The organism is Curvibacter sp. EU05-FHT14A10, assembly GCF_058791075.1.
In genome coordinates, this window is sequence record NZ_JBYTDE010000004.1 from 281,009 (window position 1) to 338,200 (window position 57,192).

Here is a 57,192-nt window from a genome sequence, read left to right on the forward strand (position 1 = left end):
ATGGCGCAGCAGGCCGCCGGCCGGTGCGTGGCCGTGGATGCCAATCTGCGCCCCTCCGTGATGCCCGATCTGGCGGCCTACCAGGCCCATGTCCTGCAGGTGCTGGCTCAGGCCGATCTGGTCAAGGTGAGTGACGAGGACCTGGCCCACCTGCAGGTGCCCGGCGCCACACCCATGTTGCAAGCCGAGGCCCTGATGGGGCGCTTGAACACCGCGTGGCTGGCCCTGACGCTGGGCGCACAGGGGGCCTGGCTGCTGGCGCGTGATGGCCGGCGCTGGTTTGCATGCGAAGGCGCAGCGCTCGAAGTGATCGACACCGTGGGGGCCGGGGACAGCTTTTTCGCCGGCCTGTTGAGCAGCCTTTTGCGCCATGGCCCGGGCTGGGCGGATTCAGCAGGCTTGAGCGACAGCGCCGCAGCACAGGCGCTGCAGCACGCGCTGGCCTGCGCCAGTCTTTGTGTGCAGCAGCGCGGCTGCGTGCCCCCGAGTTGGCAACAGGCTCAGGCCTGGGCCCAGTCACATCCCGCTGTGACGGTGCCGCGCTGAACCGGCCTGCCAAAGCGCCGTTCAGCGCAGGTTGTCCAGCGCGTTGGCCGCCCCCTGCAGGGCGGGTGACACCTTGCTGGTGATCACCCAGGTCGGCACCTGGCTCAGATACGCGCTGAAACGGCCCTTGGCCTCGAAGCGGCGGCGGAAATCAGAGGCCGCAAAGAAATCCAGCAGGCGCGGCACGATGCCCCCGCCGATGTAAACCCCCCCACGGGCCCCCAGGGTGAGGGCCAGATCGCCCGCCACATCGCCGAGAAAGCGGCAGAACAGCTGCAGCGTCTGCTCGGCGGCCGAGCCGGGTTCGCGCAGGCCGGCCTCGATGATCTGTGGGGCCCCGGCGCTGTCGTCGGCGGGCAGGCCCTGCACCTGGCGCAGGGCCTGGTACAGCTCGGGCAGGCCTGTGCCCGACACCACGCGTTCGGCCGACACATGACCGTGGCGCTGGCGCAGCACCTCGATCACCGCAAACTCCTGGGCGTTCATGGCGCACACGCTCACGTGGCCCCCTTCGCCCGCCACCGGGGCCCAGGGACCCTGAGGTCCGGCCGGGACCAGCCCCGACACCCCCAGGCCTGTGCCCGGGCCGATCAAGGCCACGGCGGCACCCGTGGCCGCCGTGCCGCCGCCCACGGCGCGCAGGTCGTCGGCTGGCAGGCTGTGCAATGACAAGGCGAGGGCCGTGAAATCGTTCAACAACAGCAGGCGCGACAGACCCAGGCCGGCGCGCAAGGCCTCCACAGAGAACGCCCAGTGGTGGTTGGTCATGCGCACGGCGTCGCCATTGACCGGGTTGGCAATGCCAAAGGCCGCGCGGGCGGGCTGTGCCAGCTGCTGTGTGCTCAGGTAGTGCTGCACTGCGGCCAGCAGGCTGGGGTGTTCGGCACAGGGCACGACTTGCACCTGAGTGATCGGGCTGCCGGCCTGGTGCTGCCAACCGAAACGGGCATTGGTGCCGCCAATGTCGCCCAGCAGGCGTGGAAACTCGGGGGGCGGCGTGGTGGTTTCGGGGGCGCGGGCTTCGTACATGGGGCTTGCAGCTGGGCAGGTAGCGAGAGGGGTTGAAGAATATCCTCAGCGAGGGTTTGTAATTTTATTACGGCTTTGGGGATGCCTGTGTAACTTGTTGGCAGGGCTGGCCTGGCGGTGGCGCCTTGCCGGCGAAGTCCCTGAGCCTGCCGCCCGTACATCGTGCGTGATAGAGTCCGGCCAAACAACAAAGATCCGGTCCCCGGCAGATCAACCCGCGGCCAACAGGCGTTTCGCTCGGCGCCTGCCGCATTGGAGACAAAAAGATGCAAAAACGTCAATTTTTTCAGCGTGTCGCGCTGTCAGCACTGGCCCTGGCGGCTGCCCAGGCCGGCACGGCGCTGGCGCAGGACGCCGGCAAATTCAAGATCGGCCTGATCCTGCCCATGACGGGCCAGTCGGCTTCCACCGGGCGTCAGATCGAGGCGGCAGCCCGGCTTTACATGGCGCAGAACGGCGACACCGTGGCCGGCCGCAAGGTCGAGCTGATCGTGAAGGACGACACCGGCCTGCCCGACGTGACCAAGCGCATCGCCCAGGAGTTGGTCGTCAATGAAAAGGTCAATGTGCTGGGCGGCTTCGGTCTGACCCCGCTGGCCCTGGCCACGGCCCCGATTGCCAGCCAATCCAAGACCCCGATGGTGGTCATGGCGGCGGCCACCTCCAGCATCACCCAAGCCTCGCCCTTCATCGTGCGCTCCAGCTTCACGCTGCCGCAGGTGACGGTGTCGATGGCCGACTGGGCGCCCAAGAACGGCATCAAGAAGGTGGTCACCCTGGTGTCCGACTACGGTCCGGGCATCGATGCCGAGAAGTTCTTCAAAGAGCGCTTCACCTTCAACGGTGGCCAGGTGGTGGATGCGCTGCGCGTGCCCCTGCGCAACCCCGACTTCGCGCCCTTCCTGCAGAAAGTGCGTGATGAAAAGCCCGATGCGCTGTTTGTCTTCGTGCCCTCGGGCGCTGGTGCTGCGGTGATGAAGCAGTTTCTGGAGCGCGGCATGGACAAGGCCGGCATCCGCCTGATTGCCACCGGCGACGTGACCGATGACGATCAGCTCAACGACATGGGTGACGGCGCCCTGGGCGTGGTCACCTCGCACCACTATTCGACCGATCACAACTCGCCGGTCAACAAGAAGTTTGTCGAGGCCTTCCAGAAAGCCAATCCCTCGATGCGCCCCAACTTCATGGCGGTGGGGGGCTACGACGGCATGCGTGTGATCTACGAGGCCCTCAAGGCCACTCAGGGCAAGGGCGATGGCACGGCGCTGCTGGGCGCCATGAAAGGCCAGATCTTCGAAAGCCCGCGCGGCCAGGTCTTCATCGACGCGCAGACGCGCGACATCGTGCAGAACGTGTACCTGCGCAAGGTCGAGAAAAAGAACGGCCAGCTCTACAACGTCGAGTTCGATGTGATCAAGGACGTGAAAGACCCGGGCAAGGCGCGCTGAGCGCCCGCCTCGGCACCATGGCCCCGTCCTGCGGACAGGCGGGGCTTTTGACTGACCACTGACGACCAATTGGGGGAAGCGCCGCCGTGTTGACGATTCTTTTTGACGGCGTGGCCTACGGCATGCTGCTGTTTGTGCTGGCCGTGGGCCTGGCCGTGACGCTGGGTCTGATGAACTTCATCAACCTGGCCCATGGGGCCTTCGCCATGGCCGGCGGCTACATCACGGTGATGGCCATGCAGCGCCTGGGCCTGCCGTTTCTGGCCTGCCTGCCGCTGGCCTTTGTGGGCGCCGGGTTGATGGGGGCCTTGCTGGAACGCACGCTGTACCGGCCCATGTACAGCAAGCCCCACCTGGACCAGGTGTTGTTCTCCATTGGCCTGGCCTTCATGGCGGTGGCCGGGGTGGACTACTTTGCCGGCTCCAGCCAGCAGAACGTCCAACTGCCCGAGTGGCTGCGTGGCCGCACCGAATGGGGCGATGGCCTGCTGCAACTGGGCATGGGCCATTACCGCCTGTTCATCATTGCCGTGTGTGCGGCGCTCACGGTGGTGTTGCAGTTGGTGCTCACGCGCACCCGCTTTGGCAGCCGGCTGCGCGCTGCGGTGGACGACCCACGCGTGGCCGCCGGCCTGGGCATCAATGTGAACCAGATCTTTCTGCTCACCTTTGCCGTGGGTTCGGGCCTGGCGGGCCTCGGCGGCGCGCTGGGGGCTGAGGTGCTGGGGCTGGACCCGACCTTCCCGCTCAAGTACATGATCTATTTTCTGATCGTGGTCTCGGTGGGGGGCACCTCGTCGATCACTGGCCCCTTGCTGGCCGCGCTGCTGCTGGGCGTGGCCGATGTGGCGGGCAAGTACTTCATTCCCAAACTGGGCGCCTTCATCGTCTACACGCTCATGATCATGATTCTTCTGTGGCGCCCGCAGGGGCTGTTCACCCGCCGGGGGGGCCGCTGATGCACCGCCCGAACACGGCTTCTGACATGCAGGCGGCCCTGCTGCGCCGCTCGCGACCCCGGGCCTGGGAGTTCGTGGTCTGGGCCGCCGCCCTGGCCGCGCCAGCCGTGCTGCCCTCGCACGCGTTGATGATCAACGAGATCGCCATCGTGGCCTTGTTTGCCATGTCGCTGGACCTGATCCTGGGCTACACCGGCATTGTTTCGCTGGGCCATGCGGCTTTCTTCGGCTTTGGCGCCTATTCGGCCGCTTTGTTTGCCAAGCTGGTCATGCCCGACCCCACGCTGGGCCTGCTGGTGGCCGCCGTGCTGTGCACGGCGCTGGGGGCGCTGTGCAGTGTCACCATTCTGCGTGGCACCGACCTGACCCGGCTGATGGTGACCCTGGGCACCGCGCTGATTCTGCTGGAGTTGGCCAACAAGCTTGATTGGTTGACCGGTGGCGCGGATGGCTTGCAGGGCGTGATCATGGGCCCGGTGCTGGGCTACTTCGAGTTTGACCTGATGGGGCAGGTGGCGGCCTGGTACTCGCTGGGCGTGGCCTTGCTCTTGTTCGTGCTGATGCGCCGCCTGGTGCATTCCCCCTTTGGGGCCACGCTGATGGCGATCCGTGACAACCGCCTGCGCGCCATGGCCATCGGCATCCCGGTGGTGCAGCGCCTGGTGCTGGTCTATGCCGTGGCGGCCGGCGTGGCCGGCGTGGCCGGGGCCCTGCTGGCGCAGACCACGGGCTTTGCCTCGCTCGATGTGCTGGCTTTTGACCGATCGGCCGATGTGCTGTTGATGCTGGTCATTGGCGGGGTGGGGTGGTTGTACGGCGGGGTCGTCGGGGCCATCGTCTTCAAACTGCTGCAGGACAGCCTCTCGGCCATCACGCCGCAGTACTGGATGTTCTGGATCGGCCTGCTGCTGGTCTTGCTGGTGCTGGTGGGGCGTGAGCGGCTGCTGCGCCCCTGGACCTGGTTCGGCCGTGGCCGTGCGCAAGGGGGCCCGCGATGAGCGCTGCCTACTACGAAGCCATTGCCGAGACCACTCGGCCAGAGGCCCCGGTGGTGCTGGAGACGCGCTCTCTGGTGATGCGTTTTGGTGGCATCACCGCCACCAACCAGGTGTCGCTGCAACTGCGCCAGGGGGCCCGTCATGCGCTGATCGGCCCCAATGGGGCCGGCAAGACCACCTTGATCAACCAGCTCACCGGCGTGCTGGCCCCTTCTGAGGGCAGTGTGTGGCTGGATGGCCAGGACATCACCACCCTGGCGCCGCACCTTCGGGTGCAGCGCGGCCTGGTGCGCACCTTCCAGATCAACCAGTTGTTCGACAGCATGAGCCCGCTGCAGACGCTGAGCCTGGTGGTGTCACAGCACCGCGGCCAGGGCGGCCGCTGGTGGCAGGCCCTGGGCCGCGACCGTGGTGTGGTGGAGCGCGCCGAGCAGTTGCTGGTGCAGTTCCACCTGGCCGATGTGGCGCATCAACCCACGCGGGTGCTGGCCTACGGCAAACGCCGCCTGCTGGAGATGGCGATTGCCCTGGCCTGCGAGCCCCGCGTGCTGCTGCTGGACGAGCCCGTGGCCGGCGTGCCGGCGGGTGAACGTGACGAACTGCTGCAGACCCTGGCAGCGCTGCCGGCCGATGTGTCGGTGCTGCTGATCGAGCACGACATGGACCTGGTGTTCAGCTTTGCCCGCCGCATGACGGTGCTGGTCAACGGCACGGTGCTGACCGAGGGTGAGCCCGAGGTGATTGCAAACGATCCCCAGGTCAAGGCGGTGTACCTGGGCCACGGAGACACCCATGGCTGAGTTGCTGAACGTCGAGAACCTGAGCGCTGGTTACGGCGAGGCCGTGGTGTTGCACGAGGTGTCGCTGCGCCTGGACGAGGGCCAGACCCTGGCCCTGCTGGGGCGCAACGGCACCGGCAAGACCACCTTCATGAACACCCTGGCAGGCGCCACGCGTCAGCATGCGGGCCGCATCAGCCTGGGCGGCCAGGCCCTGAACCGCCTCAAGCCCCACGAACGGGCCGCCGCTGGCATCGGCTGGGTGCCGCAAGAGCGCAACATCTTCAAGTCGCTCACGGTGCATGAGAACCTCACGGCCGTGGCCCGGCCCGGCCCCTGGACGCCCGAGCGGGCCTACCAGATGTTTCCGCGTCTGGCCGAGCGTCAGGGCAACCTGGGTACCCAGCTCTCGGGTGGCGAGCAGCAGATGCTGGCCGTGGCCCGTGCCCTGGTGCTGAACCCGCGGCTGCTGTTGCTTGACGAGCCGCTGGAGGGCCTGGCCCCCATCATCGTGGAAGAGTTGTTGCGGGCCCTCCGGGCCATCACCCGCGACGAAGGGCTGAGCGCCATCATCGTCGAGCAGCACCCGCAGGCCATCCTGGCGATCTCCGATGTGGCGGTGGTGCTGGACCACGGCACGGTGGTGCACCGGGACAGCGCCCAGGCCTTGAGCGAGCGGCCCGATTTGCTGGATCAACTGCTGGGTGTGGCGCGTCGCTGACATGGGGGGCGTTGAAAGCGGCCGTTTTCCACACTTGACGGCCGACAGTCGGTGCTTTTCGGCTGACGGGTCGTATCATCGCCGCAGCGTTTCAACCGAGGGTTTTCCCGTGTCCGATTGCATTGCGCGCCGTCAGGCGCTGGCTTCGCTGTGGGGGGCTGCGCTGCTCGGCAGTGGCTCAGTCCTGGCCCAGGCCCCAACATCCGCCCTGCGCTTTTCCGGTGCCTATGGCGACGCGGTCTTCCATACCCAGAACCTGCGTCAGTTTGCTCGCCGTGTGGCCGAGATCGCAGGCTCGCCTGTCGAGCTGGGGGTGAATTCGCAGCTCAAGCCCATGGCCGAGGTGTTGCCGGCGCTGGCGCAGGGGGAGTTGGCCTTTGGTGAGGTGCTGATGTCCTCCTACGGTGCCAAGTACCCGCTGCTGGCCATCGACTCCTTGCCTTTCATGGTTCGGGGCTTTGAAGATGCGGCCCACATGTGGGAGGCCTCGCGCAAGGCGGTGAGCGACGAGATGCTCAGCCACGGTGTGCGTGTGCTGTATGCCGTGCCCTGGCCGGGCCAGGGCCTTTACAGCCGCAGCGCGGTCAATCAGCTGGGTGACCTCAAGGGCCTGCGCTTTCGCGTCTACAACGACGCCACCAAACGCCTGGCCGAATTGTCGGGCGCCACGGCCACCACCATTGCGGCGCAAGACCTCTCCAAGGCCATCGAGACCGGGCAGGTGGACGCCATGCTCACCTCCAGCACCACCGGGGTCGACAGCCAGGCCTGGAAGGCCATGAAGTTCTTTGTGGACCTGCGCGCCTGGATTCCCAAGAACATGGTCTGTGTCAGCGATAAGGTCTGGAATGGCTTCAGCCCGGCGGTGCGTCAGAGCCTCCTGGAGGCCGCCAAACAAGCCGAAACCCAGGGCTGGCAACTGGCCCGCAGCGCCGATGAGGCGGCCAAGAAACAATTGGCTGAACAGCGTGTGCAGGTGGTGCCCCCCACCGCCGAACTGCGCCGCACCCTGGACCAATTGGGTGAACGCTTCGGCCGCGAGTGGGCGCAGAAGGCCGGCATCACCGGCACCCAGGCCTTGTTGGGCTACTACGCCCGGCGCGGCGGGTGATACCGGCGCAGCCGGGGTTGTCGTTCAGTCCAGCTGCACGTTGGCCGTCTGAACCACTTTCGACCACTTGGCGGCTTCGGCCTGGATGAAGCTGCTGAATTGCTGGGGGGTGCCGGGGGCGGCTTCGGCGCCTTGCTCCAGCATCTGCTGGCGCACCTCGGCCTGGTTCAGTATCTGGTTGATCTCGGCATTGAGGCGGGCCACCAGTTCTGACGGGGTGGCGGCGGGCGCCCACAGACCGAACCACGAGGTGGCGTCGTAACCGGGCAGGCCGCTTTCGGCGATGGTGGGCAACTGGGGCAGGCTCGGAAAGCGGGCCGAGCCGGTGACAGCGATGGCACGCAAGGCGCCCGACTTGATGTGTGGCAGGGCCGAGGGCAGGTTGTCGAAGCTGCACGAGGTCTGGCCTGCCAGCAGGTCGGCAATCGCCGGTGCGCTGCCCTTGTAGGGCACGTGCACCATGTCCACCTGGGCCATCTGCTCGAACAAGGCCCCCGCCAGGTGGATGGAGGTGCCATTGCCGGCCGAGGCATAGGTCACCTTGCCCGGGTGGGCCTTGGCGTAGGCGATCAGCTCTTTCACGGTCTTGTAGGGCTGGCTGGGGTGCACCACCAGCACGTTGGGCACCTTGGCCACCAGGCCCAGGGGGGCGAAGTCGCGTGCCGGGTCGTAGGCCAGCTTCTTGTAAAGGAACTGGTTGATGGCGTGGGTGCCGATGGTGCCCATCAGCAGGGTGTAGGCGTCAGGGGCGGCCTTGGCCACCACCGCGGCTCCGATGCCACCGCCAGCGCCGGCCTTGTTGTCCACGATCACGGTGCCGCCCAGGCGGTTGCCGAGGTGGCGGGCCATCAGCCTGCCCAGGATGTCGGTGGTGCCGCCAGCGGCAAAGGGCACGACCACGGTCACCGGCTTGCCGCCTGGGTATTTGCTTTGGGCCAGCGCTGGCAGGGGGCTGCCCACGCTGGCAGCGCTGGCCAGGGCCAGCAACTGCCGGCGGTTCAGGGTCGGGTGGCTTGTCGTCATGCTTGTCTCTCGAAGGGGGAAGGCACCCCGCAAAGACCGGCAGACGTCTGGTGGGCCCCGGGGCCGGCCGATTGTTGGTCAATAAACTGTGTTTGACAATCGGAGGAAAAATTGACGGTCTGTCTTATGAAATTTGACAATTCCAGGGTTTGACTCGGGTCAAGCGGTGCTTGGGGCCGCGAGAGACCTTCTGGCCTCAGCAACAGGCCGCCTGGCCGTAATTGGGCTAGCGGTGCATTTGGGCTGTGCGGTGCACTTGGGCGGGGCGCGTTTGACGTTCAGCCCCTTGCAGTTCAAGCGGGTGTCGGATTGACGGGTCTGAATATGGATCGTATTCTGGCCGGCCAGGATTTCCAGGAGCTGCCATGTCCCTTGCCACCCAGATCAGGCCCATCACCTACTTGAAGTCGAATGCGGCGGACATTGTCAAAGGGTTTTCTGTCAATCCCGAGCCCATCATCATCACCCAGAACGGCGAGGCCAAGATGGTGGTGATGGACATTGCCGAGTATGAAAAGCAGCAGGAGGCGATGGCCTTGCTCAAGCTGCTGGCGCTGGGCAGGACAGAGTTCCAGGCGGGGCACTTCAGCGAGGCGAAAGACTTCCTCGACGAAATGGGTGACGGGGCGTGACGCGCCGAATCGTCGTTCTGGACAGCGCCAAAGAAGACTTCAAAGACATCCAGCGATACGTCAAGCAGAACTTCGGTGACGCCGTCTGGCGCACCGTTCACGCTGAGTATCAAGACGCTTTCAGGCGTATCCAGCAAGCACCGCAAACCGGAACCCCCATTGAATTGCTGGCGGATCTGGGCCTGTCCCATGTGCGCTACGCGCTGGTGCGACAAACCCGGCTGGTCTACGAGTTCGATGACAGTCTGATCATCGTTCACCTCCTCATCGGGACCCGGCAAGATTTCAGAGCCCATTTGCTCAAGCGGCTGCTGAGGTGTTGATTTTTCGCCGCTGCAGGTCGATGCTGGGTCATGTTGGGGCCCCGGTCGCCTGGGCATGCGCCCGCACCAGGCAGTCATGAAACAGCTGTGCGGCCCGCCCGGGCTGGGGCGAGCGGCGCAGCAGGCTGACGAACTGGCATTCGTAGTGCAGGGCTTCTGGCTGCACGGCCTGCATCAGGCCCTGGCGTTCGAAGGGCTCGGCATAGTGATCGGGCAGAAAGCCCAGAAAGCGGCCCGACAGGATCAGCGTGGCGATGGCCTCCTGGTCAAAGCCGGTGGCCCGGCGCGACAGGCGGGCCTGGTGGCTCAGCTCCATGTTGGGCGAGTGGTAGCCCAAGCCGGCAAAGTGCCAGCGGCGCAGGCTGTCCCAGTCCAGATCGCTGTGCTCGGCCCCGAACAGGGGGTGGCGGGCGCCGCAGTACAGCAGCATTTTTTCGTTGAACAGGTCGGCGTACATCAGGCTGGGCGAGCTGCGGTGAGCCGGGATCACGCCCACCTGCAGGCTGCCGTCAATGATGCCGCGCTCGATGGTGTTGATCGAGGCCACGCGCAGCACCAGGTTCACATCGGGGGCCTGCTCGGTGAACAGCGCGATGGCCTGATGGATGCGCGAGGCCGGGTTGCTGGCGGTCTTGTCGAACAGGGCCAGCTCCAATTGCCCGCCCATGCGGTGGTGGATGTCGTCGACGCTGCTGCGAAAGCCGTCCACGGCGGCCAGCAGGCGCAGGGTTTCGTCATACACCCGCTGGCCCTCCTGGGTGAGGGCAAAGCCGGCCCGGCCGCGCCGGCACAGCACCAGACCGAGGCGGGTTTCGAGGTCTTTCACATGGCGGCTCACGGTGGAGGTGCCGATGTTCAGCTCGAGTTCGGCGGCCGACATGCCGCCGCATTCGACCACGGTCTTGAACACCTGCAGCAGGCGCAGGTCCATGTCGCTGAGCTGGCCCAGGATGGCGCGGTTCTTGGTGGCGCGTTCGGCTGCAGGGGGGGGTGGGGGCGGGTTGTTTTTTACTTGCATAAATTGCGAAGTAAGTATTGATATTGATCCATTTTCAAGAATAACGGCGGCATGAAGAATGGGCAACTTGTTTCACCCACACTGCCACGTTCGCCGCGTGGCCCGACCGCCATGACCCAGCTCGCCGCCGAACCCTCTGCCACCCCGGCACCGGACACCTCTTTTGCCGGTCGCACCGATGCCGCGTGGCTTGAAGCCCACTGGATGCCCTACACGGCCAACCGCAGCTTCAAGAAAGACCCGCGCATCATCGTCGAGGCCAAGGGGGCCTACTTCACCGACGCTGATGGCCGCAAGATCTTCGACGGCCTGTCGGGCCTGTGGTGCAGCGGCCTGGGCCATGGCCGTCCCGAAATCACCGAAGCCGTGAGCCGCCAGATCGCCAAGCTCGACTACGCGCCGGCCTTCCAGTTCGGTCACCCCGGCTCGTTCGCCCTGGCCAACCGCCTCAAGGAGCTGACCCCGGCCGGCCTCGACTATGTGTTCTTCACCGGTTCGGGTTCTGAGTCGGCCGACACGTCGCTCAAGCTGGCCCGTGCCTACTGGCGTGCCAAGGGGCAGGGCAGCAAGACCCGCCTGATCGGTCGCGAAAAGGGCTACCACGGCGTGAACTATGGCGGCATCTCGGTGGGCGGCATCGGCGCCAACCGCAAGATCTTCGGCCAGGGCGTCGAAGCCGACCACCTGCCGCACACCCAGCCGGCCGCCGGCTCGTTCTACAAGGGCATGCCGCCCACGGGTGCCGAGTTGGCCGACCGCCTGCTCGACATGATTGCCCTGCACGATGCGTCGAACATCGCTGCCGTCATCGTCGAGCCCTTCTCGGGTTCGGCCGGCGTGGTGATCCCGCCCGTGGGGTATCTGAAGCGCCTGCGTGACATCTGCACCGCCCACAACATCCTGTTGATCTTTGATGAAGTGATCACCGGTTTTGGCCGCACCGGCGCCTTCACCGGGGCCGAGGCCTTTGGCGTCACCCCCGACATCCTGAACTGCGCCAAGCAGATCACCAATGGGGCCCAGCCCCTGGGGGCCGTGCTGGCCACCCAGGAGATCTACGACACCTTCATGGCGGTGGGCGGCCCCGACTACATGCTGGAGTTCCCGCACGGCTACACCTACTCGGCCCACCCGGTGGCCTGTGCCGCTGGCCTGGCCGCGCTCGATGTGCTGCAAAAGGAAGACATGCTGGGCCGCGTGCGCACCCTGGCCCCGTACTTCGAGACCGCCGTGCACAGCCTCAAGGGCAGCAAGCACGTGGCCGACATCCGCAACTATGGCCTGGCCGCCGGCATCACGCTGCAGGCCTTGCCCGGTGAGCCGGCCCGCCGCCCCTACGAGGTGGCCATGGCCTGCTGGAAGAAGGGCTTCTATGTGCGCTACGGTGGCGACACCATCCAGTTGGCACCCCCCTTCATCACCGAAAAGGCCGAGATCGACCGCCTGATCAACGCCCTGGGCGACGCCCTGGCCGAAACCGCCTGATCCAAGGCGCAAGCTCGCGCCTGCGCACGACATCGAGCCCGGGCCTGCCCTGTCGAAAGACGGGCAGGCCCGGGCTTTTTGGGTTTTGCGAGGGATGCCAGGTTTTGAGCGCGAGGTATCTGTGGCGGGGGGCGGAAATTTCCTGACGCTGGTTCACGGTGTGCACTGACTCCACGGTGTTTGATAGAGTACCGTTTTGGGACTATTCTGCGGCATGCACATCGTCGCTTTGCGCAACCTGGAGTCCTTCTGGCAGCAAACTCATTGCCGCGATGCGAAGGGGCCGTTGAAGGCGTGGCTCGCAGAAGCCCGTGCCGCGCATTGGAGCAGTCCTCAGGACGTGAAGCGCCAGTATGCGAATGCCAGCATCATTGCGAACAACCGTATCGTCTTCAACATCAAAGGGAATGACTACCGCCTGATTGTGGCGATCGCCTACAAAATGCAGTACGTCTACGTGAAGTTCGTCGGAACCCACGCTGAATACGACCGTGTTGACGCTACCGTTGTGGACCAGTTCAAAGGAGTCTGATCTTGGAAATCAAAGCCATCCGCACCGAAGCCGATTACCTCGCGGCGCTGCAGGAAGTGTCGGCCTTGATCGACCTGGACCCCTCGCCCGACGGACCCGACGGGGAGAGATTGGAGGTGCTGGGGGCACTGGTACAAGCCTACGAGGCCAGGCAGCATCCGATCGATCTTCCCGACCCCGTCGAGGCCATCAAGTTCCGCATGGAGCAGTCGGGCATGACGGTCAAAGATCTGGTGCCCTACATCGGCTCACTCAACCGTGTCTATGAAGTTTTGTCCTACAAGCGCTCGTTGTCCCTCAACATGATTCGTCGGCTGAGTGAGGGGCTGCACATTCCGGCCGAGGTCCTGATCCGCAAACCAGAGGCTGTTGAGGCATGATTGGACTGGCTGCGCTGGCTGCACCCGGCTAAGCTCCCAGCCCATGCCCTCTGAAATCACCCCCCAAGCCTCCACCGACGCCCAAGTGGCCCTGCCGGCCCCTCTGGCCCTCGATGCGGTAGCCCTGTCGCAGGCCATCCACCGGCGTGAACTGTCGTGTGTCGAGCTGATGCAGGCCACGCTAGGCCACATCGAGCGCCTCAACCCCCAGGTCAATGCCATCGTCGCCGCGTTGGAGCCCGAAGGCCTGCTGGCCCAGGCCCGCGAGCGTGACGAGCAACTGGGCCGGGGGCAGAGCCTGGGCGTGCTGCACGGCTTTCCACAAGCCCCCAAGGACATCGCCCCGGCCGCAGGCCTGATCACCACCCGGGGCTCTCCCCTGTTCAAGGGCCAGCTCACGCGCACCGATGCCCAGGTGTTCGCCCGCATGCGCGAGGCGGGCGCTGTCTTCATCGGGCGCACCAATTCGCCCGAGTTCGGCCTGGGTGGCCACACCTACAACAGCGTGTATGGCGCCACCGGTGGCGCGTACGACCCGACCCGATCGGCCGGTGGCAGCAGCGGCGGTGCTGGCGCGGCGGTGGCCTTGCACCTGTTGCCGGTGGCCGATGGCTCCGACATGATGGGCTCGCTGCGCACGCCGGCGGCCTTCAACCATGTGTTTGGTTTCCGGCCGTCTTTCGGGTGCGTGCCGCAGGGGCCGGCCGACGAGGTGTTCTTCCAGCAGTTTGGCGTCAGCGGCCCGATGGCGCGCAACGTGCCCGACCTGGGGTTGCTGCTGTCGGTGCAGGCAGGCTTTGATGCGCGCCAGCCTTTGACGCGGCAGCAGGACGCTTCGGTCTACGCCGGCTCGCTGGCCCGTGATTTCCAGGGCACGCGCATTGGCTGGCTGGGCGACCTGGGCGGGCATCTGGCCACCGAGCCCGGGGTGCTGCCACTGTGCGAGCAGGCGCTGCACCATTTCGAGGCGGTGGGCTGCGTGGTCGAGCCGGTCTTGCCGCAGGCCGATTTCGAGCGTGTCTGGCAGGCCTGGCTGGACCTGCGCAGCTTCACCGTGTCCGGCAATTACGCGCCCTTGTATGAGGACCCCAAGCGCCGTGCCCAGCTCAAGCCCGAGGCGGTGTGGGAGATCGAGCGGGGGCTGGCCTTGAGCGGGCCGCAGCTGTTCCGCGCCAGTGCGGTGCGCAGTGCCTGGTACCAGGCGCTGCGGGCCTTGTTCGAGCGTTTTGATTACCTGGTGCTGCCCTCGGCCCAGGTGTTTCCGTTCGAGCTGGCCCAGCATTGGCCGGTGCAAGTCGGTGGGCGCACGATGGACACCTACCACCGCTGGATGGAGGTGGTGATCGCGGCCACGATGGGTGGGCTGCCGGCCCTCAGCGTGCCGGCCGGCCTGGGCGGGCCGCAAGGGCGCTGGCCCGTGGGCCTGCAGATCATTGGCCCGGCCCAGGCCGATTGGGCCGTGCTGCAGATGGGCTACGCCTACGACCAGGCGGGCGGCTTCTCGAAGGTGCGCAGCCCCTTGCTGGCGGACTGAAGGACGGCCTTAGCCGGTGGCGCCCAGGCGCCGGCTCAGATCCAGGGCGCAGGCCTTGAGGGCCAGGGCCACCGGCCCGTCCAGAGCCGTGTCCAGTGTGGCGCTGGGGCCGATGCAGGCCAACACCAGCACCAGCTGACCAAAGCCATTGAACACCGGGCTGGCCAGGGCGCTGATGCCCGTGATCAGGTGGTTGTTCACCACGCCCAGCCGGGTTTGCCGCACGCGCTCCAGTTCGGCGGCAAAGGTGGGGTCGTCCAGGGCGCCGGCGTCGCCGTCGCTGGCCAGGGCCATGGCCACGTCGTGGCGCGGCCGGTAGGCCGCAAACACCTGGCCCGAGGCCGTGTGGCGCACCGAGGCCGTGGTGCCGTGCCGCATGGCCACATACACCGCGGTCGGCCCTTCTTCGACCCGGATGATGGTGGGCCCGCGCGCGCCCCACACCGAAGCCGACACCGTGTGACCCAGGCGCTGCGCCAGGGCGGGCAACTCGGCATTGGCCAGTTGCACCGGGTCGACCTGCTGCAGGCTGATCAGGCCCAGTTGCAAGGCCAGAGGCCCCAGGCCGTAGTGGCCACTCACGCCGTCTTGTTCGATCAGCCCCAGCTTGCCGAAGCTCACCAGATAGGGGTGGGCCTTGGCCGGGCTCATGTCGGCCTCGCGGGCCAGGTCTTTCAGGGGCATGCGGCGGCCCGTGTGGGCCAGCACCTTGAGCAACTGGCCGCCCACTTCCACGCTTTGGATGCCGCGCGGCGCGCGGGGGCCGGATTCGGGCTCCAGGCCTTGTTCTTCTTCGCTTGTGCTTCTCATGACCCGATTGTGCTTGCTCGCAGGCCCCCTGAAAGGGCTAGGGTTTTCACTTAAACGAATGGCTTAGACATGAACGAATTTTTTGCTTAGGATCAACGAATTCCGTTTAGGCGAACAAATTTGCCTATGTTGAATTTCAACCTACCCACGAGACCGACATGACGACCAAGACTTTTGCCTCTGCCGCCGACCTTGAAGTGAAGAAGGTGAGCTTCGACAAGCTGTCCGAGCACGCTTACGCCTACACCGCCGAGGGCGACCCCAACACCGGCATCATCATTGGCGACGACGCCGTGATGGTGATCGACACCCAGGCCACGCCGGTGATGGCGCAGGACGTGATCCGCCGCATCCGCGAAGTGACCGACAAGCCCATCAAGTACGTGCTGCTGAGCCACTACCACGCGGTGCGCGTGCTGGGGGCCAGCGCCTATGGCGCCGAGCACATCATCGCCAGCGAAGACACCCGTGACCTGATCGTCGAGCGGGGCCAGTTCGACAAGGACAGCGAGATCGGCCGCTTTCCGCGCCTGTTCCAGAACGTCGAAAGCGTGCCCGAAGGCCTGACCTGGCCCACCCTGACCTTCAACAAGAAGATGACCCTGTGGCTGGGCAGCGTCGAGGTGCAGATCCTGCAACTGGGCCGCGGCCACACCAAGGGCGACACCGTGGCCTGGCTGCCGCAAGAGAAGATCTTGTTCTCGGGTGACCTGGTCGAGTTCGACGCCACCCCCTACGCTGGCGACGCCTATTTCAAGGACTGGCCACAGACCCTGGACAACATCGCCGCGCTGAAGCCCGAGAAGCTGGTGCCTGGCCGTGGCGCTGCGCTGCAGACGCCTGAGCAGGTGCAGGCTGGCCTGGCCGGCACCCGGGCCTTCATCAGCGATCTGTACGAGAGCGTCAAGGCCGGTGCTGCCGCAGGCCAGGACCTGCGCAAGGTCTATGAAGCCACCTTTACCAAGCTGCAGCCCAAGTACGGCCAGTGGGTGATCTTCAACCACTGCATGCCTTTTGACGTGACCCGTGCCTACGACGAAGCCACCCAGTTTCCCGACCCCCGCATCTGGACTGCCGAGCGCGATGTGCAGATGTGGAAGTCGCTGGAAGGCTGAACCCCCAATCCGCAAGAGTCCAGGTGTGAGGAGACAAGCCGCATGAACCCCCAAGATATTCCTTTCGAAGCCCTGCGTGGCACCGGGCCTGAGGTGCAGGCCATCGAGTTCCCGTACCGGCGCAGTGCCGATCAGGACGCTGCCACGCCGGCGCGCCACCCGGTGGTGGTGGTGGGCGCCGGCCCGGCCGGGCTGAGCCTGGCCATCGACCTGGCCCAGCGCGGCCAGCCGGTGGTGGTGCTCGACAACGACTACCGCCTGTCCATCGGCTCGCGCGCCATCTGCTTTTCCAAGCGGGCGCTCGAGATCTGGGACCGCCTGGGCGTGGCCCCGCGCATGGTCGAGAAGGGCGTGTCCTGGAACGTGGGCAAGGTTTTCTTCCACGATCAGCAGGTCTACCAGTTCAACCTGCTGCCCGAAGACGGGCACCTGCAGCCCGCCTTCATCAACCTGCAGCAGTACTACGCCGAGGCCTACCTGGTCGAGCGTGCGCTGCAGCTGCCGTTGATCGACATCCGCTGGCACAACAAGGTCACGGCCGTGGCGCCGCGTGCCGACGGTGCACGGGTCAGCATCGACACGCCCGAGGGCGCCTACCAGCTCGATGCCGACTGGCTGGTGGCCTGCGATGGCTCGCGTTCGCCGGTGCGCGCCATGCTGGGCCTGGAGAGCAAGGGCCGTATCTTCCAGGACCGCTTCCTGATCGCCGACGTCAAGATGCAGGCCGACTTTCCGACCGAACGCTGGTTCTGGTTCGATCCGCCCTTTCACCCGCACCAGAGCGTGCTGCTGCACCGTCAGCCCGACAACGTCTGGCGCATCGACTTCCAGCTCGGCTGGGACGCCGACCCCGAAGAAGAGAAAAAGCCCGAGAACATCCTGCCGCGCGTGCGTGCCCTGCTGGGGCATGACGCGCAGTTCGAACTCGAATGGGCCAGTGTCTACACCTTTGCCTGCCTGCGCATGGACCGCTTCGTGCACGGCCGGGTGATCTTTGCCGGTGACAGCGCGCACGGCGTTTCACCGTTTGGCGCACGCGGTGCCAACAGCGGCGTGCAAGACACCGAGAACCTGGCCTGGAAGCTCGACTGGCTGCTCAAGGGCCGCGCCGGCGAGGCCTTGCTGGCCACCTACGGCCCCGAGCGCGAGTACGCGGCCGACGAGAACATCCTCAACTCCACCCGGGCGACCGACTTCATCACGCCCAAGAGCGAGATCAGCCGGCTGTTCCGCGACGCCACCCTGGACCTGGCGCGCGAGCATGAATTTGCCCGCCGCCTGGTCAACAGCGGCCGGCTGTCGGTGCCGGCCACGCTGCAGGGCTCGGTGCTCAACACCCCGGATGGGGATGCGTTTGCCGCACCGCGCCAGGTGCCCGGCGCCGTGCTGCTCGATGCCCCGGTGCGCCGCCCCGAAGGTCAGAACAGTTGGCTGTTGCGCGAGCTGGGCGCTGACTTCACGCTGCTGTGCTTCGGCCCCGTGCCCGCCTGGGCCGCCGGCCTGCCGCATGTGCAGGCCATCGGCATCGGCCACGAGCTGCTCGACCCGCAAGGCCTGGTGGCCCAGCGCCTGGATGCCCAGCCCGGTACCGCTTACCTGATCCGCCCTGACCAGCACGTGAGCGCCCGCTGGCGTGCCCCCACCGAAGCCGCCGTGCGCGCCGCCCTGGCCACCGCGACCGCGACGGCCACCGCCGCCTGAGACCCTGGAGACACCGACATGCTCAACACCCAAGCCAACCTCGGCGCCTGCGACGACTTCTACGACGCGCTGATCCAGTCCCACCAGGGCCTCAGCACCGAGCAAAGCCATGCCATGAACGCCCGCCTGGTGCTGCTGCTGGCCAACCACATCGGCGATGCCGACACCTTGCAGCATGCTTTGCAGCTGGCCCGCGGCAGCGCGCCGGCCCAGGCGCCGGTGGCGCCCGAGCGCGCCGCCATCACCCCGGTGGCCCCGGTGCACGCCGCGGCCTGAGGCCCGGCCCAGCCTCGCCCCAGCGGCGCTCAGCAACGCCTCTGTTCTCTGGCCTGCCTTCCGTGGCGGGGCAGGGGGCATTGCGCCCTCATCAAAACAACAAGCCATTCCAAAAACCACACCCGAATCGGAGACAACACCATGCAACGCAACACTTTTCTGACCGCCCTGGCCACGTCCTGGCTGGGCCTGGCCCTGGGCAGCGCCGCCCTGGCCGCTGCCAATGACAAACCCCTGGAATGGGTGGTGGGCTACGCCGCCGGTGGGGGCTCGGATGTGGTGGCCCGCACCATTGCCGAATCCATGGGCACCAGCCTGGGTCGCACCATCATCATCAACAACAAGCCTGGCGCGGGCACCAACATCGCTGCTGAGTACGCGGCCCGTTCCAAGGACTACGGCAATCTGGTGTTCTCGGCCGACTTTGCCACCCTGGCGGCCAATCCCTTCCTGTTCAGCAAGCTCAGCTACAGCGCTGAAAAAGACTTCCAGCCCGTGGGCCTGTTGGTGCGCTTCCCGATGTTCCTGGTGGTGTCCAACCAGGTGCCGGTCAGCAACTACAAAGAGTTTGTCGCCTGGGCCAAGGCACAGACCGATGGCGTGAACTGGGCGTCGGCCGGCCCGGGCAGCCCGCACCACCTGGTGGGCGAATTGTTCCGCGAGCAAAGCGGCCTCAAGCTCACCCATGTGCCTTACCGCGGCGCGGCCCCGGCCATCACCGATGTGGTGGGCGGTCAGGTGCCTGCCATGTGGGTGGACAGCGCCACCGCCTACCCCTTTCTGAATGGCGGCAAGCTCAAGGCCATCGGCGTGGCCAGCCCGCAGCGCGTGGCCACCATGCCCGACGTTCCCACCCTCAACGAACAAGGCCTGAAAGGCTTCGAGGGCTATGCCTGGCAGGGGTTGGTGGTGCCCACCGGCACCCCGCCGGAGGTGGTGAACAGCCTCAGCAAGGCCTTGCAGACCGCGCTCAACTCGACCACCGTCAAGGCTCGCCTGCAGGCCCTGGGCGTCGAGCCGCTGCCCGGCACGCCGGCCCAGATGGCCAGCTACGCCAAGACCGAGCGCGAAAAGTGGGGCCGCGTGATCAAGCAGGTGGGGGTGAAACTGGATTGATCCACGCCAGTGGCGGCCCGGCCTGAGGCCGCCACGCGGTCATCAACCCGGTGACCTGTCTTTGATGGGCCGCTCCTGCTCCGCCAGCCACTGCCAGGCCGGGGCGGGGCGGGCGAACAGGTAGCCCTGCAAGGCGTCGCAGTGGCTTTGGCGCAGAAAGTCGGCCTGCTCGGCGGTTTCCACGCCTTCGGCCACCACACGCAGGCCCAGGTGCTTGGCCATGGACAGGATCATGCGCACGATGGCCGTGTCATTGGGGTCTTCCGGCGTGTCCTTGACAAAGCTGCGGTCGATCTTCAACTCATACAGCGGCAGGCGCTTGAGGTAGGCCAGGCTGGAGTAGCCGGTGCCAAAGTCGTCGATCGAGAAGCGGATGCCGAGTTGGGCCAGGGCCAGCATGCGGGCCACGGTCTCCTCGAAGTCGTCGATCAGCAGGCCTTCGGTCACCTCGAAGATCAGGCTGTGCGCGGGGGCGCCGGTGCGTTGCAGCACCTCTTTCACCCGGCCCACCAAATCGGGCTGGCGGAACTGGCGCGGGCTCACGTTGATCGACAGCGGGATGTCGTGGCCGCGCGCCTGCAGCAACACCAGCAGTTCGCAGGCCTGCTGCAGCACCCAGTCACCCAGGGCGATGATCTGGCCCGACTTTTCGGCGGCAGCAATGAAGCGGTCGGGCGGCACCAGGCCGCGCTCGGGGTGCTGCCAGCGCAGCAGCAATTCGGCCCCATCGATCTGGCCACGGGCGTCGAACTGGGGTTGCAGGTAGACCACCATCTGTTGCTGGGCCAGGGCTTTTTCCAGGTCGTTCTCGAGCGCCAGGCGTTGCTCGATGTCGGCCTGCATGCTGGTCTCGAAAAACGCGATGCGGTTGCGCCCGGCACCCTTGGCGCGGTACATGGCGGTGTCGGCCTCGCGCAGCAGGTCGGCCGGGGTCTGCTGACCGAAGGGGAACAGGGACACGCCGATGCTGGCGCCCAGGCTGTAGCGCTGCTGCTCCAGCTCGAAGGGCTGAGCCAGCCGCTGGCGGATGCGCTCGGCCAAGGCCATGGCCTCGCTGGCACCGGCGGTCAGGGTGTTGCTCAGGATCGGGGCCAGCACCACGAACTCGTCCCCCCCCAGCCGTGCCACCAGGTGGCCTTCGCGCAGCAGGCTCACCAGCACGGCCGCGGCATGGCACAGCACGGCATCGCCCACGGCGTGGCCACGGGCATCGTTCACGTCCTTGAAGTGGTCCAGGTCGATGAACAGCAGGGCGCCCACCTGGAACCCGCTCTGCGCCTGGCTCAGGGTCTGGCTCAGGCGGTCCATGAACTGGCGCCGGTTGGGCAGGCCGGTCAGGGGGTCGAAATAGGCCAGAACATGGATGGCCTGCTCGGCCGATTTGCGCTCGGAGATGTCGCGCATGATGTTCGAGACCCCGGTGATGCGGCCGCCTTCGTCGGTCAGCGGTGACAGCGTGAGCTCGATGTCCAGGCGCGTGCCGTCCCGGTGCAGACGCTGCGTTTCGATGCGCTCGGCGCGCTCACCCTGGCGCACCCGCTCCAGGATCTGGCGCTCCTCAAGTTGGCGCTCCTGCGGCACGATGATCTGGCTGGACTGGCCCAGGGCCTCGGCCTCGGTGTAGCCCAGCAGTCGGCTGGCCCCGGGGTTCCAGGACGCGAGGCGTCCATCCAGGTCATGGCTGATGATGGCGTCGTCCGAGCTTTCCACGATGGCCGCCAGCCGGGCCCTGGCCTGCTGCATCATCTCCTGCTGGCGCAGCAGTTCGTGCCGGCGGCGTTGCGCGCTGCGCTGCACCAGCAACAGCCCGACCAGCAGCAGGCTGATCAGGAAATAGGGCACCTGCATGTTGCTCCACCACACGGCCCGCATCTCCTGCATGGGCAGGGTCACGAACAGGGTGGCCGGGTAGTGGCTCATGCGGCGGTAGACATTGAGGTTGTCCTGGCCTCCGATCTCATTGCGGCCCTGCAGCGTGCCCTGGGCTGGGAAATGGCGGGCCTGCAGTTCGCGGAACAGGGCGCCCCGGCGCTGCTGGCCGTAGATCTGCTGCATGCTCGCGCTGGCCGGGTTGGGGTAGCGGCTGCGCAGGTAGCCGTCATCGCCCAGGATGCCGATCGAGGCCCGCTTCACGATGGGGGCGTTCTGCCAGAAGGTCTGCAGCAGTTCGGCCGGCAGGTAGGCCGTCACCATGGCCTGCAGGCGGCCTTGGCGATCGCGCAGCGCATGGCGCAGCGGGATCATCCAGCGCTGTGTCAGGGTGCCCAGGGCAGGGCGTCCGAACACAAAGTTCTGCCCTCGGATCATGGCGGCGCGTGCTTCCATGAAGGTGTCCCGCGTGGCCAGCGAGGGCATGACGGTGCCCGCATCGGCCTGGGTCGAGAGCAGCATCTGCCCGTCCTGGCGGATCAGGCTCACGTCCAGCAGTTCGGGGTGCCGGCGACTGTAACGGCGGACCCGTTCCAGATCGTACTGGCCCTCGGGGGTGGGGGACTCTTGCAGTTCCTCGGCCAGCCCGCTCAGGCTGACATGCAGCAGTTGAAAGTAATGATCGGTTGATTTTTCGCCGAGCTCCGTCACCGTGCTCAGCTCAGCGATCAGGCTATGGCTGACCTGCTGCCAGGTGGTCCAGGTGTAGAGACCGGTGAAGCCCAGCACCAGCAGAATCATCAGTGCCATGCTGCGCCAGGGCGCGGGGCTGAAAGCTGGGCTGAAGATCCGTTCAAGCATCAGGCGCAAGACGAGGGTGGGCGGGTTGAGGGGGCTGGGGTCGGTTCAAGGTGGTCGGCTGGTTGGAGACGATACGTCAGTCACAACTTTTAACAAGAGGTGAACCCAGGCTTTTCTCCTCCGGTCTGCGCTGGATCAGCCCATCAAGGCCTGTCAGGGCCGCATGCAGCAGCAGCATGATGGTCTTGCCGTCCTGGATGCGGCCGTCATAGACCCTGTCCAGGGCTTCTTGCAGGGGCATTTCCAGCACCTCGATGTCTTCGCCCTCCTCGGCCAGGCCGCCCTGGGTGGCGGCGCTGCCGGGCGTGTATTCGGCGCAGAACAGATGCAGCCGCTGGCTCACCGAGCCCGGGCTCATGTAGGCCTGGAACACCGGCTGCAGGTGTTCCACACGCAGCCCCATCTCCTCTTCGATTTCGCGGCGGGCGCACGACTCGGGGCTGTCGGCCGGGTCGATCAGGCCGGCGCAGGTCTCGATCAACTGTCCTTCGCCCCCTTCTTTGAGCCACACCGGCAGGCGGAACTGGCGCGTCAGCAGCACCGTGGCCTGGGCCCGGTTGTACAGCAGCACCGAGGCCCCGTCGCCCAGGTGGTAGACCTCGCGGGCGGTGTTCAGGGTGCGGCCGTCGCGGGTCTGCAGCTCAAATCGGGTCTTGCTCAGCCGAGTCCAGTCGTTGGCCAGCTCCTGGGTGCCGAGCAGGCGCACACCGGGCGGCCCGCTGTCGGTGCTGCTGTCGGTGCGCTTGTCGGGGGAGCTCATTGGCAGCTGAACTTCACCGCGCTGCCGTTGGTGGTCTGGCTGCCGCTGCCAGTGCCGGTCGGACTGATGGCGCAACTGCCCGAGGCTGGCTGGGCCGTGATGCCGTAGCTGTAGCTGGCCCCCACTGGCAGGTAGTAGGTGAGGGTGCCGTTCGAGGCAGTGAAGGTCTGGGTCATGGTGTCACTCTGGTCGGGCGAGCTGCCCGTGGGGTAGCTGAAGGTCATGCTCAGGCCCAGCGAGGTGCCGCTGGTCAGTCCGCTGACGGTCAGCGTGTGAGCGTATTGGGTGAAGCAGCTCAACACCAGCGACACCCCGCCCGGCGGCAGGGTGCCGTCCGCCGCGTTGCAGGCGTAGGCGCGCAGGGCCGGGAACTGCGAATAAACCCGGTAGCGCGTGCCCACCGGGATCAGCGTGGCAAAGCTGAAGCCGGGCTTGGCCACGGTCAGTGCGGCGGTGTCTCCGGTGCTGCTGACCACCAAGGTCAGGGGGCCCAGCAGACCATTGGCCGTGCCGCTGAGGGCAAACGAGCCAGGGCCGCAATTGAGTTGCACATTGCTCACGTTCAAGCCGGCCATGGTGCCCTTGCCATTGCCCACGCTGCAGTACTGGTTGGTGGGCTGGGTGGGCACTGTCACGTCGTAGGGCGTACCGTAGGCCAGTGCCTGCGGGAAGATGAAGGTGGTGCTGGTGCCCGTGGCAGGCACGGGGATCGGCAGGGTCTGGCCATTGCTGGCCACCACCAGGCCACTGCCCGTGAGGCCGCTGACGCTGCCACCCAGGGTGGTGGCGCTGCTGCTGCAGCTGATCTGGACGTTGCTCACAGCGCTGCCGGTGATGCTGCCGCTGCCGTTGCTCACGCTGCAGGTCTGGCCCGAGGGCTGGGTCTGCACCTGCACGTTGTAGGCGGTGCCTGCGGCCACGGGCGTGGCGAAGGTGAACTGGGTGGCATTGGCGGCCACGGCGAGGCTCTGGCCCAGGGCGCTCAACACCAGGCCGCTGCCCGTGAGGCCGCTGATGCTGCCACCCAGGCTGTAGCTGGCGCTGCTGCAGCTGACGGTCACCGAGTTGACCGCGCTGGCTCCCATGGTGCCGCTGCCATTGGCCACCGAGCAGGTGGCGCCCACGGGCTGCGCCCGAACCACCACGTTGTAATTGACGCCCACGGCCACGCCCGCCGGAAAGCTCCAGCTCACCGCATTGGCTGGCACGTTGACGCTTTGTGCCGTGATGCCCAGCACCAGCCCGCTGGTGCTCAGGCCGCTCACGCTGCCGCTCAAGGGGTAGGTGTTGAGCACGCACTGCACCTGCACCGAGGTGATGGGGGCGACGCTGGTGACGGTGCCACCTCCGTTGTTGACGGCGCAGGTGGCACCATTGGGCTGGGTCTGCACGGTCACCCAGTAGCTGGCACCCAGGGTCAGGTTGCTGGGGAAGGTGAAGCTGCTGGCATTGGCCGGCACGCTCACGGTCTGGCTGCCATTGGCCAGCACCAGGCCGCTGGCGGTGCCCAGGCCGCTGACACTGCCACCCAGGCTGGCCACGCTGGTGCCGCACACCACGGCCACATTGGTCAGGGCGGCTGCGCCCATGGTGCCGCTGCCGTTGTTCACGCTGCAGCTCAGGCCGCTGGGCTGGCTGGCCACGCTCACGCTGTAGTTGGCCCCGGGGGCGATCAGGCGGCTGAAGGCGAAGTTGGCGGCGCCTGCACTCACAAACACCGTGTCGTTGCCGTTTTTCAGGCTCAGGCCCGTGGCCGAGCCCAGGCCGCTGATGCTGCCGCCCAGGCTGTAGCGGGTACCGATCACCGTCGGGGTGGTGGCGGTGTTGCTGATGGCCAGGCCGTTGAGCAACTGGTCGTAGCCGGTGTTGGTGTTGGTCAGCAAGGTGCTGACCGGGTCGAAGGTGCTGGTGCTCAGCCCGGCGGCGGTGATCTGGCTGCCGAGGTTGCTGTTCAGGTTGGCCTTGGCCTGGGCCAACGCGGTGCTGTTGGCGGCCAGCAGGGTCGGGGTGAGGCGCGACGAGCCCGACTGGCCGGCGGCGCTCACCACGTCCGAGGCCAGCTTGTCGGTCAGGCCGGTCAGGTTCAGCACGATGAAGCTGCGCGCCACCGGGGCGGTGGTGCCGGGGGCAAACCAGCGTGAGCCATCCGGCTTGGTCACCACCCCGACCATGGGGGGCACAAAGCCGTCGATGCGGGCATGGTAGATGCCGTTGCTGTTGGTGGTGGCACTCACGCTGTGGCCGGCGCTGTCGGTGATGGTGACGGGCGCATTGGCCAGCACGGTGCCATCGGCGGCGGCCCCGTTGATGCCGGCGGCGCTGGTCACACCCCCATCAAAGCTGCTGGACTGGGTGACGCCATAGCTGTCCACCATGGGCGTGCTGGTGCTGCCGCCGCCACCCCCCCCTCCGCAAGCCACCAGGGCCAGGGAACTCCACATGAGGCCCAGGAGGCTGATGGCGCGTGTCGTCTTGTTCATGCTTCTGTCTTGTTCGGTTGATGGGACGTCGGTCTGAGGTCTATCACCCACTGTTTGTAACACGCCGAAACACCGCCGCAAGGGCCTCAGGTGTGGGCTTGGTCACGGTGGGCCGCGATACCCGAACCCAGAGACCCCTGGGTGGACTGTGCTGTTGCCGTGTGATGGTTAAAATACTGTATAAATAAACAGCTCAAAGTCACGTCACCCCCTCGATTCACCATGTCTGCCCTTCTTCTGGATGCGATTCCCAGCCTTTGGCGCGCCAGCGACCTGGGGCGCAGCGCAGCACCGGTGTGCCCCAGCGGTTTTGCCGCGCTGGATGCCGAACTGCCTGGCGGGGGCTGGCCCTGCGGCCAGCTCACGGAGGTGCTGCAGCCCGAGGCGGGCTGGCGTGAGTGGCGCTTGCTGGCCCCCAGCCTGGCGCGGCTGTCTCAGCAAGGCTCGGTGGTGCTGGTGGGGCCACCGCTGGTGCCGCATTTGCCGGCGTTGGCCTGGCAGGGGCTGGCGCTGAGCTCCCTGATCTGGGTGCAGGCGAGCAGTCCGGCCGAGCGCCTGTGGGCCGCCGAGCAGGCCCTGCGCTGTCAGGCGCTGGCAGCCTTGCTGGTCTGGCTGCCACAGGGCCTGTCATCAGGCCTGTCGCAGGGCCTGCGGCGCCTGCAGCTGGCGGCCCAGGCCGGGCGCCAGGCCTGCCCGCCTGGCCTGTGGGCCTTGCGCCCCTGGGCGGCTCGGCAGCAGGCCTCGCCCGCACCGCTGCGCCTGGGCCTGCGCGCCGGCCCGACCGACGCACTGGAGGTGCAGGTGCTCAAGCGCCGTGGCCGGGTGCTCGAGCAGGCCTTGCTGTTGCCTGCGGCCCGGCCTTCGCCCTTGCGGGCCGGGCCGGCCTCTTCGCCACCGCACCCGCCACCGCACACACCTTCGCAGACCCCGGTGGCCCCATCCCCCAACCCTTTCAAACCGGATCGCCATGTGGTGGATCGCGCTCTTGCCCGACCCCTTGGCTGAGCCCGGACCGGCGCTGGCGTGGTGGGCCCTGGGCTACACGCCGCGCGTGGCCCGGTTGCAGGGCGCCGTGGTGCTGGAGGTGCAGGCCAGCCTGCGCCTGTTCGGGGGGGCGCCGGCCTTGCTGCGCCGTCTGATGGCCGAGGCCGGTGCCCTGGGCGTGCAGCGCATCGGTGTGGCCCCCACGGCCTGGGCAGCCCTGGCCCTGGCGCGTTCGCTGCCCCCTGGGCAACGGCGCCTGCGCCGCTGTCATGCGGCCCGGCTGGCGGCCGCGCTGGATGCCTTGCCATTGCAGGCGCTGCCCGAGGTGGCGCAGCATGCCGAGCTGCTCCAGCAGCTGGGTTGCCAGACCCTGGGCCAGGTGCGGGCCTTGCCCCGCGCCGGCCTGGCGCGCCGTTTCGGGGCCGATCTGTCCGGCGCCCTGGACCGCGCCCACGGTCAACGGCCCGAGGTGTTTGACTGGCAGGTGCTGCCCGAGCAGTTCGAGCAGCATCTGGCCTGCCCCAGTCTGGTGGAGCAGGCGGCAGGCCTGATGTGGGGGGCGCGCCAGTTGCTGCAGGCTCTGGCCGTGTGGCTGGCGGCACGCCACAGCGGCGTGACCGGGGTGCGTCTGGCCTGGCGGCATGACCCGCGCCGGGGGTGCGAGCCGGGGGCCGAGCTGGTGGTGCACACGGCCCAAGCCACGCGTGAAGTGGCCCACCTGGAGCGCCTGCTGGCTGAACACCTGGCCCGGCTCACGCTGGCCGCGCCGGTGCAGGCCCTGAGCCTGCAGGCGCTGGGGGTGCAGCACTGGGGGCCCGACAGTGCCAGCCTGTTGCCCCAGGACCTGGCCGGGGGCGAGCCCCTGCCGATCTGCCTGGAGCGGCTGAGTGCGCGCCTGGGCCCAGGGCGGGTGCTGGCGGGCCGATTGCAGGCCGACCACCGGCCTCAGCACATGCAGCACTGGCAGCCTGCCATCGAGCGGCCGGCCTCTCCGGCCACGATTCGGCCAGCGCCTGCCACCGCCTGGCAGCCCCCCTGGTTGCTGCCCGAACCCGAGCCGCTGCGCCTGGTCGGCGAGCGTCCGCAGTATGGCGGCCCGCTGACCCTGTTGGCCGGCCCTGAACGGCTGGAGGCCGGCTGGTGGGATGGGCCCGGCGCGACCGACCCCGACCTGACCCTGCGCGACTACTTCATTGCCCGCAGTGCCCGGGCCGGCTTGCTGTGGGTGTTTCGCGTGCGCCCCTTGAACGCTCACCAGGGCAGCCCGACGCGCTGGTTTCTGCACGGGGTGTTCGGATGACCCCGCCCGCACACCCTGCCTCGCCCCTGCCGGCCTATGCCGAGCTGCAATGCGTGTCGAACTTCAGTTTTCTGCGCGGCGCGGCCTGGCCGCAAGACTTGGTGGCGCGCGCCCAAGCCCTGGACTACGAGGCATTGGCCCTGACCGACGAGTGCTCGGTGGCCGGCGTCGTGCGCGCCCATGGCGAGGCCAAGCGCCTGGGTTTCAAGCTGATCATCGGGGCCCAGTTTGGCCTGCCGCCCGAGCCGGCGCTGGGTGATCCGGGCGGGCAACTGGTGCTGCTGGCCTGCAACCGACGCGGTTATGGCCAACTGTGCCAGTTGATCACCCAGGTGCGGGCGGGCCAGCCCAAGGGCGAATACCAGCTGGGCTGGGCCGATCTGCAGGCCAGCCCGGCGCGGCTGGCCGATTGCCTGGCCTTGTGGAGCCCCGATCGTGATCAGCCCCCTGAGACCGAGGCTCTGGCCCAGGTGGCCCAGGGGTTGGCGGCCAGCTTTCCGGGGCGGGCCTGGCTGGCCGTGCGCCGCTGGCTGCGCATGGACGATGCCCGCTGGCTGGAGGCCCTGCAGGCCGTGGGCCACGCCTGCGGCCTGCCCCTGGTGGCGGTGGGCGATGTGCACCTGCACCGGCGTTCGGACAAGCCGCTGCACGACGTGCTCAGCGCGATCCGCCAGCGTCGCCCGGTGGCCGAGTGCGGCCTGGAACTGCAGGCCAATGCCGAGGCGCATCTGCGCTCCCGGCTGCGCCTGGCCAGCTTGTTTCCGCCCGAGCTGCTGGCCGAGAGCGTGCGCGTGGCCGCCCGCTGCCGCTTCAGCCTGGATGAGCTGCGTTACGAATACCCGCCGGCCCTGGTACCAACCGGCCTGAGCCCGGCCCAGCACCTGCGCCAGGCGGTCGAGGCCGGGGTGCAGCGCCGCTACCCCCAGGGGGCGCCCGAGGCGGTGCGGGCTCAACTGGCGCACGAACTGGCTTTGATCAACGAGCTGGGCTATGAGAAGTACTTCCTCACCGTGCACGATGTGGTGTGCTTTGCCCGTCAGCGCCACATCCTGTGCCAGGGCCGGGGCTCGGCCGCCAATTCGGCGGTGTGCTTCTGCCTGGGCATCACCGAGATCGATCCGAGCCGCCACAGCCTGTTGTTCGAGCGTTTCATCAGCCGCGCCCGCAAGGAGCCCCCCGACATCGATGTCGACTTCGAGCACCAGCGCCGAGAAGAGGTCATCCAGTACCTGTACGGCAAGTATGGCCGGGGGCATGCTGCTCTGGTGGCGGTGGTGATCTGTTACCGAGCGCGCAGCGCCATCCGAGATGTGGGCTTTGCCTTGGGGGTGCCCGCGGCGGTGGTGGAGGTGCTGGCGCGCCACCAGCAGTGGTGGGATGCGCCGGCCGACCTGGAGCCGCGTTTGCAGAGCCTGGGGTTGCCCCTGGACGCCGCTTTGTTGCAGCGCTGGCTGGCCTTGACGCAGCAGGTGCTGGGCTTTCCGCGCCACCTGTCGCAGCACCCGGGCGGCTTTGTGCTGAGTGGCGAGCGCCTGGATGCCACCGTGCCCGTGGTGCATGCCCGCATGGCGGGGCGCACCTGCATCGAGTGGGACAAGGACGACATCGACGACGTGGGCCTGCTCAAGGTCGATGTGCTGGCCCTGGGCATGCTCAGCGCGCTGCAGCGCAGCTTTCAGTTCATGGGGCAGTGGCATGGCCGGCCCTTCGGCCTGGCCGATGTGCCCGGCGAAGACGGGCCCACCTACGACATGCTGTGCCGGGCCGACACGGTGGGGGTGTTCCAGGTCGAGTCGCGGGCCCAGCAAAGCATGTTGCCCAGGTTGAGGCCGCGTGAGTTCTATGACCTGGTGGTGCAGGTGGCCATCGTGCGGCCCGGGCCCATTCAGGGCGGCATGGTGCATCCCTACCTGCGCCGGCGCCAGGGCCTGGAGCCTGAAGTTTGTCCGCCTGGCCTGGAGGTGGCTTTGAGCCGCACCAAGGGCGTGCCCATCTTCCAGGAGCAGGTCATGCAGATCGCCATGATCGCGGCCGGTTTCAGCGCCGAGGAGGCCGACCACCTGCGCCGCAGCATGGCGGCCTGGAAGCGCAAGGGCGGCATCGGCCACCTGCGTGAGCGCCTGTTCGAGGGCATGCGTGCGCGTGGCTACACGCCCGAGTTTGCCGAAGCGATCTTCAAGCAGATGGAGGGTTTTGGTGAGTACGGCTTTCCGGAAAGCCATGCGGCCAGCTTTGCCTTGCTGGCCTATGCCAGCGCCTGGATCAAGTGTCACGAGCCGGCCTGTTTTCTGGCCGCCTTGCTGAACTCGCAGCCCATGGGCTTTTATGGCCCCTCTCAATTGGTGCAGGACGCACGCCGCCATGGTGTGGAGGTGCGGCCGGTGGATGTGTTGCACAGCGACTGGCTGAGCACCCTGGAGCCCCCAGGCTGGGCTGGGGCGCACCAGCCCGCGGTGCGCTTGGGCCTGCAGCAGGTCAAGGGCCTGAGCGAGGCCGCCGCCCGGCGTGTGCTGCAGTTGCGCCGCCGCGGCCAGCCCCTGAGCGTGGAGCGCCTGGCCCGTGAGGCCGGGCTGGACGCGGGCGACCTGGCCGCGCTGGCGGCCGCCAATGCCCTGGAGGGCCTGGCCGGGCACCGCCGCCAGCAGGTGTGGCAGAGCGCTGCGTTGCACCGCGCGCCCCGCCTGTTGCAGCACGCGCCGGTGCATGAAGCCCCGCTGGCCCTGCCCGTGGCCAGCGAGGCCGAAGCCCTGGCCCTGGACTACCAGGCCCTGGGTTTGAGCCTGGGGCGTCATCCGCTGGCCTTGCTGCGCTCCGAACTGGCACGGCGCCACATCTTCAGTGCCGAGCAGTTGCAGGCGGTGCCTGGGCGACGGCGCGTGCAGGCCTGCGGCCTGGTCACGGTGCGCCAACGCCCGGGCACGGCCAAGGGCACGGTGTTTGTCACGCTCGAAGATGAGACGGGTGTGGTCAACGTGATCGTGTGGGCCCCGGTGGTGGCCGAGCAACGCGAGGCCTTGCTGGGCTCGCGCCTGATGGCGGTGGACGGACTGTGGCAGCGCGAGGGCGATGTCTGCCACCTGGTGGCACGTCGCCTGCACAACCTCAATGCGATGCTGGACCAGACCCTGGGGACGATGCGCCCACGCAGTCGCGACTTTCACTGACCTTGTCGCCGGTCGTGCGGCGCTGGCGCCGAGCGATGAGGGGGGCGGCCCAGGCGCCCCAGCCCAGCAGGCACGATGCCTGGGCCTGCGGCGTCTTGTGATCCCGCATTCCTTCCTCCAGCGTCTGCCATCGTCGGCATCCGCATAAGGCGCGGCGATCCTCAGTCCACGGAATTCTTCGGCAACCTGTTTTTGTTGCCAACAAGCAGGCGGTTTGCCGCGATGCAAGGCTTGTCAGCAGGTACTTTGGACAGGGGCCGGCAGCCCTGCTGCGCCAAGAGGGCGCACCTGGTGTTGCCCAGCAAAAAGCCCCTGGCCGCAAGGCTCAGGGGCTGCACAGATCGGGGGCGCCGAAGAGGCGCCGGTCGATCAGGGGGCTGGGATCACAGCGAGTCGATGAAGCTGCGCAGCTTGTCGCTGCGGCTCGGGTGCTTGAGCTTGCGCAAGGCCTTGGCTTCGATCTGACGGATGCGTTCGCGGGTCACGTCAAACTGCTTGCCCACTTCTTCGAGGGTGTGGTCGGTGGACATTTCGATGCCGAAGCGCATGCGCAACACTTTGGCTTCGCGCGGGGTCAGGCCGTCGAGGATGTCCTTGACCACATCGCGCAGACCGGCCTGCATGGCGGCGTCGATCGGGGCGGTGTTGGAGCCGTCCTCGATGAAGTCGCCCAGGTGGCTGTCGTCGTCGTCGCCGATCGGCGTTTCCATGGAGATCGGCTCTTTGGCGATCTTCATGATCTTGCGGATCTTGTCCTCAGGGATCTCCATCTTGGCGGCCAGGATGGAGGCATCAGGCTCGAAGCCGAACTCCTGCAAGTGCTGGCGGCTGATGCGGTTCATCTTGTTGATGGTCTCGATCATGTGCACCGGGATGCGGATCGTGCGGGCCTGGTCCGCGATCGAACGCGTGATGGCCTGACGGATCCACCAGGTGGCGTAGGTCGAGAACTTGTAGCCGCGGCGGTATTCGAACTTGTCGACCGCTTTCATCAGGCCGATGTTGCCCTCCTGGATCAGATCCAGGAACTGCAGACCCCGGTTGGTGTACTTCTTTGCAATCGAGATCACCAGACGCAGGTTGGCCTCGATCATTTCCTTCTTGGCATCGCGCGAGGCGGCTTCGCCTTCGTTCATGCGCTTGTTGATGTCCTTGAGCTCGGACAGCGGCACCACCACGCGAGACTGCACGTCCATCAGCTTTTGCTGCAGTTCCTGGATCGGGGGGATGTTGCGGGCCATCACGGTGGACCAGGGCTTGCCGGCGGCCGCCTGCTTCTCGACCCACTTCAGATTGAGCAGGTTGGGCGGGAAGTCCTTGATGAAGGTTTCCTGGGGCATGCCGCACTTGTCGACGATGATGCGGCGCAGTTCGCGTTCCTTCTTGCGCACGTCATCGACCTGGGCACGCACCAGATCGCACAGCTTCTCGATGGTCTTGGCGGTGAAGCGGATGGTCATGAGCTCGGCAGACAGCTGCTGCTGAGTCTTCATGTAAACGGCGCCGCCGTAACCTTCCTTGTCGTAGATCTTGTGCATCTTCTCGAACAGCTCGCGCAGCTTGTCGAAACGCGACAGGGCTTCGCGCTTGAGTTCTTCGAGTTTCTTGGTCAGGGCCTTGGAGCCGCCCTTGCCGTCGTCGTCGTCGGCTTCGTCGAATTCGTCGAAGTCTTCTTCGGCCACGTAGTCGTCAGCCTCGTTGGCGTTGGAGAAGCCGTCGACGATGGTCGAGATGACGATCTTGCCTTCGCGGATTTCCTCACCCATGTTGAGGATTTCGGCGATGGTGGCGGGGGAGGCCGAGATGGCCTCCATCATGGCCATCAGGCCGCCTTCGATGCGCTTGGCGATTTCGATTTCGCCTTCACGGGTCAGCAGCTCGACCGTGCCCATTTCGCGCATGTACATGCGCACCGGGTCGGTGGTGCGGCCGAATTCGGAGTCCACGGTGGACAGCGCGGCTTCGGCTTCTTCTTCGGCTTCTTCGACCGTGGCAGCGGTCGGGGTCACGTTGTTCTGGAACAGGGTTTCGGCGTCGGGGGTCTGCTCGTACACCGCCACACCCATGTCGTTCAACATGGTGACCACGACTTCCATGGTCTCGGCATCCACCAGCTTGTCGGGCAAGTGGTCGGAGATTTCAACCTGGGTCAGGTAGCCGCGGGTCTTGCCCAGGGTGATCAGGGTCTTCAGGCGCGAGCGGCGCTTGGCCATGTCTTCTTCGGACAGGACAGTCTCGTCCAGGCCGAATTCCTTCATCAGCGCGCGTTCCTTGGCCTTGCTGATCTTCATGCGCAGGGGCTTGACCTTTTCGGTCGTGGCCGCGGCGGGGGTGGCTTCGACTTCACCTTCGAGGTCGGCTTCGATGTCGGACAGGTCCAGATCGTCTTCGCTGGATTCCTTGACCGCATCGGCCTTGGGCTTGCGGCCGCGCTTGGCACCGGTCTTGGGGGTCGCGTCCTTGTCGGCGGCAGCCTTGGGCGGGCGGCCCGGCTTTTTCTTGACCGGAGCGTCTTCGCCAGCGGCCGCGGTGGCCTTGGCAGTCTTTTTCAGTTCGTCGGAGGTGGCTTCAGCCTTGGGTTTCGATGCGGGCACTGTGGTGGCTTTCTTGGCAGACGGGGTCGCCGCCTTGGCACTGGCAGCCGTCTTGGCTGCCGGGGTCTTGGCGGTGGCTTTCGGAGCAACCTGGGCCGGGGCGGTGGACTCGGACTTGACTGGCTTCGCGGACTTTTGAGCGGGCATGGACAACCTCAGGATCAAACAGGGACACAAAGAAACGAGCAAGCGCCACATATCCCGGCGCGGGTGGCACGGCAAAGGGAGGCTTGGCGCAATTTCTTGCAGCTTGTTGCAGCCCTTCGCAGTTGAGAAGCAGGTAGCCGGGCAAGGCCTGGCAACGCGGTTCTCAGGGGCAAGATGTCTGGGCGAACATTTGGTGTGCAGTCCTTGCGGATGGTGGGCGCGTGCCCCGTCTAGGGGTGTGGTGCGGGCCCGGACCGGAGGTGCTGCTGTCGCTCTTGCCGATGCAAACCTTACATTATACCGATGTGGCCGCTTTTCAAGGGCCAGGCGGTACAAGAGTGCTTATTGGATGGCCACGCGCTGCAGATTCAGCTCGAGCTCGGTGCGGCGTTTGAACAGGGCACGGTAGCGTTCCAGGGCGGCCGGATCGTGTCGCACCGCCTCGATGGCCTCTTTTTCTTGCAGTTTGAGCTGCTCAACCAGCATGCGGTTGAGCACCCCGCGCAGCTCGGCACGCAATTCCTTGATTTCACCCTCGGTCTGAGCGTGTGAGCCGGTCATGAGCTTCACCGCCAGCGCTTCGAAGACCTGCCCGCGCAGGCTCTCGCGCAGCACCGCCCAGGGCACGGGCCCGTGTTCGTGGAACTGACTCTCCAGCCAGACGAACAGGGCCCCATGGGGGGGCGGCAACTGGCACAGCATGTCGTGGTCATCGTGGCCGAGGCTTTCCAGCGCGCTCATGTGCGACAGCAGCAGACGGGCCGCATGGTCAGGTCGCGTCACGGGCGGGGTGCGCGGGCCGTCGTCGTTTTCCTCGGGCTTGGCATTCCATTTGCCGCCCTTCCAGCCGTCGCGCGAGCCTTTGAACCCGTCTTTTCCGCCCTTGAAGCCGCCCTTGTCGAAGCGCTTGCCGGGGCCGGCCGAGGGGTGGCCGGTGCTGCCGCCGCCGGCATCGGGCCAGGCCCCCTGGCCGCCATCGCCATGCCAGTGGGGGGCGTCATCCGGGCTCGCCTGGCGTTGACCATGGCGCGGAACGGCGCCGGCATCGGGGCTGCCCTGCCACAAGGCTGCCAGGTCGGCGGTGGGCAACTGGGTCAGTTCGGCCAACTCGCCCAGCAACTGGCGCTTGAGCACGCCTTCGGGCAGGGCGCTCCACAGCGGGCGCGCGTTGGCGGCCATGTGGGCGCGGCCCTCGGCCGTGCCCAGGTCGCATTGCTCGCGGGCGGCCTCGATCAGGAAGCGGCTCAGCGGCAGGGCGTCGCCCACATGGCGCGAAAAGGCGTCGGGGCCATATTCACGGATGAAGCTGTCGGGGTCGTGTTCTGCCGGCAGGAACAGAAATTTCACGCTGCGCGTGTCGGTGGCATAGGGGATGGCTCCGTCCAGCGCCTTGCGCGCGGCGCGCCGGCCGGCGGCATCGCCATCGAAGCTGAACACCACCGAGTCGGTGAAGCGGAACAGCTTGTGCACGTGGTCGGCGGTGCAGGCCGTGCCCAGGGTGGCCACCGCGTTGGGGAAACCCAGTTGGGCCAGCGCCACCACGTCCATGTAGCCTTCGGTGACCAGGGCGTAACCCTGCTCGCGCAGCGCCGTGCGGGCCTCGTAAAGGCCATACAGCTCGCGCCCCTTGCTGAACACCGGGGTTTCGGGCGAGTTCAGGTACTTGGGCTTCTCGTCCCCCAGCACACGCCCGCCAAAACCGATGCATTCCCCTTTCACGTTGCGGATCGGGAACATGATCCGGTCACGGAAGCGGTCGTAGCGCCGGCCGTCCTCGTCGCTCACGATCACCAGGCCGCATTCGGCCAGCAGGGGGCTGTCGTACTCGGCAAACACGCTGGCCAGGCTGCGCCAGCCCTCCGGGGCGTAGCCCAGGCCGAAACGCTTGGCCACCTCGCCCGACAGGCCCCGTCCTTTGAGGTAGTTCACGGCCCGGGGTGACACTTTGAGCTGCTTGCGATAGGCGTCGCCTGCTTTTTCAAGCACCTCGCTGAGGCTGAGTTGCTTTTGCCGCTGTTCGGCCGCGCGGGCCTTGTCGTGCGGCGAGACATCGTCATCGGGCACCTGCAAGCCGTATTGCTGGGCCAGGTCTTCCACGGCCTCGCGAAAGCCCATGCCCGCGTGCTCCATCAGGAAGCCGATGGCGTTTCCATTCTTGCCGCAGCCAAAACAATGGAAAAACTGCTTGGACGGGCTGACTGAAAAGGAGGGCGACTTTTCGCCATGGAAGGGGCAAAGGCCCATGAAGTTGGCCCCGGCTTTCTTCAGGGGCACGTAGCGACCCACGATGTCCACCACATCGGTGCGGGCAAGAAGTTCCTGGATGAAAGACTGGGGGATCGTCACCCGCCTATTGTCCCCTTAAACTGTCAGGCGGACGGAACACCTTATATGACAAGCGGCATGCGACCCTCGGCTGGAAGGCGCGCCTTCTGGCGTGCGGGACTGGCGCAGACTGTCGTCTGGGCCAGCGGAGGTGCCTGCGCCCAGGGCTCGGGCGAGGGTGGGGTGGCTGACACCAGTCGCGTCTTGCGGGTGCTGGCCTGGCCAGGCTACGCAGATGCTGACATCGTCAAGGCCTTTGAGCGTCACTTTGAGGTCCGGGTTGAGCTCACCATCGTGGGGTCTGATGATGTGCTGCGTGAACGCCTGGCCCGGCGCGACCCCGACACTGGTGGGCCACCTTTTGACGTGCTGGCGGCCAACACGGTCGAGTTGCAGCGCTTGCGCGCCCTGAATCAGTTGTCGCCTTTGCCGCTGGCCTGGATTCCCCAGGCGGCCGCCCAACTGCCCCGTTTTCTGAAGCGTGAATCGATTCCGGGCCTGATGCAGGGGTCTCAGCTGTTCGGCATGCCTTTCACCTATGCCGAGATGGGGCTGATCTTCGATCGCCGTCAGATGACCCGTCCGCCGGATTCGATCCAGGCGCTGTGGGACGAGCGCTGGCGTGGCAAGGTGTTGGCATTTGACGGCAGTGCGCACAATTTCTCCATTGCCGCGCAGTCGTCCGGCCTGCCGCCGTTTCGCATCCCTGCCAGCCAGTTTGGCCCTCTGGCCCGGCATCTGGTGGCCCTGCGCCGCAATGTGCGGGCCTTCTACACCCAGCCGGACGAGTCGGCCGATCTGTTCCGTCGTCATCAGGTGGCCCTGATGTTTGCCAACTACGGTCGCCAGCAACTCAAGCTGTTGCGTGATCAGGGCCTGGATGTGGGCTATACCCTGCCGCGCGAGGGCGCCCTGGCATGGCTGGACTGCTGGGCCATCACCCGCCAGGCCCGCAGCCTGACCTTGGCCGCGCGCTGGATCGACACCATGTTGTCGGCTGAGGTCAGCCGTACATTCAGTCAGCGTCAGGGACTGGCCAACACGCTGGAAGAGCCGCCTGAGGTGGCTTCCGGCGCCTCGCTGCTGTGGTTGGAGCCCGTCGAGGACGAAGCCCGCCGGGCGGCGCTCTGGCAGCGCATCCGGGACGGCGAGCGGCCCGAGAGGCTGGCAGCATGAAGCCCGGCGGCATTGCCCTGCGGCTGAGCCTGCTGTTGGTGGCCTTCAGCGCGTTTGCTGCCGGCCTGGCCAGCCACTACACCTTTGTGAGCAGTCGCGCCATGATGACCGAGCGCGCCGAGCGCTACCTGTTGAGCACGACCGAGGTGCTGGCGCGTCACCTGCATTCCAGCCTGCAAAGCGTCTCGCGAGACGCCCTGGGGCTGGCGGCTCATGCGGCCGCCCGGTCCTTGCTGGAAGAGGGGGCAGGGGCTCATGGCCGTGCGCCGCAAGCCGACCGTGAGGTCATGGCTCAAGCTTTCGAGGCCCTGCTGGCCTCCCATCCCGCCTACCTGCAACTGCGGCTGATCACTGCGCGGGAGCATGGCCTGGAGCGGGTGCGGGTGCTGCGCGAGGGCGAGGCGCTGCAGCGTGCGCCGGAGCGTGACATGCGGGAGAAGGGGCATTTCCCCTATGTTTTCGAGGCCCTGGCCCAGCCGGCCGGGCAGGTGTATCTGTCTGAGTTCGCGGTCAACCATGACGAGTCTCCGGGGGCCAACGACATGCCCTCATTCACGGTGTCGGCACCTGTGGTGTTTCAGGGGCGTACCCTGGGTGTGGTGGCCTTGCAAGTGGCGGCCCGGCCTTTTCTGCAGGACGTGATGTCCAATCTGCCGGGCGGCTTCCAGCTTTACATGAGCAACCGCTGGGGGGATTGGCTGATGCACCCGGATGCCAGCCAGACCTTCGGGTTTGACCGTGGGCAGCGCGTGTTCATCCAGGACACCTTTCCCGAGGCCCAGGGCTTGATCAATGGGCGGGTCCAGTCGCTGGTCACCCGGGCCAGCGATGCCTATGGCGAACCCCTGGCGGCGGCGTTTGTGCGTTTGCCGGTCGGCGCCGAGGTGGATCAGCGTTTCCTGGTGCTCGGGCTGGCCCAGACGCTCAGCGTCATCGAGGGCGATACACCGCTCCTGGGCCGCAGCATCGTCCAGGTGCTGCTGCTGGTGTGTCTGGCGGCCCTGTTGATGGCGGTGCTGGTGTCGCGGGTGGTCACGGAGCCCCTGAAGGCGATGGTGGCGGCCACCCGCAGCATGGGCAAGGGGCAGCGTGTGATGGGGCTGCCAGTCGAGCGTCATGATGAGATCGGTGAGCTGGCGCGTGGCTTCCAGCACATGGAGGAGCAGGTCTGGCTGCAGATGTCGCAACTGCGCAGTCGCCACAACGCCATGGACCACCTGGCCCACCATGACCCGCTGACCAGCCTGCCCAATCGGCGCATGGTGGAAGCGCGCCTGGCCGAGGCCCTGGACCGGGCCGACCGTTCGGGCCTGGTCTGTGCGGTGCTTTTCGTGGACCTGGACCACTTCAAGAACATCAATGATGGCCTGGGCCATGAGGTGGGCGATGCCGTGCTGCGTGCTGTGGCCCAGCGCCTGAGCGATGACCTGCGCGCCGGAGATCTGGTGGGCCGCATGGGCGGCGATGAATTCGTGGTGGTGTGCGAAGGGCTGCAGGGCGAGGCGGATGCCGACCCGATCGCGGCCAAGCTGCAGGCCCAGTTTCTGCAGCCCGTGCTGCACCAGGGGCTGCCGATCCAGGTGCACGCCAGTGTGGGCATCAGCCTGTATCCGCGTGACGGGCACGATGTGCGCAGCCTGCTGTCCGACGCCGATGCGGCCATGTACCGAGCCAAGCAAAGCGGGCGCCTCAGTCGGCCGGCGGCCTGAGTGGCTCAGGCCCTTGTGGGTTGAAACGCCCGCGTAAGGCTGTCGCCGCAAAATGAAACCAGCGCAGCCCGCACTGTCTTATTTCGCACTTCAGGAGACCTCATGACCGCCTTTTATGACCAGGATCTGCCTCGCACCGAAGCCAATCACGCCAGTCTCACCCCCTTGAGCTTCATCGAGCGCACAGCCCAGGTCTACCCCGACCGCCTGGCCATCGTGCACGGGCGTGGTGAGCAGGTTTTGCGCCAGACCTGGGCTCAGACCTACGCACGCTGCCGCCAGCTGGCCAGCGCCCTGAGCCGTGCCGGCATCGGCAAGAACGACACCGTGGCCGTGATGTTGCCCAACACCCCGCCCATGGTCGAAGCCCATTTCGGGGTTCCCATGGCCGGGGCCGTGCTCAACTCGCTCAACACCCGGCTTGACCCGGAAACCATTGCCTTCATGCTGGACCATGGCGAGGCCAAGGCGCTGATCGTCGACCCCGAGTTTGCCCTGGTGGTGCAAAAGGCTCTGGCGCTGCGCCAGGCCCAGACCCCGCTGCTGCTGATCGATGTGGAGGATGCCCTCTATGGCGAGGCCCCGCTGCGGCTCGGGCAAACCACCTATGACCAGTTTGTGGCCAGTGGTGACCCTGAATATGCCTGGCCGTTGCCCGCAGACGAGTGGGATGCGATCGCCTTGAACTACACCAGCGGCACCACAGGCAACCCCAAGGGGGTGGTTTACCACCACCGTGGTGCCGCGGTGAATGCCATCTCCAATGTGCTGGAGTGGGACATGCCCAAGTTCTCGGTCTACCTCTGGACCCTGCCCATGTTCCATTGCAACGGCTGGTGTTTCCCGTGGACAGTGGCCGCGCGGGCCGGTGTCAACGTGTGCCTGCGCCGGGTCGACCCCGAGGCCATCTTTGCCATGATGCGCGAGCACGGTGTCACCCATTACTGTGGTGCACCCATCGTGCACGGCCTGCTGGTGAATGCACCGGCCGCCCTGAAGGCCGGTGTGCCGGCCGGCATCCGGGCGATGGTGGCGGGCGCCGCGCCGCCGGCCTCGATGATCGAGGGCATGGAGCAGATGGGGTTTGACCTGACCCATGTCTATGGGCTGACCGAGGTGTATGGACCGGCCACGGTGTGCGCCAAGCACGAAGCCTGGGACGCGCTGGACATCGGCGATCGCGCCCGACTCAACGCTCGCCAGGGCGTGCGCTACCACCTGCAGCGCGATGTGCGCGTGCTTGACCCCGAGACGATGCAGCCGGTGCCGCAGGACGGTGAGACCATGGGCGAGATCATGTTCCGCGGCAACATCGCCATGAAGGGCTACCTGAAGAACCCCAAGGCCACGCAAGAGGCGTTTGCCGGGGGCTGGTTCCACAGCGGCGACCTGGCGGTTCAATACCCGGACGGCTACATCAAGATCAAGGATCGCAGCAAGGACATCATCATCTCGGGTGGCGAGAACATCTCTTCGATCGAAGTCGAAGACGTGCTTTATCGCCACCCCGACGTGCTGGCCGCCGCGGTGGTGGCCAAGCCCGATGCACGCTGGGGCGAAACCCCTTGCGCCTTTGTCGAGCTGAAGGCGGGTGCTGAGACCACGCCCGAAGACATCGTGGCGCATTGCAAGAAGCACCTGGCCGGCTTCAAGGTGCCGCGTGCGGTGGTGTTTGGCGAACTGCCCAAGACCAGTACCGGCAAGATCCAGAAGTTCGAACTGCGCAAGCAGGCGGGCTCGGCCGGCGCGATCGACGTCTGAGGCTTGAGCTAAACCGTGTCGGGCTGAGGCCCGGCGCGGCCATCTTCGACCACAAAGCGGGCCAGAGGGCGCACGGGGCTGTCGGCGCGGCCCGGGTCATCCACCGCCATCAGTGTGGTCTGCCAGCGTTGCGGGCTCAGCTCTACCCAGGCGTAGCCGCGCTGGTCTGGCCGGGCCAGCAGGATGTGCGGGTTGTCGCGCCGCAGGGCGGCGGCGCGCTCCAGCGTGGCGCTGGAGTGTGAGCTGATCGAGGTGCCGCAGAACTCGCTGGCCAGCACCGGTGAATCGGGCCGATCGGGGTCGGCCTGCACCCGGCACACGTAGTTCTGATGCACATCGCCACCGATCAGCACGGTGTTGCGCGGCGGCGTGGCCTGCAGGTCGGCCAACAGGCGCTGACGGGCCGCCGGGTAGCCGTCCCAGGGGTCGGTGGGGGTGGGTTCATCGGCCCGGGCGGCCGCGCTGGCGCCGCCATAGTGGCGCGGCGAGAACAGGGTTTGCTGCGCAATCACGCTCCAGCGCGGCCCCAGCGGGCCGGCATCCTGAGCCAGGCCCTGGGCCAGCCACTGCTCCTGGGCCGGGCCCAGCAGGCTGCGGGTCGGATCGTTCAGCTCGGCACAGCGGCCCGCGCGCACAGTGCCGGCACCACTGCTGGCGGCTTCGCGGCAGGCCTGCACGGCACGGTACTGGCGGTCGTCCAGCAGGTGAAAACGCGCCAGGCGCCCGAAGTCGCTGCGCTGGTAGAGGCGCAAGGCGTCAGGCCGGGTCAGGCCTTGCAGACCGTGCAGCAGCACCGAGGCGCGCAGGGGCTGGTTTTCATAGAAGGCCTGGTAGGCCGCGCTGCGCTGGCGCAGGAAGTCGGCGCCGCTGCTGTCGCGACCCCGATCGCCGGCGTAGTCGTTCTCGACCTCGTGGTCGTCCCAGGTCAGCAGCCAGGGGCAGGCTGCGTGGGCCGCCTGCAGGGCCAGGTCGCTTTTGTGCAACGCATAGCGGTCGCGGTAGTCGGCCAGGGTCTGAGCCCGGCGCAGCGCGTGCACGCGGTGGATCGGCGTCTTGGCCTGGGGGGTGGGGCCGCCCGGGGGCGAGGCGTATTCGTAGATGTAGTCGCCCACAAACACCACCAGGTCGGGGCTGCGGGTGGCCACGTCACGCCAGGCCGCATAGTGGCCGTGCTCCCAGCGCTGGCAAGAGGCAAATGCCAGCCGCAGCCGCGGGGCCAGTGCGTCTGGGGCCGGAAAAGTGCGCGTGCGGCCCACCGCGCTGACCGCGTCGCCGACCATGAAGCGGTAGTGGTACCAGCGCTCGGCCTGCAGGCCTTTGACCTCGACATGCACGCTGTGGCCCAACTCGGCCTGGGCTGAGGCCTGCCCACGTTGCAGCACCCGGGCAAATCGATCGTCCTCGGCCAGTTCCCATGACACAGTGACTTGGTTCGGACCCAGGCCGTCAGTGCACAAGCGGGTCCAGAGCACCACGCTGTCATGGCTGGGTGAGCCGCTGGCCACGCCCAGGCCAAATGGATCGGCGGCCAGGCCCGCCGGGGTGTTGCGCTGGGCCCAGGCCTGCCAGGGCTGAGCCGCGCTGCCCAGCAGCAGGGCTTGCAGCCACGCGCGCCGAGGCAGCTCAGGCCGCAACCACACGGTTCTTCCCGGACCGTTTGGCCAGGTACATGGCTTGGTCGGCACGCTTGATGGCTTCGGTGGTTTCCTCGTCGGCCCCCACCTGCGCGACGCCCGCGCTGAAGGTGATCAGTACCTTTTCGTTGTCTTTCAGGAAGAACTGCTTGGTCAGCTCGCGCTGAAGGCGCTTCATCACCTCAACGCCTTTGGCCTGCTCGGTGTCGGGTAGCACCACCAGGAATTCTTCACCGCCGTAGCGGGCCAGGCTGTCTTGCGGGCGCATGGTACTGCGCGCCACCTGGGCCAAGTGCACCAGGGCGGCGTCGCCCGTGTCGTGGCCCAGGTTGTCGTTGAGGCGCTTGAAGTTGTCCAGATCCAGCAGCGACACACACATGGCCGTGCCCTGGCGGCGGGCCCGGGCGATCTCGCGCTGCAGGGCCTCGTCCAGGCCCTTGCGGTTGAGTGCGCCAGTCAGCGGGTCGTGGCGCGCCTGCGAGCTGGCGCGGTCCAACTCTTCTTGCAGCCGGCGCAGGGCTTCGTCAGCCTGCTGGGTGCGCTCACGCATCTCGCGCAGTTCGTCGCGCATGTGCAAGGTGTCGATGGACATGGCGCGCGTGGCCTGAATGGCCTCTTGCAGCACGGGGGCGATGTCGACCAGGGTCTGGGCCGATTCCAGCTGGCGCGAGCAGTTCTCGATCGTGCCCTGGTAGGCGCTGCTGTGTTCTGTCATGCGACCCAGGCGCTCGATGAAGGCCGCGAGCATCTGCTTCATCTGCTCTTGCGCTTCCAGCGTGCGGGCCTTGGCTTCGCTTTGCTTGAAAATCACATCTTTCAGGCGGGCCTGCACGTCGTCCAGGCGCCTGAGTGTGAGCGGCGGCGTGGTGGCGCTGACCAGCGCGTCGATCTGGCCTTTGACCCAGCTGTCCTCCACCGTCAGCTCGCCGATGTTCACAAACAGCAGGTGCAACAGCTCCAGCAGGGAGCTCTTGATGGCCATCTGGTCTTCGGCCGCAAAGGACACCTTGAAGCTGAGGTTGCCCAGCATCAGTTTGAGGGTGCTCACGTCGGCCGTTGGTTGGCGGGCGAAGGTCAGCAGTTGTTCGGCCTGCTCTTTGAGGCGCGGGTCATCCTGGCCCAGCATGGGCAGGGTGTTTTCGATCAGGCGCGCGATCTGTTCGCGCAACTCGGCCATCAGATCGTCCGTGACGGCGGGTTTGTCCGGCAGGTGCGCTGGCGTGCTCACCAGGGGCTGGGTGGCCAGGCCCACCAGGGCGGCCTGCAGGCCCACCCAGTTGCGGGTTTGGATGGACTGGTCCAATTGGCCCAGCAGGCGTTGCTGGGCTGGTGTCTGGCCCGGCATCACCCGGGCGATGCTGCGCAACTGCTCTTCGGGAAAGTTGGGCACATGCCGGGTGCCGGCTACTTCGTGATACAGCGCCAGGTAGTTCTCGGGCGAGGGCAGCAGCTTGCGCACGGAAAGCAGCTTGAGCGTTTCCTTGGCAATCTCGTAGGGCGATCGTTCAGCCATGGATGAGGTTCAGGAGGGGGCGAGCACGCCGGGCACTGACAAAGGTGTCAAAGGCGAAAGCATAACCCTGTCAGTCTTGAAAAATCATGACGCAGATGAATAAGCGGCCTTGTCTGTCGGCTCGGGCAGTTCGCGCTGCGCCAGTCCATCGGCGGCCAGCAGGGCCAGCGCAGCCGGGGTGAGCGAGTCGGCTTGGAGGGACTCCCGCTCGGGCCAGTGACGGAAGTGCAGCGCTTGCGAGCGGGCGTACTGAGGGTCGTAGTGCAGCGTGACCAGGCTTTCGAACAGGGGCGCGAGTTGGCCTTGTCGGGCCCAGGCCTGCCACTGGTTCAGCACCTCATGGCCGTGCAGGGTGCGCAGGGGTTCCAACTGCTGCGCCAGCTGCTCGGGGGCGTCTCCCAGGTAGGCGTAGTCGTTCAGAAGAAAACGGAGTCGCTCTGACAAAGAGGCCTGAAGCTCCAGGCAGGGGGCACTGCGCATGCGGTCCACCAGGGCCTGGGGCAGGGCAATGCGTCCGATTTTTCGACTTTCGGCCTCGACCCACACGGGGCGGCTCAGGTCGAAGTGGCGGATCGCCGCGTCGAGGGCGGTCTCAAACGCCTTTTGCGAGGGCTGAGCTTGCCCCGGCACGGCGCCCAGCAAAGACCCCTTGTGGCGGGCCAGCCCTTCCAGGTCAAGCACTTGGGCGCCCTGGTCGGCCAGCGCGTGCAGCAGTCGCGTCTTGGCACTGCCGGTGGGGCCGCACAGCACCTGCAGCCGCAACCTGGGCGCCAACTCGGCCAGGTTTGACACCACTTGCTGGCGAAAACGCTTGTAGCCGCCGGCCAGTTGCTGGGCATCCCAACCCACCAGACGCCACCAGGCCACCATCGAGCCGCTGCGCAGACCGCCACGCCAGCAATACACCAGCGGCTTCCAGTCGGCGGGCTGATCAGCAAATCGTTCGTTCAGGTGGCGGGCCAGGTTGGCGGCCACCATGGCCCCGCCCACGCGACGTGCCTCGAAGGCGCCTTGCTGCTTGTAGATCGTGCCCACAATGCGGCGCTCCTCGTCATCGAGCACCGGGCAATTGATGGCCCCCGGGATGTGATCCAGTGCAAACTCGGAGGGCGAGCGGGCATCGATCACGACGTCGAATTGGTCAATCTCGCTGACCTGCACGGGGGCTCGGCGGCTCATGAGCGTCCCTGTCGCCAAAAAACGTGAAAATAAGACATGACTACTTCGACTCCTGCATTGACCCAGTTTTCCCACGGAGGCGGTTGCGGCTGCAAGATTGCCCCCGGCTTGCTGAGCGAGATTTTGTCACGCGCACCGCGTGGCCTGATGCCGCCCGAGTTGATGGTGGGGCTGGAGACCAGCGATGACGCGGCGGTTTACCGCCTCAATGACCATCAGGCCCTGGTGGCCACCACCGATTTCTTCACACCCATCGTTGACAACCCGCGAGATTTCGGTCGCATTGCGGCCACCAATGCCTTGTCTGATATCTATGCCATGGGCGGCACGCCCATCCTGGCGCTGGCCCTGGTGGGCATGCCGATCGCGAAGCTGTCGCCCGAGACCATCGGCGAAGTCTTGGCCGGTGGGGCCGAGATCTGCCGTGAGGCCGGCATCCCCGTGGCCGGAGGGCATTCGATCGATCTGCTGGAGCCCATCTATGGGCTGGTGGCCCTGGGCCTGGTGCACCCTGATCGCGTGCGGCGCAATGCCGACGCACAGGCCGGTGACGTGCTGGTCCTGGGCAAGCCGCTGGGGGTGGGCATCTTGTCGGCCGCACTCAAAAAAGGCCTGCTCGATGAGGCCGGCTATGCCGAGATGTTGGCTCACACTACGCGCTTGAACCGCGTGGGCAGCACCCTGGGCGGGCTGGCCGGCGTTCACGCCATGACCGATGTGACCGGGTTTGGTCTGGCCGGGCACCTGCTGGAGGTGTGCCGCGGTTCTTCTCTGCAGGCCGAGGTCAGCCTGGCTGATTTGCCCCTGATCGAGGCTGCCCAGCGCTTTGCCCATGATGGGGTGGTGACCGGCGCTTCGGCCCGCAACTGGGCCTCTTATGGGGGCGACATCACCTGGCCCGGCAGCGCAGAGGCCTGGCAGCAGGCCCTGGTGTCCGATCCGCAGACCAGCGGCGGCTTGTTGGTGAGTTGTGCGCCTGAGGCCGCTGACGCTGTGCTGAGCGCCTTCCATGAGGCCGGATTTGCCGAGGCCGTTGTCGTGGGCCGCATGCAGGCCTTGCCGGCCGGGGCACGTGCCGGGGTGCGTTTCGAGTGAGCGAGCCCGCGTCCGAGGCACTGGCGCCGCTTTCGGGGTGGCTGGCCCTGGAGGGTTTGCCCTTGCAGGCGCAGTTCTGGCTGCTGCGTCTGTCGGCCTATGCCTTGCTGAACCTGGCCGACGATGCGGCCTTGCTGGCCCTGATGTTCTGCTGAGGTGGCGGTCAGTCGGGGGGGCCTGGTTTCAATGTCGTATGCCCTCGCCGCGCAGCACCAGCACGGCGGTCCGGAACAAAATGCGCAGGTCCAGCGCCAGGCAGTGCGTGCGCAGGTACTCGGCGTCGTAGGCGGCCTTTTCGGTGTCGTCCAGGTCATCGCGCCCATGCACCTGGGCCCATCCGGTGAGGCCTGGGGCCAGGGTATGGACACCTGCCGTCTCGCGCATCGCATGCAGTGTCTGTTGGTTGCACAGGGCAGGGCGCGGGCCTACCAGGCTCATGTCACCGCGCACGATGCACCACAGCTGGGGCAGTTCGTCCAGGCTGGTGCGGCGCAGCCAACGGCCCAAAGGCGTCAGATGGCTGTCTGGATCGGGCAACAGGTGCGTGGCGACCGTGGGCGTGCCCACCCGCATGCTGCGGAACTTGGGCATCAGAAAAGGCTTGCCCTGTCGACCGACCCGGAGTGACCAGTAAAGCGCTGGCCCGGGTGAATTGAGTCGCACCGCCAGTCCGATCAGCAACATGGGCACCCCCAGCAGGATCGAGGCCAGGCTGGCCAGGGTGAAATCGAACAGTCTTTTACTCATCAGTGCGGGAAGTGCGCGGGCGTGGGGGCAAGCCTTCGGAGTGTGCCTGAGACTTTACACATTTGACACAATCTCAGAAACAGGTACCCCTGCGGGGCAGGGCTGGAGCCACCTCAGTCTCGCCTTGCTATGACGTGGAAGACGGGGATCGTAGTGGCCGGTCTGGCGGGGCGTTGTTTTTATTTGTTGGAGGCCAGTAGCAGCCCGGCCGCCCCCATGAAGAAGCCCCCAGTGGCCTTGTTCAGTCGCACGACGGCCCGCTGGGTGGTAATGAGGCGGCGCAATTGCAGGCCGCCAGCGGCATAAACCAGGCTGGCCACGAACTCGGCGGCCAGGTAGGTGGGGCCCAAAATCGCAAATTGAGGTACAGCCGCTTGGCTGGGGTCAATGAATTGCGGAAAGATCGCAGCGAACAAAATGATGGCTTTGGGGTTGGTGATGCCCAGCAGGAATTCCTGCCGTATCAAGGCCCGCCAGCTGCGCGCTTGCACCGCCGCAGCGGGCGCGTCCTGTACGTCGGCGGTGTCCGACGTCTGGGCCAGTCCGCTGAACTCGCGACTGCGCCAGGCCCGCCAGCCCAGGTAGAAAAGGTAGGCTGCGCCCACCCATTTGATGGTGCTGAAAGCAGCCTCAGAGGCCAGCAGCATGGCGCCCAGGCCCACGGCCGACACCGTCAGGAACACCGAAAATGCCAGAACCCGGCCGCAGGTGCCTACCAAGGCCGGGACCACGCCTTGGCGAATGCCGTTGTTCAGGGCGCAGAAATTATTCGGACCGGGTGTCAGGGCGATCGCCACGGCCACGGGAAAAAAGAAAATAGCGTTCATGAAGCCACACTCTGGTGCCAAAGCATCACTGCAGCAGCATTCATGCCTGCACAGGCCCTGTCACGGCAGGGGCTTTGGCTATTTCTGGTTTCTAACACGGCTTGCATGAACCCTTCTCGTTCCATTCCGATTCCGGTGATCAATTCCACACGTTGCACGGGCTGTGGCTGGTGTGTGCCAACGTGCCATCTGCACCTTCTGAGTTTGCAGGCTCAGGGCTGGCGCAAATTCTCTGCCTTGCAAGACGCCGATCGTTGTGTGGGGTGCCGCAAATGTGAACTGCGTTGTCCTTTTGGGGCCATCACCATGGCCCCGCCCATAGACGGGGTTTGAACTCTGGACGCGGCTGTCAGAGCCCGACCGAGCCCTGCCGCACCAGTTGCTTGGCCTGTTCGCGACCCGCCAGCATGGCGTGGGGCATCGATTCGAAGATCACGTCGGACTCATGTCGGATCGCGGTGGCGATGCCGTGGTCATCATCCAGGTCACTCAGGCGCTGGAAAACGGAATGAACCTTCCATTGCCCGGGCTGTACCTCGCTGGCGTACACCTCGATGAGGTAGCCGCCATCTTCAAATGAAAAGTCTGCTGTCACGTTGTCGTTCTCCCTGCGGTTCGCGCGAGTTTGGCAAACCTGAACAGGGCGCGCATCGCCCAATTTTGGTAAGTGGTTGAGCAGATACGTTTCAAGGTGACTTCGGTCTGAGGGGGGAGTCCCCTTACCCCTGGCCCTTTCGCAGAAATTCTTGGGCTTGTCACGGTGGAGGCGTAACATGTTGCAACGCAGCAATCGCATGCGGCGGCGTGTCTGTTCGACATGACCGAGGTCGGTAAGGAGGTCGTTCATGAGCACAGTTTCATCCAACACAGCGCTCAGGCATGAAAGCAGGCCGCGTTGCAGCCGCTGTCACGAGCCCTTGTTTCGCGTGGCCCGCGACCTGTGGATGCGGTTTCTCCCGGGGAGTCGGCACCTTGAATGCCATGGCTGTGAGAAGCGCTACCTCGTCTTTCTGGGCTTGAGATTGGGCCCCTTCTGAGAAACTGAGGCCTGCCCGAACCTGCCACCACGTGCCCTCGCTGAGGTGGGCCGATCGCCGAGATGAGGGCCAACAAGCGATTTACGGGGTGGTCGCAACAGCGTTGACGTGACGCCTGCTGAAGGCTTCGCTATCCTTGGGTGTCTGCCACAACGCCAGCCTCAACCGCCCTGTTAACGCCATGAAACAACCCGACGCCATGCTCAGAATCCTGGAGACCGAAGCCAGCGGTGGGGCCGCGGACCCGGACGTGGCCATTGCCAACATCGCCTCACTGCTGGAACGGCTGGATCCCAAGGCAGAAGGTTATGACAGGGATGTGGCTGATCTTCTGGCTGTGGGGGCCTGCATCTGGGCCTTGAGTAAGCGCGTCGGGTGAAGGGCTTGTTCGCCCAGTTCTGTATAGCAGGCCCTGGCATGCACGGCACCTCTTTGAGGCCCTGAGCACCACCGGAAAACAAAAAGCCCCAGGCTCTTGCGAACCTGGGGCTTCCATTTGGTGCCGGAGAGATGAATCGAACACCCGACCTTCTCATTACGAATCAATTCGAAGGTTAAACGGATGACATCTGACGACAACTGAGGGCTAATGAAATCAACTGCCTCTGATGCCCGACGTCGTTTCAATTGTCGCAGGTTTTCACTGACGATCAGTGTCACTGTGCCGCAAGTGTGCCATGGACCTGAGATTAGGATCAGCTAATACTGAAAGCGGTCCGAAGCGGCGGTTCTACATTCGCAACGTGACCTAAGTCAGCCTCCAATTCCACAATGAGGTTGGGAATTTCGGACTTCGCAGATTCCCGCCGCTTTACACGTGAATCTCTCGCAGCTGATGAGTAGAAACGTTCGATAAACTCGTCCCTTGAATTTGAATCTGTTGCAACGAGATCGAAAAAGTCACCATCAAAAAAAGGCATAGGTTCCGGGTCGTTTGTCCGATAGGCACAAGCCTTGAGGGGGTACAAATCCATTATCTCAATGAATCTTTTGTCAAATGTGAGCAGGGCCGGGAAAAAGTAGCGTGCGTTCTCATCGGGTTTGAGGGTCATCGCTATTTCCAACTGTTGAACGTGCCACAAGTCCCACGCCATCCCATCTAGCGTGCCGAACAAGTCTTTGCCTTTCTTTTGAATTTTGCCGAAAAATTCCAACTGCTGGCCACGTTCAAAATACGCTCGTGCGATTGCAGTTTCTCGGCCACTCATAGTTGCGAGTCGGGAGTCGCAGAATTCGGCATAACTTGCCATTTTCTTATTGATACTCTGGCTTGGCGACTTCAATTGAATGCAAGCCATTTTTAATAGTTGGATATACATAAACTGGTGACGGAAAGAAATTTCTGTCATCAGTGAGCTATCCGCCCTATTTTGTTGCATTCGTGAGAGTAATTCATTCGCGCGCTTAGTCAGTTCGATTGACGAAAGTGTCGACCGAGCCTCGCCTCGGCTACTCAGCCAATTCAAGTCAATGGTTCGCAGCACCTCGTACGCCTTTAGCTTCTCAAGAATTTTTGCAGCAGCACCCTCACTTTCAAGGTTATGAAGATTTTCGAGCATGTAGGGGATTGGGTCGACATGCACATCATCACGCGCAATGAATTCAAAGACCTCCTTGAAATCCAGAGGTATGCCTGCGATCTTGCCGGCAAGGTGCGGGGCCAGGTAGCTCAACGCTTGTGTATCTAGCGAAATCGAAAAGTCAATGGGGTAGGTTGCTGTTCCCTTGTCCATTTCGGCAACTGTGGTGTCGTCCAAAACGAGCACGTTATTAGTCTTGAAGAGACTTCGGACTGATGCCCCGTTGGAGAATGTCCTATTTACCGCAAACCCTGGCGTAGCACCACTTTTTGATGCGAGCACGAATCTGCAGTCCTTTAGGAAGGGGGCCGCCGCGCGGTACACGGACAGAGCTTCCGATGGATTGTCAGAGTTGCAGACTCGCGCCATCAAACTGCGACATGTATTGTCAAAATCGGTGTTCAAAATTCTCACTCCCTAAATGTTTGTGTGAATTATGGTCCAGCGGAGTTGTCATCGCCACGAGCGAAATCCTTTTGGCTTGGATGCGTATGTCCCGGCAGAGGTTCTGGAACGTTCGGTGGTCGCTCGGAGTGCTGGGGACTGTCACGAACCCATTGCCAGACGGGGTGCGCAGCTTGCCGTGTTTGCCTCGGCTGAACTGCCAACCCTCGCGCACAAGGTCTGCGACCAACTTGTTGATCTGTTTGTCCCGACAGTAGCGCATGAAAGTCCCCCCGTTGATGCAACAACAGGAGGATCTGATTTCGGCACTGCAAAGTCCCGACACGGCGCCGAACCGAATTCTGGAAAAGTCGGTGCGCTACTCAGCCGCTCCTTGAACCACTTGCGCGCTTCACAAGAAAATCCACGATGGCATGGCGCCCGTGGTCCACTGCAACCCACAGGGCGTCATAACGTTCCAGCGCGGACGACTGCATCAACTGCAAGTCCGGGTTCCCGCCATGCTCGATCAAAGACTTGAACATGTCGATGTCTCCGACCTGCGCAGCAAACAGGGTTGGCGTCCATTCGGCCAGATCGTGAGGTTCGACCTTGTAGCGTCGGTTGGCGTCGGCGCCACATTTCAGCAGCGTGAGAACCACCTTGCGACGTGGCGCGGCGGGCCGGATGTAGTGCTCCATCACAGCATCGAAGATGGCGCGATTTCTCGGCGACGCGTCACGGAGAGCTGCTTGCCTCTGACGTCGCGTGGCCAGTTCGATGTCCAGTGCGGCGCCGTCCTTGGCGTCGTGGACGTCGGCCCTGGTCTTTCCCGCCAGGTACGCTGTTTCTTGGGTCGTGTCGGTACGGTGAATGCTGCCGTGCAAGAGCAGCATCGCGTAACAGAGCGCCGACGGCACATAGTCGCTGGCCTGTTCGACATCGGCCCCCAACATAATCAGCCGCTCGACGGCTGCCGCGTCGGCCATCTCGATGGCAATCTTCAGTGGCGTTTCGCGGCTGGTAGACGCCTGGCGGTTGACCGTTTCCTTCGACAAGTCGAGCTGCAATAAGTAGTTCATGATGACCGGATCACCCCGGTCGCACGCCCGGCGCATGGCATAGGTGAGTGGCCCCTCCCCGGATTCCTTGATGAAGTCGTTCGGATCACCACCGGCTGCAACAGCGCGCTTGACCTCAGCGAGTGAGCCCTCGCGTGCGGCGTCCATCAATGGTGTTCGCCGAGTTCGCCCTTCGGCGTGTTTCACCTTACGGTTCGGATTCTTCAACTGTTCCTGGCTGAGTTCAAAGGGTGTCTCCCTCAAGATGAATTCGACCGGTGGTGGAACTCGATCCTTCGCCTTCTGGGGTGAAAACTGGCGCTCGAATGCGAAGGCCAGTCGGCGGCGCTCTTGTTCATCGAGCGGTCGCTTCGGCCATCGGTTGAGGCCCAGCATGAATGTCTTGTCCCAGTAGTGTTTGGCCGCGACGCTGTCGCCCACGCCTACTGCATACAGCAGTGCCTCGTTCAGCATCGGCAGTTGGTTCGGGCCACCGAACCACCAGACTCCCTCAATGGCTCTTGCATAGAGGTCCAACGCATCGGCCTCGCAGCCCTTTATTGCGGCGAGTCTTCCAGCGAACCAGTCGTGGATGTGCTGATACGACCGTCGCCAATGCGGGGATTCCTGCTCGATAAGGCGTTGAAAGCTGTTCAGATCACGTTGTGCTGCATCAAGGTTACGCAGTTCCACTGAGAAATGCAGCTCGATTTGGGTCAGAAGCGGAACTGCCAATTCGCGAACTGGCTGTGCCCCAGTAATCAGACTCTGGTGAGTCAGTTTGGTCAGGAACTCTTGCAGCGACCATGGATGCTGCCGCCTCAGCTCGAAATCTCGCCGTACGAGTTCCCGGGTCTCTATGGGCAGCGACTGGAAGGCGACGGCGAAGGTCAGCCAGCCAGTGAGCTGGTCCACATCCAGGGGCGAGTGCTGCTTCCTGTCGCTGTTGCCGCCAAGAACCTGTAACACGGTCGTGCGGAAGGGCCACTGCAACTCACGGGTGGGCTCGCCAGCCATCCAACGCTCCGTTGTCCTGGGAGTTTCATGAAGACGTGACACAGCTTCGCTTTCGGTCAACTTTGCGACGTTCGCTGCCAGCTTGACCCAGGCTGCCACTGGACTGGTCCACCAGGAGTCGATATCAATGCCAGGGTGTTGGTGAGCCACCAGCCTCACAAGGCCCGACAACATCGGAACCTCAAAGCCGAGGCGAACCACCTCGCACCCTGATTCATCAGCGATGGGGCCGGTATCGACCGACCGAACGGACTGCTGAATGGCATCGCGCGTTTTGTGCCAAGCCAAGCGGAAGAATTGTGCCCACTGCACCCCGCAGTCCGCTGCCATATCGCGCTGAACGGCGTCTTCGATTTGCTGCATCAAGTCGCACGATGAGCCCGGGCGTGAGTCGGATGCCAAGTCGTCAAGGTCTTTGTCCAGGCCGAGGTCGGTGATTCGGCGACGGTAGCCCGCACTGGTGATGAGTGCCCGGAGCAGCAAGCCGAGCTGGGGAAAAACGTAGGTCTTCATATCTGTTTTGTCTGGACAGGGCGGCAGGGATGCCGCCCGTGCCGATTTAGCGTTTGCCACCCTTCGCGGCGGAACTCTGCGCGCGCGCCGCAAAGCTGCCCTTGGCAACGCCGCCGCCATTGCACTTGGCCGTCGCTCCCTGAATGCGGGAAGCCGCAGCAGGAGTCATCGGCGATGCGGGGCCGGCCGGGGTGGAAGTCTTCGTGTTCATATCAGTCCTATCGGGAAAAGCGTGCCAAAAGCAGCACGTCGATATCCTCCCGTAGGCACTGATTTCGATCACGACACGGCACCGAATGATTCTCGTAAATTTCTCGGCAACCGATCCTCGACACCAGTGGCCGCGTCGTCAATGCCTCCATGTGCCACGGATAAACGGCCTCGCGCTATTGAAGCCGGTACCATGTCTGACATGCCTAATCCGTTCACCCTCGAATTTCTCCAAGCAATCAGCGATTGGCAGCGTGGAGGGGACGCTAAGCAAAACATGAAGCGCGGAGCGAAACTGAGGGACGTGTGCGCGACTATTCCTGATAGGTACCGTTCCTGTTTGCTGTGTTGTTTCAGGCAAGTTGCTTTGCCGAAAGGTGGTGTTTGGAAACTCATTGGGGAGAATCGTTTACCCGAAAAAATTTCCTCTTGGACGCTCGACATTGAGATTTCAAAAGGATTCAAGGGAGGCGTGCCACCCCAGGGGCAGGATTACCAAGGAGTCATCCTGTGCGTTCATCCCGAGCCAGGAAGCGTCATTGTTAATCTGCGTGAGTTGTATCAGGATCCGGCCTTTTGCTCGGCGCTGGAGCAGCACAAAGGCAGCATCGTCGCCTATCACGATGGCGCTGGGCGCTATGGCAATACCCAAAGCGAGGTTGTGCTTGAGGTTGCCTCTGTCACTCAGCAGGACATTTACTCGATGGGCGGGCATTCCAGTCCCTTTGAGAAACTGGTGGAAGAGGCAGCGAAGCTTGCCTATGGCAACAACGCCACGTGGGAGCAGCGTGAGGCCTTGCTGCACAAGGCGGAGCATGTTCGGTCCCAAGCAGGCCCGAAGTGGTTGACCCCAGAAGCAACACAGCTCGTGCTTGAGAAGGTTAAGCCGCATGCGAAGCGACTTCAGGGGATCAAGCGAGTACAGGATGCCGCCAAAAAGGGGCCGGATGATTGATCTGCACAAAGTTATCGCGATCAGCGACCACGCGAGTCGCCTGCGAAAATCATCACCAGCTCACGCCACCACACCAGCCGCCATGCGGCAAGCACCGGCGGCGGCCGAGCCAACGCCACTGGCGTACCCACCCCCAATTGATCCCTGACGTTGCACAGCCAAGCCCGCAAAGGCTTGGCTGCGTGTCGCCGTGTGCGTGCGCCTGATGGCATCACTCCATCATCAAGGACACGCAAATGAACGAATCCATATCGAAACAGCCATGCTCGCTGCCACCTGCCGTCGGCAGTCCCAGGTTTGAGCTTGGCAAAGTGGTTGCCACCCCCGCCGCGCTGGCCCTGTTGGAAGGCGTCGGCGTCTCGCCGCTCGAATTGGTGCGGCGGCACCTGTACCTCGACCCTGGTTCGCTGGATGCCGACGACCAGGCCAGCAACGTGATGGCATTGCAGACCGGTGCGCGCATCTTCTCGGCCTACGAGGTGGGCGATAGTCATGAACGGGTTTGGGTCATCACTGAAGCAGCGGATGACGATGGCCGCAGGCTCAGCACCTGCGTACTCATGCCCGCCGACTACTAGGAATGAGCCGCAAGGGATGGCAGGCAGGTCTGCCGTCGCCACGATCACTCCCCACCGAGCCGCGCACCGTCGCGGCTTTCGTTTTTTGAAGTGTGCGCGTAAAACACAAATTCACGCGCGTGCTCGCGTGCGCAAAACGCGCACCAAACCAAGAGGTAACCATGTCAAGAAACCCGAGCCAGAGCACCGATACAACCCCGACCGGCATCGCCACCATGACCGCCGATGACTTGGCAGAGGCCAGTTTGGCAGCATCCACCCGTAAAGCCTATGCGGGCGACATCGCCTACTACCTGGCCATGGGATACCCGTTGCCCGCCACACCAGCCGATGCGGTGGACTGGTTGGTCAAGGTGGCCAGCAAGCTCAAGCCCGCCACGATCCAGCGCCGCATGATTTCCCTGCACGCGTGGCACAAGGACCGTGGATTGCCATCGCCTATCGACGCCCGAGTGAAGAAGGTGTATTCGGGCCTAGTCAGAACCGTTGGGGCGGCACAGCGCGCCGTGAAACCGCTGGTGCGCGATGACTTGCTGATGGTGGTGGCTGCGGTTCAACAGCGCCAGAAGCCCATTCGTGCGGCCAGGGACGTGGCGTTGCTGCTGCTGATGTTCAGCGGCGCACTGCGGCGGCATTCGGCGGTGGACGTTCGCGTGGAGGACCTGACACCACACGAATTCGGGTTGGACCTGTTTTTGCCGAAGAGCAAGACCGACCAGCAACAACGTGGAGCCACCATCAGCATCCCCTTCGCAATGGGCATGGTGTGTCCGGTGCGGGCCATCGAGCACTGGCGCAAAGTCGCAGGTGTGGATGGGGGCTATCTGTTTCGCAGTGTCAGCCAGGGCGAAGTGGTCGGCACCACCCGCATGCACGTAAGTTCGGTTGCCCGCATCATCAAGCAGGCGGTGGCGCTGTCGGGGCGCGACCCCAGTGACTACAGTTCACATTCGGCTCGGGCCGGCTTTGTGACAACGGCAGCGGCGATGCAGCGGCCTATTGCCGAGATCGCCCAAGTGACCCAGCACCGGGGCATTCAGTCCTTGCAAAAGTACCTGCGCGTGGTGGAGCAGCGGCGCATTCGCTCCCTTTTGTAGTCGGTCGAACTCAGGCCTGGAGCAACGTTCACCGAGAAATAGGTTGAATCAGGACTACTTCCGAGTAGCGCCTCAAACTGCCTGAAAAGATACGATGAACCCTCGCCGCTCCAATTCCCCGACCAATCGGGATATGCCGCATTTTGCAAAGAACGGCAGGTCATTGAGCTGCTTTCCCATCAAGACCATGCACAGATTCCATTCATGCCGTTTGGGTTGACTTGCGAGCCATGTGGTGTCCCAGCCTTTTCCGACGGAATTCACTCTGGCAGCCAGCTTTTGTCGGTAAGACGGGTCGGTGTCAAAAAACGTCTCCGCGGTGCGACGTACCTGCTCACACAGGTGGCTCACGCCCGCTGAGGCAGTAGGATGCTTGACGAAGTACAGTGTCTTGGACGGCAAGTGCATGACATCGCAGAACTCGAAACGCGATGCCCCCCCACCAAACTGGACAAGCTCCTTGTCAAAGAGCCAAAGGTCTGGATCTGCATTCGCAGCCTTCTCGTTGTAAGGCCCCTCATGGTCTGCCATGTTCCACGCCAAAAGGCCAAGTTTCGGTGCGCCAATCGTCCCCAAGACTTGATTTGTACTGGCGATGAATTGTCGATCTGCTGCGTACCAAGAGCCAGATGACAGGACATGAGTGATGCCGCCGTGGGAAACTTCGACACCCATGCAGGCATAAATTGAGCAGGTGTCAATTTCCTCTTTATCTTCATCCAGCAGATGAACTCGCGTGGTCTTGGCTGCATCCAGATCGACTGCCTCGCCCTTTGACAAAACATGTCGCTGCCAACTTGAAAACATCAAGTAAGGGGAGGTGGCAGGGTTGGCGCGCATCCGTCCAATGACGAAATGTTGGGGATATGGCTTGTCACCGCTGCGTTCGGTCGGCGCGGCAAAAGTGATCGCGCTCTCAGGGTTGGGTCCGGCCAGAATGCCTGCCAGCAGTGCGTCCAGTTGGTCAATCGTGGCCTCATCGCGAACGGGGACGAGATTGTTGGCTTGCGGCCAACGGACACGGTGATCGTTTGAGTCGAATCGCTCAATGATTTGATCCAGTGTGTCGAGCAGTTTGGCAACGTCCATGTCGAAC

Annotated in this window: 48 protein-coding genes (2 of these 48 only partly in view); 30 read left to right on the forward strand and 18 right to left on the reverse strand. The window is 65.1% G+C overall.

Features of this window, described 5'->3' with window-relative positions:
• Positions 1-546: the 3' portion of a carbohydrate kinase family protein gene (locus tag AC3WUT_RS09875; protein WP_492346903.1), read on the forward strand. 447 nt of this gene lie to the left of the window's left edge; only the last 546 of its 993 coding nucleotides appear in the window; its start codon lies beyond the left edge, outside the window; its stop codon occupies positions 544-546.
• A 21-nt stretch (positions 547-567) separates the two neighbouring features.
• Here AC3WUT_RS09875 and AC3WUT_RS09880 read toward each other — a convergent pair whose 3' ends face one another.
• Positions 568-1,575 (reverse strand): glucokinase, encoded by a 1,008-nt coding sequence (locus tag AC3WUT_RS09880; RefSeq protein WP_492346904.1) that lies wholly within the window; start codon positions 1,573-1,575, stop codon positions 568-570.
• Positions 1,576-1,841: 266 nt separating this feature from the next.
• On the opposite strand from AC3WUT_RS09880, the gene AC3WUT_RS09885 reads away from it, so the two are divergent.
• The 6 genes from AC3WUT_RS09885 (at position 1,842) to AC3WUT_RS09910 (ending at position 7,594) form a co-directional block, all read left to right on the forward strand.
• A complete protein-coding gene (locus AC3WUT_RS09885) occupies positions 1,842-3,026 on the forward strand; it encodes an ABC transporter substrate-binding protein (RefSeq protein WP_492346905.1) in 1,185 nt (394 codons plus the stop codon).
• 86 nt (positions 3,027-3,112) lie between these two features.
• Positions 3,113-3,985 (forward strand): branched-chain amino acid ABC transporter permease, encoded by an 873-nt coding sequence (locus AC3WUT_RS09890; protein WP_492346906.1) that lies wholly within the window; start codon positions 3,113-3,115, stop codon positions 3,983-3,985.
• On the forward strand, positions 3,985-4,983 hold the full coding sequence (locus tag AC3WUT_RS09895; protein ID WP_492346907.1) for a branched-chain amino acid ABC transporter permease: 999 nt from the start codon (positions 3,985-3,987) through the stop codon (positions 4,981-4,983). The genes AC3WUT_RS09890 and AC3WUT_RS09895 overlap by 1 nt, the downstream gene beginning before the upstream one ends.
• Entirely contained in the window at positions 4,980-5,783 is an 804-nt protein-coding gene (locus tag AC3WUT_RS09900) for an ABC transporter ATP-binding protein (RefSeq protein ID WP_492346908.1), read from the forward strand. Before AC3WUT_RS09895 ends, AC3WUT_RS09900 begins: the two co-directional genes overlap by 4 nt.
• Positions 5,776-6,483, forward strand: coding sequence for an ABC transporter ATP-binding protein (locus AC3WUT_RS09905; RefSeq protein WP_492346909.1), 708 nt, complete (start codon positions 5,776-5,778; stop codon positions 6,481-6,483). Before AC3WUT_RS09900 ends, AC3WUT_RS09905 begins: the two co-directional genes overlap by 8 nt.
• A gap of 109 nt (positions 6,484-6,592) precedes the next feature.
• Entirely contained in the window at positions 6,593-7,594 is a 1,002-nt protein-coding gene (locus AC3WUT_RS09910) for a TRAP transporter substrate-binding protein (RefSeq protein WP_492346910.1), read from the forward strand.
• A gap of 24 nt (positions 7,595-7,618) precedes the next feature.
• On the opposite strand, the gene AC3WUT_RS09915 is transcribed toward AC3WUT_RS09910, so the two are convergent.
• Positions 7,619-8,617, reverse strand: coding sequence for a Bug family tripartite tricarboxylate transporter substrate binding protein (locus tag AC3WUT_RS09915; protein WP_492346911.1), 999 nt, complete (start codon positions 8,615-8,617; stop codon positions 7,619-7,621).
• Positions 8,618-8,982: 365 nt separating this feature from the next.
• On the opposite strand from AC3WUT_RS09915, the gene AC3WUT_RS09920 reads away from it, so the two are divergent.
• Positions 8,983-9,249 carry a type II toxin-antitoxin system Phd/YefM family antitoxin gene (locus AC3WUT_RS09920; RefSeq protein WP_492346912.1) on the forward strand — a complete coding sequence of 89 codons (267 nt, stop codon included), beginning with the start codon at positions 8,983-8,985 and terminating at the stop codon, positions 9,247-9,249.
• Entirely contained in the window at positions 9,246-9,572 is a 327-nt protein-coding gene (locus AC3WUT_RS09925) for a type II toxin-antitoxin system RelE/ParE family toxin (protein WP_492346913.1), read from the forward strand. The genes AC3WUT_RS09920 and AC3WUT_RS09925 overlap by 4 nt, the downstream gene beginning before the upstream one ends.
• Positions 9,573-9,600: 28 nt before the next feature.
• Here the strand turns inward: AC3WUT_RS09925 and AC3WUT_RS09930 are convergent, their stop codons facing one another.
• Entirely contained in the window at positions 9,601-10,590 is a 990-nt protein-coding gene (locus AC3WUT_RS09930; RefSeq protein ID WP_492346914.1) for a LysR family transcriptional regulator, read from the reverse strand.
• 111 nt (positions 10,591-10,701) lie between these two features.
• Between AC3WUT_RS09930 and aptA the strand changes: the two genes are divergently transcribed.
• From aptA to AC3WUT_RS09950, 4 genes are all read left to right on the forward strand, one after another.
• Positions 10,702-12,075, forward strand: coding sequence for an omega-aminotransferase AptA (gene aptA / locus AC3WUT_RS09935; RefSeq protein WP_492346915.1), 1,374 nt, complete (start codon positions 10,702-10,704; stop codon positions 12,073-12,075).
• Between the two features lie 214 nt (positions 12,076-12,289).
• Positions 12,290-12,607 (forward strand): type II toxin-antitoxin system HigB family toxin, encoded by a 318-nt coding sequence (locus AC3WUT_RS09940; protein ID WP_492346916.1) that lies wholly within the window; start codon positions 12,290-12,292, stop codon positions 12,605-12,607.
• Positions 12,608-12,609: 2 nt separating this feature from the next.
• On the forward strand, positions 12,610-12,987 hold the full coding sequence (locus tag AC3WUT_RS09945; protein WP_492346917.1) for a helix-turn-helix domain-containing protein: 378 nt from the start codon (positions 12,610-12,612) through the stop codon (positions 12,985-12,987).
• A 43-nt stretch (positions 12,988-13,030) separates the two neighbouring features.
• Positions 13,031-14,521, forward strand: a complete 1,491-nt coding sequence (locus AC3WUT_RS09950) for an amidase (RefSeq protein WP_492346918.1) — start codon at positions 13,031-13,033, stop codon at positions 14,519-14,521.
• Positions 14,522-14,530: 9 nt separating this feature from the next.
• On the opposite strand, the gene AC3WUT_RS09955 is transcribed toward AC3WUT_RS09950, so the two are convergent.
• Complete coding sequence (locus AC3WUT_RS09955) at positions 14,531-15,331, reverse strand: IclR family transcriptional regulator (protein WP_492346919.1); 801 nt, start codon at positions 15,329-15,331, stop codon at positions 14,531-14,533.
• 158 nt (positions 15,332-15,489) lie between these two features.
• Here AC3WUT_RS09955 and AC3WUT_RS09960 point away from each other — a divergent pair, with 158 nt between their 5' ends.
• The 4 genes from AC3WUT_RS09960 to AC3WUT_RS09975 all read left to right on the forward strand — a co-directional run bounded on the left by AC3WUT_RS09960 (position 15,490) and on the right by AC3WUT_RS09975 (position 19,539).
• Complete coding sequence (locus AC3WUT_RS09960) at positions 15,490-16,446, forward strand: MBL fold metallo-hydrolase (protein WP_492346920.1); 957 nt, start codon at positions 15,490-15,492, stop codon at positions 16,444-16,446.
• Between the two features lie 42 nt (positions 16,447-16,488).
• On the forward strand, positions 16,489-18,147 hold the full coding sequence (locus AC3WUT_RS09965; RefSeq protein ID WP_492346921.1) for an FAD-dependent oxidoreductase: 1,659 nt from the start codon (positions 16,489-16,491) through the stop codon (positions 18,145-18,147).
• A gap of 18 nt (positions 18,148-18,165) precedes the next feature.
• Entirely contained in the window at positions 18,166-18,423 is a 258-nt protein-coding gene (locus AC3WUT_RS09970; RefSeq protein WP_492346922.1) for a DUF2783 domain-containing protein, read from the forward strand.
• 141 nt (positions 18,424-18,564) lie between these two features.
• Complete coding sequence (locus AC3WUT_RS09975) at positions 18,565-19,539, forward strand: Bug family tripartite tricarboxylate transporter substrate binding protein (RefSeq protein ID WP_492346923.1); 975 nt, start codon at positions 18,565-18,567, stop codon at positions 19,537-19,539.
• Positions 19,540-19,581: 42 nt separating this feature from the next.
• Here AC3WUT_RS09975 and AC3WUT_RS09980 read toward each other — a convergent pair whose 3' ends face one another.
• From AC3WUT_RS09980 to AC3WUT_RS09990, 3 genes are all read right to left on the reverse strand, one after another.
• The gene (locus AC3WUT_RS09980; protein ID WP_492346924.1) at positions 19,582-22,218 is read right to left on the reverse strand and encodes a bifunctional diguanylate cyclase/phosphodiesterase; all 2,637 of its coding nucleotides are present in this window, start codon (positions 22,216-22,218) and stop codon (positions 19,582-19,584) included.
• 127 nt (positions 22,219-22,345) lie between these two features.
• Positions 22,346-23,029, reverse strand: coding sequence for an NUDIX domain-containing protein (locus AC3WUT_RS09985; RefSeq protein WP_492346925.1), 684 nt, complete (start codon positions 23,027-23,029; stop codon positions 22,346-22,348).
• Positions 23,026-25,509 (reverse strand): beta strand repeat-containing protein, encoded by a 2,484-nt coding sequence (locus AC3WUT_RS09990; protein ID WP_492346926.1) that lies wholly within the window; start codon positions 25,507-25,509, stop codon positions 23,026-23,028. The genes AC3WUT_RS09985 and AC3WUT_RS09990 overlap by 4 nt, the downstream gene beginning before the upstream one ends.
• A 222-nt stretch (positions 25,510-25,731) precedes the next feature.
• Here AC3WUT_RS09990 and imuA point away from each other — a divergent pair, with 222 nt between their 5' ends.
• The 3 genes from imuA to AC3WUT_RS10005 are packed head-to-tail and all read left to right on the forward strand — an operon-like array spanning position 25,732 to position 30,957.
• Entirely contained in the window at positions 25,732-26,514 is a 783-nt protein-coding gene (imuA, locus tag AC3WUT_RS09995; RefSeq protein ID WP_492346927.1) for a translesion DNA synthesis-associated protein ImuA, read from the forward strand.
• A complete protein-coding gene (locus tag AC3WUT_RS10000) occupies positions 26,495-27,793 on the forward strand; it encodes a Y-family DNA polymerase (protein ID WP_492346928.1) in 1,299 nt (432 codons plus the stop codon). The genes imuA and AC3WUT_RS10000 overlap by 20 nt, the downstream gene beginning before the upstream one ends.
• On the forward strand, positions 27,790-30,957 hold the full coding sequence (locus AC3WUT_RS10005; RefSeq protein WP_492346929.1) for an error-prone DNA polymerase: 3,168 nt from the start codon (positions 27,790-27,792) through the stop codon (positions 30,955-30,957). The genes AC3WUT_RS10000 and AC3WUT_RS10005 overlap by 4 nt, the downstream gene beginning before the upstream one ends.
• 383 nt (positions 30,958-31,340) lie before the next feature.
• Here AC3WUT_RS10005 and rpoD read toward each other — a convergent pair whose 3' ends face one another.
• Together rpoD and dnaG are read right to left on the reverse strand one after the other, a co-directional pair.
• Complete coding sequence (gene rpoD / locus AC3WUT_RS10010; protein ID WP_492346930.1) at positions 31,341-33,698, reverse strand: RNA polymerase sigma factor RpoD; 2,358 nt, start codon at positions 33,696-33,698, stop codon at positions 31,341-31,343.
• A gap of 342 nt (positions 33,699-34,040) precedes the next feature.
• A complete protein-coding gene (gene dnaG / locus AC3WUT_RS10015) occupies positions 34,041-36,044 on the reverse strand; it encodes a DNA primase (RefSeq protein ID WP_492346931.1) in 2,004 nt (667 codons plus the stop codon).
• Positions 36,045-36,101: 57 nt separating this feature from the next.
• Here dnaG and AC3WUT_RS10020 point away from each other — a divergent pair, with 57 nt between their 5' ends.
• From AC3WUT_RS10020 to AC3WUT_RS10030, 3 genes are all read left to right on the forward strand, one after another.
• Positions 36,102-37,199: an ABC transporter substrate-binding protein gene (locus AC3WUT_RS10020; protein ID WP_492346932.1), complete on the forward strand. Its 1,098-nt coding sequence runs from the start codon at positions 36,102-36,104 to the stop codon at positions 37,197-37,199.
• Positions 37,196-38,908, forward strand: a complete 1,713-nt coding sequence (locus AC3WUT_RS10025) for a diguanylate cyclase domain-containing protein (protein ID WP_492346933.1) — start codon at positions 37,196-37,198, stop codon at positions 38,906-38,908. The genes AC3WUT_RS10020 and AC3WUT_RS10025 overlap by 4 nt, the downstream gene beginning before the upstream one ends.
• 102 nt (positions 38,909-39,010) lie before the next feature.
• Positions 39,011-40,669 carry an acyl-CoA synthetase gene (locus AC3WUT_RS10030; protein WP_492346934.1) on the forward strand — a complete coding sequence of 553 codons (1,659 nt, stop codon included), beginning with the start codon at positions 39,011-39,013 and terminating at the stop codon, positions 40,667-40,669.
• Between the two features lie 8 nt (positions 40,670-40,677).
• On the opposite strand, the gene AC3WUT_RS10035 is transcribed toward AC3WUT_RS10030, so the two are convergent.
• From AC3WUT_RS10035 to mnmH, 3 genes are all read right to left on the reverse strand, one after another.
• Entirely contained in the window at positions 40,678-42,303 is a 1,626-nt protein-coding gene (locus tag AC3WUT_RS10035) for an alkaline phosphatase D family protein (RefSeq protein WP_492347061.1), read from the reverse strand.
• On the reverse strand, positions 42,293-43,816 hold the full coding sequence (locus AC3WUT_RS10040) for a GGDEF domain-containing protein (protein WP_492346935.1): 1,524 nt from the start codon (positions 43,814-43,816) through the stop codon (positions 42,293-42,295). Before AC3WUT_RS10040 ends, AC3WUT_RS10035 begins: the two co-directional genes overlap by 11 nt.
• Before the next feature lie 84 nt (positions 43,817-43,900).
• Entirely contained in the window at positions 43,901-44,995 is a 1,095-nt protein-coding gene (gene mnmH / locus AC3WUT_RS10045) for a tRNA 2-selenouridine(34) synthase MnmH (RefSeq protein WP_492346936.1), read from the reverse strand.
• Between the two features lie 36 nt (positions 44,996-45,031).
• Between mnmH and selD the strand changes: the two genes are divergently transcribed.
• Together selD and AC3WUT_RS10055 are read left to right on the forward strand one after the other, a co-directional pair.
• The gene (gene selD, locus AC3WUT_RS10050; RefSeq protein ID WP_492346937.1) at positions 45,032-46,090 is read left to right on the forward strand and encodes a selenide, water dikinase SelD; all 1,059 of its coding nucleotides are present in this window, start codon (positions 45,032-45,034) and stop codon (positions 46,088-46,090) included.
• Positions 46,087-46,245 carry a hypothetical protein gene (locus AC3WUT_RS10055; protein WP_492346938.1) on the forward strand — a complete coding sequence of 53 codons (159 nt, stop codon included), beginning with the start codon at positions 46,087-46,089 and terminating at the stop codon, positions 46,243-46,245. The genes selD and AC3WUT_RS10055 overlap by 4 nt, the downstream gene beginning before the upstream one ends.
• 28 nt (positions 46,246-46,273) lie before the next feature.
• Here AC3WUT_RS10055 and AC3WUT_RS10060 read toward each other — a convergent pair whose 3' ends face one another.
• Together AC3WUT_RS10060 and AC3WUT_RS10065 are read right to left on the reverse strand one after the other, a co-directional pair.
• A complete protein-coding gene (locus AC3WUT_RS10060; RefSeq protein WP_492346939.1) occupies positions 46,274-46,837 on the reverse strand; it encodes a sugar transferase in 564 nt (187 codons plus the stop codon).
• Between the two features lie 179 nt (positions 46,838-47,016).
• Positions 47,017-47,664, reverse strand: a complete 648-nt coding sequence (locus AC3WUT_RS10065) for a LysE family translocator (protein ID WP_492346940.1) — start codon at positions 47,662-47,664, stop codon at positions 47,017-47,019.
• Positions 47,665-47,769: 105 nt separating this feature from the next.
• Between AC3WUT_RS10065 and AC3WUT_RS10070 the strand changes: the two genes are divergently transcribed.
• Positions 47,770-47,997, forward strand: a complete 228-nt coding sequence (locus AC3WUT_RS10070) for an ATP-binding protein (RefSeq protein ID WP_492347062.1) — start codon at positions 47,770-47,772, stop codon at positions 47,995-47,997.
• 16 nt (positions 47,998-48,013) lie between these two features.
• Here AC3WUT_RS10070 and AC3WUT_RS10075 read toward each other — a convergent pair whose 3' ends face one another.
• Positions 48,014-48,259, reverse strand: coding sequence for a hypothetical protein (locus tag AC3WUT_RS10075; RefSeq protein WP_492346941.1), 246 nt, complete (start codon positions 48,257-48,259; stop codon positions 48,014-48,016).
• A gap of 623 nt (positions 48,260-48,882) precedes the next feature.
• On the opposite strand from AC3WUT_RS10075, the gene AC3WUT_RS10080 reads away from it, so the two are divergent.
• Positions 48,883-49,080 (forward strand): hypothetical protein, encoded by a 198-nt coding sequence (locus AC3WUT_RS10080; RefSeq protein WP_492346942.1) that lies wholly within the window; start codon positions 48,883-48,885, stop codon positions 49,078-49,080.
• A 316-nt stretch (positions 49,081-49,396) separates the two neighbouring features.
• Here AC3WUT_RS10080 and AC3WUT_RS10085 read toward each other — a convergent pair whose 3' ends face one another.
• Together AC3WUT_RS10085 and AC3WUT_RS10090 are read right to left on the reverse strand one after the other, a co-directional pair.
• Positions 49,397-50,467: a hypothetical protein gene (locus AC3WUT_RS10085; protein ID WP_492346943.1), complete on the reverse strand. Its 1,071-nt coding sequence runs from the start codon at positions 50,465-50,467 to the stop codon at positions 49,397-49,399.
• Between the two features lie 581 nt (positions 50,468-51,048).
• Positions 51,049-53,256, reverse strand: coding sequence for an ankyrin repeat domain-containing protein (locus tag AC3WUT_RS10090; RefSeq protein WP_492346944.1), 2,208 nt, complete (start codon positions 53,254-53,256; stop codon positions 51,049-51,051).
• 403 nt (positions 53,257-53,659) lie between these two features.
• On the opposite strand from AC3WUT_RS10090, the gene AC3WUT_RS10095 reads away from it, so the two are divergent.
• From AC3WUT_RS10095 to AC3WUT_RS10105, 3 genes are all read left to right on the forward strand, one after another.
• Positions 53,660-54,421, forward strand: a complete 762-nt coding sequence (locus tag AC3WUT_RS10095; RefSeq protein WP_492346945.1) for a hypothetical protein — start codon at positions 53,660-53,662, stop codon at positions 54,419-54,421.
• Positions 54,422-54,657: 236 nt separating this feature from the next.
• A complete protein-coding gene (locus tag AC3WUT_RS10100; protein ID WP_492346946.1) occupies positions 54,658-54,999 on the forward strand; it encodes a hypothetical protein in 342 nt (113 codons plus the stop codon).
• Between the two features lie 92 nt (positions 55,000-55,091).
• Positions 55,092-56,096 carry a site-specific integrase gene (locus AC3WUT_RS10105; protein WP_492346947.1) on the forward strand — a complete coding sequence of 335 codons (1,005 nt, stop codon included), beginning with the start codon at positions 55,092-55,094 and terminating at the stop codon, positions 56,094-56,096.
• A 72-nt stretch (positions 56,097-56,168) separates the two neighbouring features.
• Here AC3WUT_RS10105 and AC3WUT_RS10110 read toward each other — a convergent pair whose 3' ends face one another.
• On the reverse strand, positions 56,169-57,192 hold the 3' portion of the coding sequence (locus tag AC3WUT_RS10110) for a TIGR04141 family sporadically distributed protein (protein WP_492346948.1). The gene runs 572 nt beyond the window's last position; 1,024 of the gene's 1,596 nt are visible here — the last part of the coding sequence; its start codon lies beyond the right edge, outside the window — the gene reads right to left on this strand; the stop codon is at positions 56,169-56,171.

Bases quoted from the DNA above. Each gene is read 5' to 3' on its own strand.
- AC3WUT_RS09990 (WP_492346926.1), bottom strand. From the start codon at position 25,509: ATGAACAAGACGACACGCGCCATCAGCCTCCTGGGCCTCATGTGGAGT.
- AC3WUT_RS09970 (WP_492346922.1), top strand. From the start codon at position 18,166: ATGCTCAACACCCAAGCCAACCTCGGCGCCTGCGACGACTTCTACGAC.
- AC3WUT_RS09885 (WP_492346905.1), top strand. From the start codon at position 1,842: ATGCAAAAACGTCAATTTTTTCAGCGTGTCGCGCTGTCAGCACTGGCC.
- rpoD (WP_492346930.1), bottom strand. From the start codon at position 33,698: ATGCCCGCTCAAAAGTCCGCGAAGCCAGTCAAGTCCGAGTCCACCGCC.
- AC3WUT_RS10040 (WP_492346935.1), bottom strand. From the start codon at position 43,816: ATGGCTGAACGATCGCCCTACGAGATTGCCAAGGAAACGCTCAAGCTG.
- AC3WUT_RS09930 (WP_492346914.1), bottom strand. From the start codon at position 10,590: ATGCAAGTAAAAAACAACCCGCCCCCACCCCCCCCTGCAGCCGAACGC.
- selD (WP_492346937.1), top strand. From the start codon at position 45,032: ATGACTACTTCGACTCCTGCATTGACCCAGTTTTCCCACGGAGGCGGT.
- AC3WUT_RS09955 (WP_492346919.1), bottom strand. From the start codon at position 15,331: ATGAGAAGCACAAGCGAAGAAGAACAAGGCCTGGAGCCCGAATCCGGC.
- AC3WUT_RS10020 (WP_492346932.1), top strand. From the start codon at position 36,102: ATGCGACCCTCGGCTGGAAGGCGCGCCTTCTGGCGTGCGGGACTGGCG.
- mnmH (WP_492346936.1), bottom strand. From the start codon at position 44,995: ATGAGCCGCCGAGCCCCCGTGCAGGTCAGCGAGATTGACCAATTCGAC.
- AC3WUT_RS10025 (WP_492346933.1), top strand. From the start codon at position 37,196: ATGAAGCCCGGCGGCATTGCCCTGCGGCTGAGCCTGCTGTTGGTGGCC.
- AC3WUT_RS09915 (WP_492346911.1), bottom strand. From the start codon at position 8,617: ATGACGACAAGCCACCCGACCCTGAACCGCCGGCAGTTGCTGGCCCTG.
- AC3WUT_RS10080 (WP_492346942.1), top strand. From the start codon at position 48,883: ATGAAACAACCCGACGCCATGCTCAGAATCCTGGAGACCGAAGCCAGC.
- AC3WUT_RS10070 (WP_492347062.1), top strand. From the start codon at position 47,770: ATGAACCCTTCTCGTTCCATTCCGATTCCGGTGATCAATTCCACACGT.
- AC3WUT_RS09905 (WP_492346909.1), top strand. From the start codon at position 5,776: ATGGCTGAGTTGCTGAACGTCGAGAACCTGAGCGCTGGTTACGGCGAG.
- AC3WUT_RS09975 (WP_492346923.1), top strand. From the start codon at position 18,565: ATGCAACGCAACACTTTTCTGACCGCCCTGGCCACGTCCTGGCTGGGC.
- AC3WUT_RS09950 (WP_492346918.1), top strand. From the start codon at position 13,031: ATGCCCTCTGAAATCACCCCCCAAGCCTCCACCGACGCCCAAGTGGCC.
- AC3WUT_RS10030 (WP_492346934.1), top strand. From the start codon at position 39,011: ATGACCGCCTTTTATGACCAGGATCTGCCTCGCACCGAAGCCAATCAC.
- AC3WUT_RS09985 (WP_492346925.1), bottom strand. From the start codon at position 23,029: ATGAGCTCCCCCGACAAGCGCACCGACAGCAGCACCGACAGCGGGCCG.
- AC3WUT_RS09940 (WP_492346916.1), top strand. From the start codon at position 12,290: ATGCACATCGTCGCTTTGCGCAACCTGGAGTCCTTCTGGCAGCAAACT.
- imuA (WP_492346927.1), top strand. From the start codon at position 25,732: ATGTCTGCCCTTCTTCTGGATGCGATTCCCAGCCTTTGGCGCGCCAGC.
- aptA (WP_492346915.1), top strand. From the start codon at position 10,702: ATGACCCAGCTCGCCGCCGAACCCTCTGCCACCCCGGCACCGGACACC.
- AC3WUT_RS09960 (WP_492346920.1), top strand. From the start codon at position 15,490: ATGACGACCAAGACTTTTGCCTCTGCCGCCGACCTTGAAGTGAAGAAG.
- AC3WUT_RS10090 (WP_492346944.1), bottom strand. From the start codon at position 53,256: ATGAAGACCTACGTTTTTCCCCAGCTCGGCTTGCTGCTCCGGGCACTC.
- AC3WUT_RS09920 (WP_492346912.1), top strand. From the start codon at position 8,983: ATGTCCCTTGCCACCCAGATCAGGCCCATCACCTACTTGAAGTCGAAT.
- AC3WUT_RS09965 (WP_492346921.1), top strand. From the start codon at position 16,489: ATGAACCCCCAAGATATTCCTTTCGAAGCCCTGCGTGGCACCGGGCCT.
- AC3WUT_RS10065 (WP_492346940.1), bottom strand. From the start codon at position 47,664: ATGAACGCTATTTTCTTTTTTCCCGTGGCCGTGGCGATCGCCCTGACA.
- AC3WUT_RS10095 (WP_492346945.1), top strand. From the start codon at position 53,660: ATGTCTGACATGCCTAATCCGTTCACCCTCGAATTTCTCCAAGCAATC.
- AC3WUT_RS10005 (WP_492346929.1), top strand. From the start codon at position 27,790: ATGACCCCGCCCGCACACCCTGCCTCGCCCCTGCCGGCCTATGCCGAG.
- AC3WUT_RS09900 (WP_492346908.1), top strand. From the start codon at position 4,980: ATGAGCGCTGCCTACTACGAAGCCATTGCCGAGACCACTCGGCCAGAG.
- AC3WUT_RS09895 (WP_492346907.1), top strand. From the start codon at position 3,985: ATGCACCGCCCGAACACGGCTTCTGACATGCAGGCGGCCCTGCTGCGC.
- AC3WUT_RS10060 (WP_492346939.1), bottom strand. From the start codon at position 46,837: ATGAGTAAAAGACTGTTCGATTTCACCCTGGCCAGCCTGGCCTCGATC.
- AC3WUT_RS10100 (WP_492346946.1), top strand. From the start codon at position 54,658: ATGAACGAATCCATATCGAAACAGCCATGCTCGCTGCCACCTGCCGTC.
- AC3WUT_RS09980 (WP_492346924.1), bottom strand. From the start codon at position 22,218: ATGGCACTGATGATTCTGCTGGTGCTGGGCTTCACCGGTCTCTACACC.
- AC3WUT_RS09880 (WP_492346904.1), bottom strand. From the start codon at position 1,575: ATGTACGAAGCCCGCGCCCCCGAAACCACCACGCCGCCCCCCGAGTTT.